Annotated in this window: 51 protein-coding genes (1 of these 51 cut by a window edge); 31 read left to right on the forward strand and 20 right to left on the reverse strand. The window is 72.7% G+C overall.

Annotated elements, in window-relative coordinates; all coding sequences use genetic code 11:
* The first annotated feature begins 48 nt into the window (after nucleotides 1–48).
* Nucleotides 49–1791, forward strand: a complete 1743-nt coding sequence (locus AB0N84_RS10390) for a glycerol-3-phosphate dehydrogenase/oxidase (protein WP_363545885.1) — start codon at nucleotides 49–51, stop codon at nucleotides 1789–1791.
* Between the two features lie 69 nt (nucleotides 1792–1860).
* Here the strand turns inward: AB0N84_RS10390 and AB0N84_RS10395 are convergent, their stop codons facing one another.
* The 3 genes from AB0N84_RS10395 to AB0N84_RS10405 all read right to left on the reverse strand — a co-directional run bounded on the left by AB0N84_RS10395 (nucleotide 1861) and on the right by AB0N84_RS10405 (nucleotide 4465).
* Nucleotides 1861–2517 carry a histidine phosphatase family protein gene (locus tag AB0N84_RS10395; RefSeq protein ID WP_182045645.1) on the reverse strand — a complete coding sequence of 219 codons (657 nt, stop codon included), beginning with the start codon at nucleotides 2515–2517 and terminating at the stop codon, nucleotides 1861–1863.
* A gap of 120 nt (nucleotides 2518–2637) precedes the next feature.
* Complete coding sequence (locus AB0N84_RS10400) at nucleotides 2638–3603, reverse strand: sugar-binding domain-containing protein (protein ID WP_363545889.1); 966 nt, start codon at nucleotides 3601–3603, stop codon at nucleotides 2638–2640.
* A 52-nt stretch (nucleotides 3604–3655) separates the two neighbouring features.
* The gene (locus AB0N84_RS10405) at nucleotides 3656–4465 is read right to left on the reverse strand and encodes a GolD/DthD family dehydrogenase (protein ID WP_363545892.1); all 810 of its coding nucleotides are present in this window, start codon (nucleotides 4463–4465) and stop codon (nucleotides 3656–3658) included.
* A 107-nt stretch (nucleotides 4466–4572) separates the two neighbouring features.
* Here AB0N84_RS10405 and AB0N84_RS10410 point away from each other — a divergent pair, with 107 nt between their 5' ends.
* The 6 genes from AB0N84_RS10410 to AB0N84_RS10435 all read left to right on the forward strand — a co-directional run bounded on the left by AB0N84_RS10410 (nucleotide 4573) and on the right by AB0N84_RS10435 (nucleotide 11208).
* Nucleotides 4573–5931, forward strand: coding sequence for an RbtT/DalT/CsbX family MFS transporter (locus AB0N84_RS10410; protein ID WP_363545895.1), 1359 nt, complete (start codon nucleotides 4573–4575; stop codon nucleotides 5929–5931).
* Nucleotides 5932–6012: 81 nt separating this feature from the next.
* Entirely contained in the window at nucleotides 6013–7755 is a 1743-nt protein-coding gene (locus tag AB0N84_RS10415; protein ID WP_363545898.1) for a dihydroxyacetone kinase family protein, read from the forward strand.
* On the forward strand, nucleotides 7752–8225 hold the full coding sequence (locus tag AB0N84_RS10420) for a ribose-5-phosphate isomerase (RefSeq protein WP_182045641.1): 474 nt from the start codon (nucleotides 7752–7754) through the stop codon (nucleotides 8223–8225). Before AB0N84_RS10415 ends, AB0N84_RS10420 begins: the two co-directional genes overlap by 4 nt.
* Nucleotides 8226–8331: 106 nt before the next feature.
* Entirely contained in the window at nucleotides 8332–9402 is a 1071-nt protein-coding gene (locus AB0N84_RS10425) for a sigma-E factor regulatory protein RseB domain-containing protein (protein ID WP_363545901.1), read from the forward strand.
* Nucleotides 9399–10379, forward strand: coding sequence for an ATP-binding cassette domain-containing protein (locus AB0N84_RS10430; RefSeq protein ID WP_363545904.1), 981 nt, complete (start codon nucleotides 9399–9401; stop codon nucleotides 10377–10379). Before AB0N84_RS10425 ends, AB0N84_RS10430 begins: the two co-directional genes overlap by 4 nt.
* Complete coding sequence (locus AB0N84_RS10435) at nucleotides 10366–11208, forward strand: ABC transporter permease (RefSeq protein ID WP_363545907.1); 843 nt, start codon at nucleotides 10366–10368, stop codon at nucleotides 11206–11208. Before AB0N84_RS10430 ends, AB0N84_RS10435 begins: the two co-directional genes overlap by 14 nt.
* 73 nt (nucleotides 11209–11281) lie before the next feature.
* Here the strand turns inward: AB0N84_RS10435 and AB0N84_RS10440 are convergent, their stop codons facing one another.
* The 3 genes from AB0N84_RS10440 to AB0N84_RS10450 form a co-directional block, all read right to left on the reverse strand.
* Nucleotides 11282–12343: an NADP-dependent oxidoreductase gene (locus tag AB0N84_RS10440; protein WP_363545910.1), complete on the reverse strand. Its 1062-nt coding sequence runs from the start codon at nucleotides 12341–12343 to the stop codon at nucleotides 11282–11284.
* Nucleotides 12344–12415: 72 nt separating this feature from the next.
* Complete coding sequence (locus tag AB0N84_RS10445; protein ID WP_182045636.1) at nucleotides 12416–13747, reverse strand: LCP family protein; 1332 nt, start codon at nucleotides 13745–13747, stop codon at nucleotides 12416–12418.
* 157 nt (nucleotides 13748–13904) lie between these two features.
* A complete protein-coding gene (locus AB0N84_RS10450) occupies nucleotides 13905–14819 on the reverse strand; it encodes a metallophosphoesterase (protein WP_363545913.1) in 915 nt (304 codons plus the stop codon).
* Between the two features lie 59 nt (nucleotides 14820–14878).
* On the opposite strand from AB0N84_RS10450, the gene AB0N84_RS10455 reads away from it, so the two are divergent.
* Nucleotides 14879–15889 carry a GntG family PLP-dependent aldolase gene (locus AB0N84_RS10455; protein ID WP_182045634.1) on the forward strand — a complete coding sequence of 337 codons (1011 nt, stop codon included), beginning with the start codon at nucleotides 14879–14881 and terminating at the stop codon, nucleotides 15887–15889.
* Nucleotides 15890–15941: 52 nt separating this feature from the next.
* On the opposite strand, the gene AB0N84_RS10460 is transcribed toward AB0N84_RS10455, so the two are convergent.
* Both AB0N84_RS10460 and AB0N84_RS10465 read right to left on the reverse strand, forming a co-directional pair.
* Nucleotides 15942–16217, reverse strand: coding sequence for a type II toxin-antitoxin system RelE/ParE family toxin (locus AB0N84_RS10460; protein WP_363545917.1), 276 nt, complete (start codon nucleotides 16215–16217; stop codon nucleotides 15942–15944).
* On the reverse strand, nucleotides 16210–16473 hold the full coding sequence (locus tag AB0N84_RS10465; protein ID WP_182045632.1) for a type II toxin-antitoxin system prevent-host-death family antitoxin: 264 nt from the start codon (nucleotides 16471–16473) through the stop codon (nucleotides 16210–16212). The genes AB0N84_RS10460 and AB0N84_RS10465 overlap by 8 nt, the downstream gene beginning before the upstream one ends.
* A gap of 221 nt (nucleotides 16474–16694) precedes the next feature.
* On the opposite strand from AB0N84_RS10465, the gene AB0N84_RS10470 reads away from it, so the two are divergent.
* The 10 genes from AB0N84_RS10470 (at nucleotide 16695) to AB0N84_RS10515 (ending at nucleotide 30962) form a co-directional block, all read left to right on the forward strand.
* Nucleotides 16695–17705, forward strand: a complete 1011-nt coding sequence (locus AB0N84_RS10470) for a LacI family DNA-binding transcriptional regulator (RefSeq protein ID WP_182045631.1) — start codon at nucleotides 16695–16697, stop codon at nucleotides 17703–17705.
* Nucleotides 17706–17806: 101 nt separating this feature from the next.
* A complete protein-coding gene (locus tag AB0N84_RS10475; protein WP_363545921.1) occupies nucleotides 17807–18901 on the forward strand; it encodes a LacI family DNA-binding transcriptional regulator in 1095 nt (364 codons plus the stop codon).
* A 257-nt stretch (nucleotides 18902–19158) separates the two neighbouring features.
* Nucleotides 19159–20478: an extracellular solute-binding protein gene (locus tag AB0N84_RS10480; RefSeq protein ID WP_363545924.1), complete on the forward strand. Its 1320-nt coding sequence runs from the start codon at nucleotides 19159–19161 to the stop codon at nucleotides 20476–20478.
* A gap of 47 nt (nucleotides 20479–20525) precedes the next feature.
* Nucleotides 20526–21413 (forward strand): sugar ABC transporter permease, encoded by an 888-nt coding sequence (locus AB0N84_RS10485; RefSeq protein WP_363546066.1) that lies wholly within the window; start codon nucleotides 20526–20528, stop codon nucleotides 21411–21413.
* A 68-nt stretch (nucleotides 21414–21481) separates the two neighbouring features.
* Entirely contained in the window at nucleotides 21482–22300 is an 819-nt protein-coding gene (locus AB0N84_RS10490) for a carbohydrate ABC transporter permease (RefSeq protein ID WP_259346053.1), read from the forward strand.
* Between the two features lie 120 nt (nucleotides 22301–22420).
* Nucleotides 22421–24691 carry a family 78 glycoside hydrolase catalytic domain gene (locus AB0N84_RS10495; RefSeq protein ID WP_363545927.1) on the forward strand — a complete coding sequence of 757 codons (2271 nt, stop codon included), beginning with the start codon at nucleotides 22421–22423 and terminating at the stop codon, nucleotides 24689–24691.
* A gap of 219 nt (nucleotides 24692–24910) precedes the next feature.
* Nucleotides 24911–26083 (forward strand): L-rhamnose isomerase, encoded by a 1173-nt coding sequence (gene rhaI / locus AB0N84_RS10500; RefSeq protein WP_289457176.1) that lies wholly within the window; start codon nucleotides 24911–24913, stop codon nucleotides 26081–26083.
* Nucleotides 26084–26087: 4 nt separating this feature from the next.
* Nucleotides 26088–28175 carry a bifunctional aldolase/short-chain dehydrogenase gene (locus AB0N84_RS10505; protein ID WP_363545930.1) on the forward strand — a complete coding sequence of 696 codons (2088 nt, stop codon included), beginning with the start codon at nucleotides 26088–26090 and terminating at the stop codon, nucleotides 28173–28175.
* A 4-nt stretch (nucleotides 28176–28179) separates the two neighbouring features.
* Entirely contained in the window at nucleotides 28180–29643 is a 1464-nt protein-coding gene (locus AB0N84_RS10510; protein WP_363545933.1) for a rhamnulokinase family protein, read from the forward strand.
* A 128-nt stretch (nucleotides 29644–29771) separates the two neighbouring features.
* Nucleotides 29772–30962, forward strand: coding sequence for an alpha-hydroxy acid oxidase (locus AB0N84_RS10515; protein WP_363546069.1), 1191 nt, complete (start codon nucleotides 29772–29774; stop codon nucleotides 30960–30962).
* Nucleotides 30963–30997: 35 nt separating this feature from the next.
* Here AB0N84_RS10515 and AB0N84_RS10520 read toward each other — a convergent pair whose 3' ends face one another.
* Nucleotides 30998–32191 carry an ROK family protein gene (locus AB0N84_RS10520; protein WP_363545936.1) on the reverse strand — a complete coding sequence of 398 codons (1194 nt, stop codon included), beginning with the start codon at nucleotides 32189–32191 and terminating at the stop codon, nucleotides 30998–31000.
* A gap of 133 nt (nucleotides 32192–32324) precedes the next feature.
* Here AB0N84_RS10520 and AB0N84_RS10525 point away from each other — a divergent pair, with 133 nt between their 5' ends.
* From AB0N84_RS10525 to AB0N84_RS10540, 4 genes are read left to right on the forward strand one after another with little or no spacing between them, the layout of a single operon-like run.
* Nucleotides 32325–33623, forward strand: a complete 1299-nt coding sequence (locus AB0N84_RS10525) for an extracellular solute-binding protein (protein ID WP_363545939.1) — start codon at nucleotides 32325–32327, stop codon at nucleotides 33621–33623.
* A gap of 10 nt (nucleotides 33624–33633) precedes the next feature.
* Nucleotides 33634–34584 (forward strand): sugar ABC transporter permease, encoded by a 951-nt coding sequence (locus AB0N84_RS10530; protein ID WP_363545942.1) that lies wholly within the window; start codon nucleotides 33634–33636, stop codon nucleotides 34582–34584.
* On the forward strand, nucleotides 34584–35501 hold the full coding sequence (locus AB0N84_RS10535) for a carbohydrate ABC transporter permease (protein WP_069713415.1): 918 nt from the start codon (nucleotides 34584–34586) through the stop codon (nucleotides 35499–35501). The genes AB0N84_RS10530 and AB0N84_RS10535 overlap by 1 nt, the downstream gene beginning before the upstream one ends.
* A gap of 41 nt (nucleotides 35502–35542) precedes the next feature.
* The gene (locus AB0N84_RS10540) at nucleotides 35543–37204 is read left to right on the forward strand and encodes a glycoside hydrolase family 13 protein (protein WP_363545946.1); all 1662 of its coding nucleotides are present in this window, start codon (nucleotides 35543–35545) and stop codon (nucleotides 37202–37204) included.
* Nucleotides 37205–37298: 94 nt separating this feature from the next.
* Here AB0N84_RS10540 and AB0N84_RS10545 read toward each other — a convergent pair whose 3' ends face one another.
* On the reverse strand, nucleotides 37299–37622 hold the full coding sequence (locus tag AB0N84_RS10545) for a transcriptional regulator (RefSeq protein ID WP_182045620.1): 324 nt from the start codon (nucleotides 37620–37622) through the stop codon (nucleotides 37299–37301).
* The gene (locus AB0N84_RS10550; protein WP_182045619.1) at nucleotides 37619–38041 is read right to left on the reverse strand and encodes a chemotaxis protein CheY; all 423 of its coding nucleotides are present in this window, start codon (nucleotides 38039–38041) and stop codon (nucleotides 37619–37621) included. The genes AB0N84_RS10545 and AB0N84_RS10550 overlap by 4 nt, the downstream gene beginning before the upstream one ends.
* Before the next feature lie 88 nt (nucleotides 38042–38129).
* Between AB0N84_RS10550 and AB0N84_RS10555 the strand changes: the two genes are divergently transcribed.
* Entirely contained in the window at nucleotides 38130–39101 is a 972-nt protein-coding gene (locus AB0N84_RS10555; RefSeq protein ID WP_289457166.1) for an ATP-binding cassette domain-containing protein, read from the forward strand.
* Nucleotides 39098–40324, forward strand: coding sequence for an ABC transporter permease (locus tag AB0N84_RS10560; protein ID WP_182045617.1), 1227 nt, complete (start codon nucleotides 39098–39100; stop codon nucleotides 40322–40324). Before AB0N84_RS10555 ends, AB0N84_RS10560 begins: the two co-directional genes overlap by 4 nt.
* Before the next feature lie 81 nt (nucleotides 40325–40405).
* On the opposite strand, the gene AB0N84_RS10565 is transcribed toward AB0N84_RS10560, so the two are convergent.
* A complete protein-coding gene (locus AB0N84_RS10565) occupies nucleotides 40406–41038 on the reverse strand; it encodes a TetR family transcriptional regulator C-terminal domain-containing protein (RefSeq protein WP_069713419.1) in 633 nt (210 codons plus the stop codon).
* A 74-nt stretch (nucleotides 41039–41112) separates the two neighbouring features.
* Nucleotides 41113–41778, reverse strand: a complete 666-nt coding sequence (gene pnuC / locus AB0N84_RS10570) for a nicotinamide riboside transporter PnuC (protein ID WP_363545953.1) — start codon at nucleotides 41776–41778, stop codon at nucleotides 41113–41115.
* Nucleotides 41779–41894: 116 nt separating this feature from the next.
* Between pnuC and AB0N84_RS10575 the strand changes: the two genes are divergently transcribed.
* Nucleotides 41895–42437: a hypothetical protein gene (locus tag AB0N84_RS10575; RefSeq protein WP_363545956.1), complete on the forward strand. Its 543-nt coding sequence runs from the start codon at nucleotides 41895–41897 to the stop codon at nucleotides 42435–42437.
* Between the two features lie 7 nt (nucleotides 42438–42444).
* Here the strand turns inward: AB0N84_RS10575 and AB0N84_RS10580 are convergent, their stop codons facing one another.
* Nucleotides 42445–43236, reverse strand: coding sequence for a TetR/AcrR family transcriptional regulator (locus AB0N84_RS10580; protein ID WP_363545959.1), 792 nt, complete (start codon nucleotides 43234–43236; stop codon nucleotides 42445–42447).
* Nucleotides 43237–43322: 86 nt separating this feature from the next.
* Here AB0N84_RS10580 and AB0N84_RS10585 point away from each other — a divergent pair, with 86 nt between their 5' ends.
* On the forward strand, nucleotides 43323–44186 hold the full coding sequence (locus tag AB0N84_RS10585) for an NAD(P)H-binding protein (RefSeq protein WP_363545962.1): 864 nt from the start codon (nucleotides 43323–43325) through the stop codon (nucleotides 44184–44186).
* Between the two features lie 9 nt (nucleotides 44187–44195).
* Here the strand turns inward: AB0N84_RS10585 and AB0N84_RS10590 are convergent, their stop codons facing one another.
* Nucleotides 44196–45080: an aminoglycoside phosphotransferase family protein gene (locus AB0N84_RS10590; RefSeq protein ID WP_363545965.1), complete on the reverse strand. Its 885-nt coding sequence runs from the start codon at nucleotides 45078–45080 to the stop codon at nucleotides 44196–44198.
* A 195-nt stretch (nucleotides 45081–45275) separates the two neighbouring features.
* Here AB0N84_RS10590 and AB0N84_RS10595 point away from each other — a divergent pair, with 195 nt between their 5' ends.
* The 3 genes from AB0N84_RS10595 (at nucleotide 45276) to AB0N84_RS10605 (ending at nucleotide 50171) form a co-directional block, all read left to right on the forward strand.
* Nucleotides 45276–47045 carry a hypothetical protein gene (locus tag AB0N84_RS10595; protein WP_289457158.1) on the forward strand — a complete coding sequence of 590 codons (1770 nt, stop codon included), beginning with the start codon at nucleotides 45276–45278 and terminating at the stop codon, nucleotides 47043–47045.
* A 154-nt stretch (nucleotides 47046–47199) separates the two neighbouring features.
* Entirely contained in the window at nucleotides 47200–48720 is a 1521-nt protein-coding gene (locus AB0N84_RS10600) for a cryptochrome/photolyase family protein (protein WP_363545968.1), read from the forward strand.
* Nucleotides 48721–48839: 119 nt separating this feature from the next.
* A complete protein-coding gene (locus tag AB0N84_RS10605) occupies nucleotides 48840–50171 on the forward strand; it encodes a GNAT family N-acetyltransferase (protein WP_363545971.1) in 1332 nt (443 codons plus the stop codon).
* A 410-nt stretch (nucleotides 50172–50581) separates the two neighbouring features.
* On the opposite strand, the gene AB0N84_RS10610 is transcribed toward AB0N84_RS10605, so the two are convergent.
* Both AB0N84_RS10610 and AB0N84_RS10615 read right to left on the reverse strand, forming a co-directional pair.
* Nucleotides 50582–52015 carry an NAD(P)/FAD-dependent oxidoreductase gene (locus AB0N84_RS10610; RefSeq protein WP_363545974.1) on the reverse strand — a complete coding sequence of 478 codons (1434 nt, stop codon included), beginning with the start codon at nucleotides 52013–52015 and terminating at the stop codon, nucleotides 50582–50584.
* The gene (locus tag AB0N84_RS10615) at nucleotides 52012–52887 is read right to left on the reverse strand and encodes a UbiA family prenyltransferase (RefSeq protein ID WP_363545977.1); all 876 of its coding nucleotides are present in this window, start codon (nucleotides 52885–52887) and stop codon (nucleotides 52012–52014) included. The genes AB0N84_RS10610 and AB0N84_RS10615 overlap by 4 nt, the downstream gene beginning before the upstream one ends.
* Before the next feature lie 83 nt (nucleotides 52888–52970).
* Between AB0N84_RS10615 and AB0N84_RS10620 the strand changes: the two genes are divergently transcribed.
* Together AB0N84_RS10620 and AB0N84_RS10625 are read left to right on the forward strand one after the other, a co-directional pair.
* The gene (locus AB0N84_RS10620; protein ID WP_363545980.1) at nucleotides 52971–54014 is read left to right on the forward strand and encodes a nucleotide disphospho-sugar-binding domain-containing protein; all 1044 of its coding nucleotides are present in this window, start codon (nucleotides 52971–52973) and stop codon (nucleotides 54012–54014) included.
* Nucleotides 54015–54047: 33 nt separating this feature from the next.
* Nucleotides 54048–54179: a hypothetical protein gene (locus tag AB0N84_RS10625; RefSeq protein ID WP_363545983.1), complete on the forward strand. Its 132-nt coding sequence runs from the start codon at nucleotides 54048–54050 to the stop codon at nucleotides 54177–54179.
* 38 nt (nucleotides 54180–54217) lie between these two features.
* Here the strand turns inward: AB0N84_RS10625 and AB0N84_RS10630 are convergent, their stop codons facing one another.
* From AB0N84_RS10630 to araA, 3 genes are all read right to left on the reverse strand, one after another.
* Complete coding sequence (locus AB0N84_RS10630; RefSeq protein WP_363545985.1) at nucleotides 54218–55171, reverse strand: hypothetical protein; 954 nt, start codon at nucleotides 55169–55171, stop codon at nucleotides 54218–54220.
* 98 nt (nucleotides 55172–55269) lie between these two features.
* Nucleotides 55270–56529 (reverse strand): FAD-binding protein, encoded by a 1260-nt coding sequence (locus AB0N84_RS10635; protein ID WP_363545988.1) that lies wholly within the window; start codon nucleotides 56527–56529, stop codon nucleotides 55270–55272.
* Nucleotides 56530–56539: 10 nt separating this feature from the next.
* On the reverse strand, nucleotides 56540–56697 hold the 3' portion of the coding sequence (gene araA / locus AB0N84_RS10640; protein ID WP_363545991.1) for an L-arabinose isomerase. The gene runs 1360 nt beyond the window's last position; the window shows 158 of its 1518 coding nt (coding positions 1361–1518); its start codon lies beyond the right edge, outside the window — the gene reads right to left on this strand; it ends in the stop codon at nucleotides 56540–56542.

Below are 56697 nucleotides of genomic sequence, written 5' to 3' on the forward strand. Positions count from 1 at the left end.
GCACGATCGAAGCCGTCCCACGGAACCGACCCAAGGAAGCGACGCACCATGTCGAAGAAGACGCAGCCCCGGAACACCGTTTCCGCGCTCACCGAGCGCCCGACCGCACAGGTCCTCGTCGTCGGTGGCGGCATCAACGGCATCGCCACCTTCCGCGACCTCGCCCTGCAGGGCGTCGACGTCGTGCTCGTCGAGCGCGGCGACTACGCCGGCGGTGCGTCCGCCGCGTCGAGCCACATGATCCACGGTGGCATCCGCTACCTCGAGAACGGCGAGTTCCGCCTGGTGCGCGAGAGCGTGCAGGAGCGCAACGGCCTCATCCGCATCGCCCCGCACTACGTCAAGCCGCTGCAGACGACGATGCCGATCTTCTCGACGTTCTCCGGCATCATGAACGCCCCCCTGCGCATGCTCACGCACAAGCAGCGCTCCACGAAGGAGCGCGGCGCGATGCTCATCAAGATCGGCATGACGATCTACGACTCCTTCTCCCGCGACGGCGGCTCGGTGCCGAAGCACGTGTTCCGCACGAAGAAGGCCGCGCTCGAGGACATGCCGGCCCTGAACAAGGACCTCAAGTACACCGGCACCTACTACGACGCGTCGGTGCACGAGCCGGAGCGCCTGGCCCTCGACGTGCTCAAGGACGGCCTGGCCGCCGCGCAGGGCACCGGCAGCGCCGCGACCGCCCGCGCCGTCAACTACGTCGAGGCAGCCGGTACCCGCGACGGCGGCGTCGTGCTGCGCGACCGCGAGACCGGCGAGGAGTTCGTCTTCTCGGCCGAGGTCGTCGTGAACGCGTCCGGGCCCTGGACCGACCTGACGAACCAGGCGTTCGGCGGCGAGACCAAGTACATGGGCGGCACGAAGGGCTCCCACATCGTCGTGCAGAACGACGAGCTGCTCGAGGCGACCAAGGGCCGCGAGCTGTTCTTCGAGAACAACGACGGGCGCATCGTCCTCATCTACCCGCTCAAGGGCCGCGTGCTCATCGGGACGACGGACATCGATGCCGACCCGTCGAAGCCCGTCACCACGACCGAGGAGGAGATCGACTACTTCTTCGGCCTGGTCAAGCACGTCTTCCCGCAGATCGAGGTCACCCGCGACCACATCGTCTACAGCTACTCGGGCATCCGGCCGCTCCCCCGTCACGAGGACACCGCACCCGGCTTCGTCTCCCGGGACTACCGGATCGTCGACACCCCGATCGCGGGCCTGCCGTCGACCACCGTGCTGTCGCTCGTCGGCGGCAAGTGGACGACGTTCCGTGCCCTCGCGGCGCACCTGTCGAGCGACGTCACGACGAAGCTCGGCGTGGCCCGGAAGGTCGAAACGACCGGCATGCCGATCGGCGGCGGCAAGGACTTCCCGACCACGGACGCCCAGCGTGCCCTGTGGATCAAGTCGCACCGCGACGGCCTCGACGAGCAGCTCGTCGACGGTCTGCTCGAGCGCTACGGCACCCGTGCCGCCGAGGTCGTGGACGTCCTGACCGACGGCCCGGTCGAGGCGCTCGAGTCGGACCCGTCGCTCACCCGCGCCGAGGTCGCCTACTTCGCCGAGCACGAGCAGGCGGTCCACCTGGTGGACGTGGTGCTGCGACGCACGAACCTCGCGTTCGTCGGTGGCGTGACGGTCGACCTGCTCGACGAGCTCGCTGACGTCATGGCCGGGTCGCTCGGCTGGACCACCGAGGAGCGCGCGGACGAGGTCCAGCGCACTCTCGACGTGCTGCGCGAGTCGCACGGTGTGGTCGTCCCGCTGCACACGGCGGCGCAGCCCGCGTAGTCCCCACGCAACCGGACGGGAGGCGCGGTGCCGGCTGGCACCGCGCCTCCCGTCCGTCACGTGGTCGGGTCAGAAGCGCTCGCCGGTCGGGTCCTGCGCCGTCCGGTCGATCAGCTCGTCGCCGCCGACCGGCTCGCCCTCCCAGTCGACCAGGCGCCAGCCGTCCTCGAAGGAGCCCTCGACCTCGACGATGCCGGTGTTCTCCAGGTGGCGCTGCGTCCCGAACTCGTCCGGGGTGTTCTGCGCGACGGCGCTCGCCCACGTCCGGATCGCGGCACCGTGGCTGAACGCCGCGGCGACGCCGACCCCGGAGGCGACGACGTGCCGCACCGCCTCGTCGTACCGGGCGAAGAACTCCTCGCCGCTCTCGGCGCCGGGCATCCGGCTGGCACGGTCGCCGGCGGACCACCCGTGCACGGTCGAGATGTACATCTGCACCGACGTCCGGTCGTGCTTGCCCTGCAGGTCGCCGGCCTCGATCTCCCGGAGCCCGGGCAGCACCTCCGGCTCGAGCCCGAGTGCGGCGGCGAGGGGTGCGGCGGTGACCTGCGTCCGGACCATCGAGGAGACGAAGAGCCGCTCGATCCCCCGGTCGGCCAGGGCTGCCGGCAGCGCGTCGGCCTGCCGCTGCCCGAGCTCGGTCAGCCCGGGGCCGGGCACCTCGGCGTCGAGGACGCCGTTCACGTTGGCGGGGGTCTGGCCGTGGCGGATGAGCAGCAGTCGCATGCGCCCACCCTACGGACGCCCGGTGACCTCGCTCCTGCGGACGGTGGTCGTGACCGGTGACGCACGGGAGGCACGGTGCGAGCCCGCACCGTGCCTCCCGTCCGCCGGTCGGGGACGCCGTCACCCCAGGGTGTCGAGCAGGGCGCGCGCGGTCGCCGCGTCGGTGACGAGCTCGTTCACCATGCCGGCGCGCACGGCACCGACGATGCTCGTCACCTTGGCCGCGCCGACCGCGACGCCCACGGCGTGCGGGACCCCGGCCAGGACCTCCCGCGAGGTCCGGACCATCCGCTCGCTGCCGGGGAACTCGACCGGCGACCCGTCGGCTGCGAAGAAGTTGAGGCACACGTCACCGGCGGCCTCGTGCAGCACGGCGTCGTCCACGGGCAGCCCGGTGGCGAACGCCTCGCGGGTGAGGACGGGGGCGCCGATGCCGAGGAACGCGCCCTTCGCGCGGCCCCACAGCCCGACGACGTGCTGGAACGCCGGGTCCTCGTCGAGGGTCGCCCGCATCGCCGCGGACGGCAGCGCCTGCGCGAACAGGAACGCCGGGATCGCCCCGGAACGCTGCGCTGCCGCCCGGGTGATCTCGTTCGTCTGGAACCAGGGCGTCGGGTCCGCCTGGCCCCCGACGGTCGGCACGAGCTGCACGCCCGTGAGCGGCGGCATGCCCGCGTGCGCGACGTCGGAGACCGTCCGGCCGGAGGACATCAGGACCGCGTCCCCGGGCACGAGCCCCATCCCCTCGACCGCGGTCGCGATCGGGCCGGCCAGGTCCGCGCCGAGGGTCGCCTGGTGGGTGACCGCCGCCAGGTGCACGGCGCGGAGTCCGAGCACGACCTGCAGGCGCTCGGCGAGGGCCACCGTCTCGTCCTGGAAGGGGTCGACGACCTCGATCCGGACGAGCCCGGCGCGCCGCGCCTCGGACACGAGTCGGCTGACGGTCGGCCGGGACACCCCGAGCCGCTCGGCGATCTCGCCCTGCGTGGCGTCCTCGAGGTAGTACATCCGCGCCGCCTGGTAGACGGTGTCGAGCGGGAAGCGGCCCCTGGCCCCCTCCGTCGCGGTCGTGCTCTCGGAGGACATGCGGCGGGACCCTTCACCTCGGTCGGACACCGCCGATCGTAGTCGGCAGGGCTCAGCGGATCGTGTACCCGCCGTCCACCCGGAGGTCGGCGCCGTTCACCATCGCGGCGGCGTCGCTCGCCAGGAACAGGACCGCCGCCGCGACCTCGGCCGGGGTCGCGAAGCGTCCGGTCGGGATCTCGTCCTGGTGCCGCACCCCGGCCTCGTTCTCCCACGCCGCGCGGCCGAGGTCGGTGAGCACGACGGTCGGCGAGACCGTGTTGACGGTCACCCCGCGGCCGCCCCACTCGAGCGCCAGCACGCGGGTGAGCCCGAGCACGCCGGCCTTCGACGCGCAGTACGCCGCGTGCCGGTCGAGCCCGACGTGGGCGGCCTGCGAGGCGATGTTCACGATCCGGCCCCGACCCGCCGCCAGCATGTGCCGACCGACGGCCTGCGCGAGCCGGAAGGTCCCGGTCAGGTTCACGTCGAGCGTCCGTGCCCAGGCGTCGGCCCCCAGGTCCTCGGCGGCGTCCAGCGCCACGATGCCGGCGCAGTTGACGAGCACGTCGACGGTGCCGGTCTCGTCGACCACCGCGGTGACCGTCCGTCCGACCGAGCCGTCGTCGGTGACGTCGCACGCGAGGCCGAGGTGTGGTGCCCCGCCCCCGGTCGGCGGGAGGTCGGCGGCCGCGGACGAGGCGGCGTCGGCGCGGACGTCGACGATCGCGACCCGGGCACCGCGTCCGGCGGCGGCCCGGGCGATCGCGTTGCCGATGCCGGACGCCCCGCCCGTCACCAGGACGGTGCGACCGGTGAGGTCGTTCGTGAGGTCGACGTCGGCGGGACCCGGACGGAGGGCTGAGGCGTGGTCTGCAGTCATGACGGGAACGGTAGCAGTACGTGAAATTGTGCATTGATGTACTCCCGTTGTACGGTCGGTCCGTCCTCGTTCCGAGGGCGTCCAGCTGACCGACGGAGGACCAGCCCGTGTCGACGACGACCCGCACCAGACCGACCACGACCACCACCGCCGGGGCGACCGCCACCGGACGCACGTCCACCGCCCGAGCGACCGAGGGCCGACTGGACCGGATGGGCATCCCCCGCCCGCTCGCCCTCGGCTTCGTCGCCGTCCTGCTCTTCATGACGGGGGTCGGGGTCGAGTCGAACTTCGTCGTGCCGCACGTGGTCGCGGTCCTCGGCAGCCCGGAGACCACCGTCGCGGCGATCGTCACCTGCTCCAGCCTCGCCGCCCTCGTCGGGTCGTACCTCTCGGGCGCCCTGTCCGACCTGGTCGGGCCGCGGCGGGTGATGGTCGTCGGCTTCGTCGCCTGGGTCGTGCCGGAGGTGCTGTTCCTCGTGGCGCTCGGCACCGGCAGCGTGCCGTTCGCCGCGGTCGCGTACACCGCCCGCGGCCTGGGCTACCCCCTGTTCGCCTTCGCGTTCCTGGTCTGGGTCGGCATCACCACGCCGCCGCAGCGGAACGGCGCGGCGGTCGGCTGGTTCTACGTCGCCTTCACCGGCGGCCTGCCGACGCTCGGCTCGCTCTTCGCGATCGGGGCGATCCCGGCGCTCGGCGGCGGCACGGTCGGCGAGACCGGGGCGATGGCGGCCTCCGTCGTCCTGGTCACCGCCGGGTTCCTCGTCGTGCTGTTCGGCGTCCGCCTGCCGAACGGCTCCGCGCGCCTCGCCCCCGCGGACGAGAGCACCTGGCGCGTGCTCACGAGCGGCATCCGACTCCTCGCGACACGACCGCGGATCCTGATGGGGTTCGCCGTCCGGCTGATCGACACCGCACCCGAGTTCGGCATGTTCGTCGTCCTGCCCGCCGTGATCGCCGACGAGCGCGGGTGGGGCCAGCAGCGGTGGCTGCTCATGACCGTCTGCGTCTACGCCACGAACATCCTCGTGAACGCGCTGTTCGGCTGGGTCGGCGACCGGATCGGCTGGCAGCGCACCGTCCGGTGGTTCGGCGTCGTCGGGTCCGCCGCGGGCCTGCTCGCCTGGTGGTACGTCCCGCAGCTCGTGCCGGCCGGGTCGGACTGGGGCTACGTGCTCTCGGTCGTGGCGGGGTGCGTCTTCGGCTGCATGCTCGCCGGCTTCGTGCCGATGGGCGCGATCATGCCGGCGCTCGCCCCCGGGCACGAGGGCGCGGCCATGGCGGTGTACACGACGGCGGCGGGCGGTGCGGCGTTCGTCGGCACCGCGGTCGTGGCGGTCGTGCTCGCCCTGGGCGGCGGTGGCGAGGCGGTGACGTGGACGTTCGTCGGCCTCTACGCCTGCGCCTTCGCGATGGTCCACTTCCTCGTCGTGCCGCAGGACGGAGGGCACCGCGCCGCCCACTGACCGCCGACTCCCGCCGCGCCACCGCGCCACCGCGCCACCGACCCCGACCACCCAGCCCCGACAACGGAGGACCCCAGCACCATGACCACCATCCACGACGCTCCCGAGGAGTTCGCCGAGGACCAGCTCGCCGGCTGGACCGCGCTGTACGCCGACCGCGTCCGACCCGTCCACGGCGGCGTCGTCGCCCTGCCCACCGCCGGCGCCGAGCCGCAGGTGGCCGTCGTCGTCGGCGGCGGGTCCGGCCACTACCCGGCCTTCTGCGGGCTCGTCGGCCCTGGCCTGGCGACCGGCGCCGTCGTCGGCAACGTCTTCACCTCGCCGTCCGCCGCACAGGTCTGGTCGGTCGCCCGGGCCGCCGACCAGGGACGAGGCGTCGTCCTGGCCTTCGGCAACTACGCCGGCGACCGGATGAACTTCGGGCTCGCGGCCGAGCGGCTCCGCGCCGAGGGCATCGACACCCGGATCGTCACCGTGACCGACGACGTCGCCTCGGCCGCGGACCCCGCCGACCGACGCGGGATCGCGGGAACCCTCGCCGTGTCCAAGGCCATGGGCGCCGCGGCCGCCGCAGGGGCACCGATCGACGAGGTCGAGCGGACCGGCCGACGCTGCAACGCCGCGACCCGCACGATCGGCGTCGCGGCCTCCGGCTGCACCCTGCCCGGCGCGGACCGGCCGCTGTTCCGTGTGCCGGACGGGCACCTCGGGCTCGGTCTCGGGATCCACGGCGAGCCGGGCATCCGCGACGTCCCGCTGCTCTCCGCGACCGCGCTCGCGGCCCTGCTCGTCGACCGGCTCCTCGACGAGCGTCCGGACGGCGCCGGCACACGCGTCGCGCCGGTGCTCAACGGCCTGGGCGACACGACACAGGAGGAGCTCTTCCTCCTGTGGGGCCGGGTGCTCCCTCTGCTCGCTGCCGCCGGCCTCGAGGTCGTCGAGCCCGAGGTCGGCAACGTCGTCACGAGCCTGGACATGGGCGGGTGCTCCCTGACCCTGCAGTGGCTCGACGACGACCTCGAGCGCCGGTGGCGGGCGGACGCCTACGCACCGGGCTACCGCAAGGTGGCGGCGCCGGTCGCCGCGCTCGTGCCGGCCACGGCGGTGGCCGAGGCCGCTGCGGAGGCGACCGTCGCGCCGGAGGCGAGCGCCGCCTCCCGGACGGCCGCCGGAGCCGCACGCGCCGCGGTCACGGCGATGGACGAGCTGCTGCGCGACGCCGAGGAGACGCTCGGTCGCATCGACGCGGTCGCCGGCGACGGCGACCACGGTCGCGGCATGGTGAAGGGGGTGGGTGCGGCCCGACGGGCGGTCGAGCAGACCGGCCGGGAGGCAGGGGTCGCCTTCGTCCTCGGCCGCGCCGGTGAGGCGTGGGCCGCCTCCGCCGGCGGCACGTCCGGGGTGCTCTGGGGTGCCGCGCTCGAGGCGTTCGGTCGGTCGCTCGGCGACGCTGCGGACCGCCTCACGGCGGCCGACGTCGTCGACGCGGCGCAGGCGTTCGCCGACGCGATCGTGCACCTCGGCGGTGCGCAGCGCGGCGACAAGACGCTGCTCGACGCGCTCCTGCCGTTCGTGGACGCGCTGCGTGCCGCCGTGGGGTCGGGCGCGCGACTGGACGAGGCGTGGCGGACGGCCGCTGCGGTCGCCGTCGAGCAGGCGGCCGCCACCGCCGGGCTCACGCCGCGTGTGGGCCGGGCACGGCCCCTCGCCGAGAAGAGCGTCGGCACCCCGGACGCGGGTGCGACGTCGATGGGGATGGTGCTCACGTGCGTCGGCGAGGTGCTCGCCGCGCGCGTGGACGACCGGGAAGGGGTGACGGCATGACGTTCCGTCTGGTGATCGGGTCGGACGACGCGGGGTTCGACCACAAGGAGGTCCTCCGACGCGACCTCGAGGCCGACGACCGCGTGGCGAGCGTGGTCGACGTGGGCGTGGACGCCGACGGGCACACGGCGTACCCGCACGTCGCCGTCGAGGCGGCGCGCATGGTGGCCGACGGCCGGGCCGACCGGGCGCTCCTGGTCTGCGGGACGGGTCTCGGCGTGGCCATCGCCGCGAACAAGGTGCCCGGCATCCGTGCGGTGACCGCGCACGACCCGTTCTCGGTCGAGCGGTCCGTGCTGTCGAACGACGCGCAGGTGCTCTGCCTCGGCCAGCGCGTGGTCGGCGTCGAGCTGGCGCGGCGACTCGTGCGCGAGTGGCTCGGGTACACGTTCGACCCCGCCTCGCCGAGCGCCGAGAAGGTCCGGGCGATCTGCGCCTACGAGGGAGGGGTGCCCGAGGAGCTGCCTTGACGGTCGATCCCCAGCCGGTCGATCCCCAGCCCGCCGATCCCCAGCCGGTTGTCGGCTGCCGGACGTACGGTTCCCTCGTCCCGAAGCTCCTCCCGGAGGGAACCCGATGAAGAAGTCAGCCTGGCTGCCCGCAGTCATCGCACCGGTCGTCGTGGCCGGTGCCGTCGCCGCGCCGGTGATCGCGAACGCCGCCGCCGACCCGATCGCGGGGAAGGACCCCAGCGCGGCAGCCGTCCTGGCGAGCGTGGCCTCGTCGCGGGACGCGCAGTACTCCGGTCAGCTGGCGCAGACGAGCGACCTCGGGCTCCCCGAACTCCCGTCGGGCAGCGGTGGTTCGTCGCTCGAGGGCGACGCCTCGGACGTGCTCGACCTGCTGACCGCGTCGCACACCGCCCGCGTCTACGTGGACGGTGTCGACCGGCAGCGGTTCCAGCTCACCCAGCAGCTGGCCGAGCAGGACGTCGTGCGGAACGGCTCCGACGTCTGGACGTGGGACTCGAAGGAGCGCAAGGCCGTGCACGTCACGCTGCCCGCGGGTTCCGACGTGCCGCAGGCCGGCACCACGACGCCCGCCGACGCAGCGGAGGGCGCGATCGCCGCGATCACGCCGAGCACCCGGGTGTCCGACCCGACGGCGGTCCGCGTCGCCGGGCACGCCGCGTGGCAGGTCACGCTGACCCCGCGGTCGTCGGACACGCTCGTCGGCACCGTCCGGCTCGCGGTCGACCAGCAGACCGGACTGCCGCTGCGCGTGACCGTGACGGCCGCAGGACAGCAGGACCCCGCGTTCCAGGTCGGCTTCACGAGCCTCGACTACGGCGCACCCGCGGCCCGGCTGTTCGACTTCACGCCGCCCTCGGGTGCCGAGGTCAGCACGCAGGACCTCTCGGAGCGGGGCGGCCACCACGGTGGCACGGGGCACGACGGCGCGACGCACCGCGGTGCCGAGCCGGCCGTCACCGGCTCCGGGTGGGACACCGTCGTCGAGTTCCCCGCGGGGACGGCAGGTCGCCCGACCGCCGACACCGACGCGACCGCGCTGCTCGACCAGCTGACGAAGTCGGTCGACGGCGGACGTGCCGTGCAGACGTCGCTGGTGTCGGTCTACCTGACCGACGACGGCCGGGTCCTGGCCGGTGCCGTCCCGGTGTCCGCCCTGGTCGCCGCCGCGAAGTGACGGCGGAGGCGGGCCAGGACCGGCACGACGACGACCCGGCGCCGCAGCCGGCGGTCCGCACCGCGTCGCTCGTCAAGGTCTTCCGGAAGCAACGCGCCGTCGACGGCATCGACCTGACGGTCCCCCGCGGTTCGGTCTTCGGGTTCCTCGGACCGAACGGCTCGGGCAAGACCACGACGATCCGGATGCTGCTCGGGCTGTCCTCTGCGACGAGCGGCACGATCGAGCTGCTCGGGCGTCCGATGCCGGCGGCCCTGCACGACGTGCTCCCCCGGGTCGGGGCGCTCGTCGAGGGACCGGCGTTCTACCCGTACCTCTCCGGTCGCGCGAACCTGCAGCGCTTCGACGCGGCCGACCCGACTTCGGACCCGCGCACGCGCCGTGACCGCGTCGCCACGGCGCTGGAGCGCGTCGGCCTCACGCACGCCGCGGACAAGAAGGCGCACGCGTACTCGCTCGGCATGAAGCAGCGCCTGGGGCTGGCGAACGCGCTGCTGGCGCCCCGCGACCTGCTCGTGCTCGACGAGCCCACGAACGGCCTCGACCCGCAGGGCACCCGCGAGGTCCGGAACCTCATCCGGTCCCTCGCCGACGACGGCACCACGGTGTTCGTCTCGAGCCACCTGCTCGCCGAGATCGAGCAGGTCTGCACCCACGCGGCGGTGATGCGCAGCGGGCGGCTCGTGGCACAGGGCTCCCTCGACGAGCTCCGCGCCACGGGCGGCCGCACCGTGACCGTCCGGACGCCGGACGTCGGCGCGGCCGGAGCCGTGCTCGCGCGGCTCGGGCTCGCGCCGCGTCGCGAGGCCGGGGTGGACACGCTCGTCGCCGACCTGCCCGCCGACGTGGAGCCCGAGGCGGTGACCGCCGCACTCGTGCGGGCCGACGTGCGCGTGCGGGGCCTGAGCGTCGGTGGCGGCACCCTCGAGGACCTGTTCGTCGCGCTCACCGGAGAGGGGTTCGATGTCGCAGCCTGACGTCGTCCGACGCCCGTCCCGCCCGTTCGCCCTGCTCGGCTCGGAACTCGCGCTGGTGTTCCGCCGGCGCCGCACCTGGGCGATGCTCGGCGCGCTGGCCCTCGTCCCGGTGCTCATCGCGATCGCGGTGCGACTGACCACCGACCGGGACTCCGGCGGGCCGGCGTTCCTCGGCGACATCACGAACAACGGCCTGTTCGTGGCGTTCACCGCGCTCACGGTGTCCATCCCGCTGTTCCTGCCGCTCGTGGTCGGGGTCGTCGCGGGTGACACGGTCGCGGGCGAGGCCTCGCACGGCACGATCCGCTACCTGCTCGTCGCACCGACCGGACGGGTGCGCTTCATCCTCGTCAAGTACGCCGGAGCGGTCGCCTTCTGCCTGGCGGCGACGCTCCTGGTCGTGCTGGTCGGCGCGGCGGTCGGGGCCGTGCTGTTCCCGATCGGACCGGTCACGCTGCTCTCGGGCACGCAGGTCGGCGGGTGGTCGTACGCCGGACGGGCCGTCCTGCTCGCCCTCTACGTGACCCTGTCGATGCTCGGGCTGGCCGCGATCGGCCTGTTCGCGTCGACGCTGACGACCGTGCCCGTCGGGGCGATGGCGGCGACGGTGGTGCTCGCCGGGGTGTCCCAGGTGCTGGACCAGCTCCCCCAGCTCGACTGGCTCCACCCGTTCCTGTTCTCGCACCTGTGGCTCGGCTTCGGCGACCTGCTCCGCGACCCGATCTCCTTCGACTCGTTCGGGTCGAACGCCGTGCTGCAGCTCGGGTACGTCGCGGTGTTCGGCGCCCTGGCGTACGGCCGGTTCGCCACGAAGGACGTCCTGAGCTGACGCGACGGGGCCGTCCCGACGACGGCCCCGGCGTCCCGTGGGACACCGGGGCCGTCCGTCGGCCGGACGCCGGTCAGGCCGACGGGCTCGCCGACCCGCCCGCCATCGTCTCGGTGTCCGACCCGCGTTGCTCGGCGTACCGGTCGCGCAGGTCGCGGGCCTTCTCCGAGCGGTACCAGTCGAGGCGCGCTCCGGTCTCGACCGTCTGCATGCCGATGACGACCTTGCCGCGGGAGCGCATCTCGGCGAGGTCCTCGTACGCGTCGACGATGTACTCGAACGGGTAGAACCCCGAGATGAGCACCTGCACGCGACGGTCCTGCACGGCCTTCGCGAGCATGGTCAGCAGGTCGCGGGCCTCCTCGTCCTCGGCGGGTGCGCGGAGGAAGCGGATCTCGACGTCGCGGCGGTCCTCCGAGGAGACGACGCGTTCCGCGGGCACCCCGAGCCGGGCCGCGAGACCGGTCTCACGGTCGCCACCGTGGTTGTCGATGAAGGCCGTGATCGGGCGACCGTCGGCGATCGAGCGGATGCGGTCCTCCTCGCCGTCGCCGTAGGCCACCGGGAGTGTGCCGATCTGCCGCAGGTAGTCGTGGTTCCGCGGGCTGCCGAGAGCGATGACGGTCGCTCCGGCGTCGTGGGCGAGCTGGCACTCGATGTGCCCGACCCCGCCCGCCGCCGCCGTGATGACCACGGTGTCCTCCGGCCCCAGGCGGAGCCCGCGGACGATCGTCGAGGCGGTGGCGCCGGCGAGGTAGAGGCCGCCGGCGACCTCCCACCCGACGTGCTCGGGCTTCTTCACGACCGCGCCGCGCGGGACGCGGATCCAGGTCGCGTGCGCACCGCCCTCGGGCGCGTGGCCCATGACCTCGTCGCCGACCTTGAGGTCGCGCACCTCCTTGCCGCGGGCACGGACGATGCCGGCGAAGTCGACGCCCTGGTGCGCCGGGAACGTCAGGTCGACGTGGTCGCGGAGCTTCCCCTCGCGGAGGAACCGCTCGACGTGGTTGAGACCGGCGGCGACGACCTCGACGACCACGTCGCCGGGGCCGGGTTCGGGACGTTCCTGCGGGACGAGGTCGACGACGTCGAACCCGCCGTACCGGTCGTACTGCACTGCACTACCGACGCGCATGGGTGGCTCCTTCCGTGGGCATGGCTCCGGTGTACTCGTGACCCCGGGGCGGTGTCCGTGAGCCAGGGGTACCTAGCGGGAGCCCTTCGAGCAGGTCTGCTCCGCCGCACTCTGCCCGGTGATCGTCGACGGCAGTGCGGTCGGCGTGCCCGGGGCGGGAGCGGACGACGCCGGGGTCGACGCCGCCGGAGTGCCGCCACCCGACGCGGTCGTGCCGTCCGCCGGAGCGCTCGACGCCGGAGCGTCCGGAGCCGGAGCAGCCGGGGCGGCGGACGAGCCCGGCGCGGCGGCGTCCGGTGCCGCGACGGCGCCGCGTCCGATCGAGCCGTCGGCGAGCTGCGTGCGCCGGTCGTCCTGCAGCGCGGTGTTGAGCAGGTGCGCGGCGTCCTGCTCGACCACCAGGCGGTTGCGGTCGTCTGGGTCGTCGGCGGTGGGGTACTGCACGAGCAGCATGTCCGAGGTGTCGGTGTCCCGCAGCGCCGCCGCGAGGGACACGAGGGTGTTCGTCCGGTTCAGCCCCTCGGAGAGCGTCATGCTCGACGTCGCCGCCGACGCGAACCGGAACAGCGTGACCGGGTTGGCGAGGGCGTCCTCGTCGGTGAGCTTGCGGAGCATCGCCGAGAGGAACACCTGCTGGTTGCTGATCCGCGCGAGGTCGCTGCCGTCGTCGACACCGTGGCGGGTGCGGAGGAACGCGAGCGCCTCGTCGCCCTGGAGCGCGACCTCACCGGCGGGCAGGTTCAGGAACGAGCCGTCCGAGATCGGCTTCGCGAGGCAGACCGTCACCCCGCCGAGCGCGTTGCTCATCGAGATCACGCCGTCGAAGGTGACGAGCCCCGCGTACGGGATCGTCAGACCGGTCAGGTTCTCCACGGTGCGGACCACGCAGGCGACGCCGCCGTTCGGCCCGCCCTGGGCGAGCGCGGTGTTGAACATCGCCTTCGGCTGCGCCGGGCTCACCGCGCCGGTGTCGGGGTCCGTGCACGACGGGATCGGCACCATCGTGTCCCGCGGGAACGACACCGCCGTCACCTGCGAGTGGTCCTCGCTGATGTGGACGAGCATCGTGACGTCGTTGCGGGCGCCCTCGGTGTCCTCCGGTTCGGCGTCCTGGCCGACACGCGTGTCCGAACCGATGAGCAGGATGTTCGCGCCGCCCTGGATCGCGTTGATGTCCTGGCGCGCCGCCCGGGCCTGGTCGCCGGGACCGAGCTCGACCGTGGCGATGTTGCCCCGGAGGTCGTTCGCGGCGATGGCCGCGACGCTGCCGACGCTGACCAGGGCGACGACCGCGGCGGTGCCGACGACGCCGAGGAGCGTCGCGACCGGTCGGCTGCGCCGCAGCTTCCCGTGGCGTACTCCGCTGCCCGTGCGACGCTGCGGTCCCCGTGCACTCGCGGCCACCGTGTCCCCCTGTCCTGGTCGCTCCGACGCTACCGGAGGGCTCCACGCGCCTCTGCCCCCAACCCGGGGCGCGGCGGCGGGAGGCGACGACCGTCGCACGGGAGGCGCGTGGCGGGGCCGCCACGCGCCTCCCGTCCGACCGGTGGTCGCCGGAGCGTCACGGCCTGCCCGCCTGCGCGGCGATGCGCGCGACCGTCTCGCGGTCCAGCACGAACGCGATCGGGTCGCTGTCCGGGCGCGGGACGCGGACCGGCGTCGACCAGACCGAGCCGTCCGTCGCGACGTCCACCACCAGCGCGCCCGCCGCCACGTGGGCGGACTCCTCGTCGTACGGCCCGACGACGTCCGTGTCGTTGGCGACGCCGGGGGCGACGAGCACGGGGACGCCGGCGAGGGACCCGACCGCGTGGTGGTGCTGGTGGCCGCCGAGCACGACCCGGACGTCGGACCCGTCGAGGAGCGCGGCGAGGTGCTCGGGGTCCTGCAGGCGGAGGGCCTCGTGCAGGAGCGTCGGGGACGGCACCGGGGGGTGGTGCAGGACGACGACCGTGCCGTGCGGCACCGGGTCCCCGGTGAGCGCTGCCTGCAGCCGTTCGGCCGCGGTCTCGCTGACCTCGCCGTACCCGGCGCCGGGAACGCTCGTGTCGACCGTGACGATGCGGAACCCCGCGACGGTCGACCAGCCCGAGACGGGGACGCTCGGCGGCAGGTACTCCATGGTGTGCGCGAGCGGACGACCGCCCTCGCCGAGGACGTGCCCGTTCGCGAACACCTGGCGGAACCCCTCGCGGAGGTCGTGGTTCCCCGGCACGACGACGAACGCGGCGCCGTGTCGCTCCGCCCAGCCGCCGACGCGTTCGCGGACCGTCCGGTACGACGCGACGCTGCCGTCCTCGGACACGTCGCCCGAGATCACGACGAGACCGACCCCCGGCACACCCTCGACGTGGGCGAGGACGGCGTCGAGCGCGGCGGTCGTGTCGACCGAGCCCTGGTGCAGGGCGCCGTCACCGGTCAGGTGCGTGTCGGACAGGTGGAGGATGCGGAGGGTTCCGGCTGCGGGCGGCTGCATGCGGCACACGGTAGCGACGCCGGTCGTCCACGGTCTGGACGGCGCGTTAGCGTTGCCTGGTGACCGACGCCCCGATCGACCTGCGCTCCGACACCGTCACCCGCCCGACCCCGGCGATGCGCCGGGCGATGGCCGAGGCCGAGGTCGGCGACGACGTCTTCGGCGAGGACCCGGAGACGAACGCCCTCGAGCGGGAGGTCGCGGACCTGCTCGGGCACGAGGCCGGGCTCTTCACCCCCACCGGCTCCATGGCGAACCAGCTCGGGCTGCGGCTGCACGTCGCCCCCGGGGAGGAACTGCTGGCCGACGTCCGCGCCCACGTGGTGCGGGCGGAGCTCGGTGCGGCCGCCGTGTTCTCCGGCATAACCACGCGGACCTGGCCGTCCGAGCGCGGACGGCTCGTCGCCGCGGCGGTGGCCGAGGTCGCGGAGCCGAACGCCGGGGCGTACAGCGTGTCGACGACGGCGATCGCGATCGAGAACACGCACAACTTCGGCGGCGGCACCGTCCAACCCCGCGACGAGGTCACGGCGGTGCAGGCCTTCGCCCGCGAGCACGGCATCGCGGTGCACCTCGACGGTGCCCGGCTCTGGAACGCACACGTCGCGTCCGGGGTCCCCCTCCGCGAGCTCGCCGACGGCTTCGACACCGTGTCCGTCTGCCTGTCGAAGGGCCTCGGCGCACCGGTCGGCTCGGTGCTCGTCGGTTCCCGCGAGCACGTCGCCGCCGCCCGGACCTGGCGGAAGCGGTACGGCGGCGGCATGCGGCAGACCGGCTTCCTCGCGGCCGCCGGCCGGTACGCGCTGCAGCACCACGTCGAGCGGCTCGCCGAGGACCACACCAACGCGCGGGTGCTCGCGGCGGCGCTCGGCGTCGACCCGGCGACGGTCGACACGAACATCGTGTTCGCGGACGTGGCCGACCCCGCGGCCTTCGTCACGGCGGCGGCGGAGCAGGGTGTCCGGGTCATGCAGCTCGGGCCGCGGAGCGTCCGGCTCGTGACGCACCTCGACGTCAGTGCCGAGGACACGGCCCGGGCCGCCGAGGTCCTGGCGGCGATCCCGCGCTGACCCCCGGCGGCCGCCGTGGACGGACGGCCCTCCGGCCTGCACGTGACGACGTCTACCGGTAGACGTCGCGACGGTGGCCGATCACCAGCACCAGGACGACCAGGCGGTCGTCGACGACCTCGTACACGATGCGGTGATCGCCGACCCGGACACGGAGCTCCCCCGGGCGTCCGACGAGCGCCGTGGCACCGGGCGGACGCGGCGTGGACCGTAGCAGCACCAACGCCGCGAGCAGACGACGCTGCACGGCGCGATCGACCTTGGCGAGCGTCTTCGCCGCGCGCTTCGTCAACTCGACCCGGTACTCCGGCGAGGGGGCATCAGTCAAGCGTGATCCCGAGCTCACGAGCGACGTCCTCGAGCGGGAGGGTCTGCGGGTCGTCCTCCAACTCGCGACGGACGGCGTCGACCGCTGCTCGGTCGATCGCGTCCTCGAGTGCCTGCAGCGCGCGGTGTGCCAGGTCCGCCTCGAGCACGACCACCTGCTCCCGACCACGGACGGTGATCGCCACCGGTTCGCGGTGCGCGTGGTCGAGCAGGTCGGACCACCGCTGACGGGCTTCGCTCGCGGGCAGGTTGTACATGTACTGATCGTACGATCGGTACGGTTCACCTACAACCACCGGCGGCCGATGCCGGATCGTGATTCTCACCGGACCACCGACGTGCTTCGCTGACCCCGTGGGACGATGGCGCGTACGGACGACCGGCTCGACGCTGGTGCTGGCCGCCGCGCTGCTGCTGTCGGCCTGCCGGTGACGATCCACTGAGCGGTCCGGCACCCACCCCGTGCCAGGATGACGACATGGCGGTGAGCGTTCGGGAGGTCGCAGCGCTCGCTGGCGTGTCCCTCGGCACGGTCTCGAACGTCCTCAACCGACCGGACAAGGTCGCGCCCGGGACGGTCGACCGGGTCCAGGCCGCGATCGCCGAGCTCGGCTTCGTGCGCAACGACTCGGCGCGGCAGCTCCGGGCGGGCCGGAGCTCCACGGTCGGTCTCATCGTGCTCGACGGCGGCAACCCGTTCTTCACCGACGTCGCCCGCGGCGCCGAGGACGCTGCGATGACCCGCGGCCTGGCCGTCCTCGTGGGGAACTCGGACGAGTCCGCCGACCGCGAGCAGACGTACGTCGACCTGTTCGAGGAACGCCGCGTCGCCGGCCTGCTCGTCTCCCCGGCGGGCGACGACCTCGCACGCCTCGAACGGCTCCGCGACCAGGGCACCGCCGTCGTGCTGGTGGACCGTCGCGCCGACGACGACCACTTCGCGTCCGTCTCCGTCGACGACGTCGCGGGCGGCCGACTCGCCGTCGAGCACCTCACCGGGATCGGACGCCGCCGGATCGCGTTCGTCGGCGGCCCCTCCGGCATCCGCCAGGTCGCCGACCGCCATGCGGGCGCCGCGGCCGCAGCAGCCGAGGCCGGCGCCACGCTCGAGGTCCTCCCGACCACGTCGCTGTCGGTCCTCGAGGGCCGCCGGATCGGCGAGGAGCTCCAGGCCCGCCCCGCCACGGAGCGCCCGGACGCCGTCTTCGCGGCGAACGACCTGCTCGCCGTCGGGCTCGAGCAGGCGTTCATCATGCGCGGTTCGGTCCGGGTGCCGGAAGAGGTCGCCATCGTCGGGTACGACGACATCGCCTTCGCCGAGGCCGCCGTCGTGCCGCTGACCTCGGTCCGCCAGCCGGCGCAGGACCTCGGCCGCCGGGCCATCGAACTGCTCGTGGCGCAGGTCGAGCAGGGGCAGGGCATCGCGCTGGAGCACGTCGAGTTCACGCCGGAGCTCGTGGTCCGGCAGTCCACCGTCCCCGAGCGCTGACCCGCCCGGTCGCGGACCCGCCCACCGACCGGCCGGGAGGCGCGGACGCGGCCCGGCACCGCGCCTCCCGTCCGGCGCGTGCGCACCCCTAGCATCGAGGCATGGTGCACATCCCCCGCCGCGACGCACCGCCCAGCGTGCACCACGTGGCCGCCCGGGCGGGTGTGTCGCTGGCGACCGTCTCGAACGTGCTGAACCACCCGGAACGCGTCGCCGATGCGACGGCGGCCCGGGTGCGCGACGCGATCGCGGCCCTCGGGTACACGCCGAACCGGAACGCCCGTGCGCTGGTCTCCGGACGGACGCGCTCCATCGGACTCGTGGTGACCTCGCTGCGGAACTCCCTGTTCACGGACATGGTCAGCGGCGCCCAGGCAGCAGCGCGCGAGCGGGGCGACACGCTGATCGTGACGAACAGCGACGACGACCTCGACGCGCAGGCCGAGCACCTGGCGTTCATGGAGAGCACGCGGGTGTCCGGGATCCTGCTCGCGTCGATGACGACCTCGCGGGCGCAGGTCGAAGCGGCGCGGCAACACGGGCTGCCGGTCGTCTACGTGAACCACGAGCCGGAGGACGTCGACGCGTGCGCGGTCGTGGTCGACAACGAGCAGGCCGGGTACGTGGCGGCGACACACCTGATCGAGGAGGGCTGTCGACGGATCGGGTTCGTGAGCGCACGACCGGACCTGCAGCCCGTTGCACGACGACGAGCGGGGCTGCTCCGGGCGGTCGCCGAGCACCCCGGCGTGACGCTCGTCGACGTCGACGCCGGGGACATCGATCCGCCGGGCGGCACGGACGCCGGTGCCCGGATCGCGGCGATGTCCCTCGAGGAGCGGCCCGACGGCGTGCTCGGGGTGACCGACCTGCTCGCGATGGCGGTCGTCACCGAGCTGCGCGGCGCGGGGATCCGCGTGCCGGAGGACATCCCGGTGACCGGGTGCGACCACAACTCGATCGCGTGGGGCGGCGCCGTGCCGCTCACGTCGGTGACGCAGCACGGCGAGGACATGGGGGCCGTCGCGGTCGAGCTGTTGCACGCGGAGCTGTCGGAACCGGCATCGTCGCACGTGCACCGGACGGTGGTGCTCGGGAGCGAGCTCGTCCCCCGGGAGAGCACGGTGGGTCGGGCGCGCGCTGTCGCGGCGGCCCGGGCGGGGCGACCGAGCGATCCGCGGCGGACCGAGGCGTAGGAGCGGACCGGCGGCATCGCCCGGCCGAGCGGGTGCGCGGCGGCCGGCGCGCGGCCGGGGGCCCGGTCCGCTGGACGGGAACCGAGTGAGCGCGCACTTCGTCACGAATCGGGATCAGCGATTGACACGCTTCAACCGCCGTGGTTCGATTCCGATTGAAACGTTCTAAGCACCAGCACCGGACCCCGCACCGTAGCGGCGGACCGGGTCCGTTCCACCCGGGGTACTCCACACCGGGCCTTACGAGGAGGTAAGGAATGTCAGCTCGTTCCCTGACCACGCGTCTGATCGCCATCGGCGGCGCGGCGGTCCTGATCGGCGGACTGACCGCGTGTTCGTCCGGCGACTCCGGCGGCAGCAGCGGCGGCAAGGTCGAGATCAGCTACCTGATCGACAACGGTCCGGCCACCGCCGCGACCGCGAAGCCGCTGATCGCCGCCTTCGAGAAGGCGAACCCGGACATCACGGTGAAGCTCGACACCCGCCCGCAGGGCACCGACGGCGACAACCTGATCAAGACGCAGCTGTCCACCGGCGAGATGGCCGACGTCTTCAACTACAACTCCGGTTCGCTCCTGCAGGCGCTCAACCCGGACAACACCCTCGTCGACCTCTCCGACCAGTCGTGGGCGAAGGACGTCGACCCGCAGTTCACGAAGGTCGTCAGCACGAGCAAGGGCATGTACGGCGCCCCGTTCGGCACGAGCTTCGGCGGCGCGATCATGTACAACAAGAAGGTCTACGAGAAGCTCGGCCTGAGCGTCCCGACGACGTGGGACGAGTTCATCGCCAACAGCGAGAAGATCAAGGACGCCGGCGACGTCGCCCCGATCATCCAGACGTACGGCGACACCTGGACGAGCCAGCTCTTCGTCCTCGCCGACTTCGCGAACATCACCGCGCAGCAGTCGGACTGGGCTTCCGAGTACACGGACCACAAGGAGTCCTACACGAAGGACCCGGCCTTCGCCGGCTTCGACCACCTCGCGGAAGTCGAGGACAAGGGCCTGCTCAACCAGGACTACGCGTCGGCCACCCAGGCGAACGGGCTGAAGATGCTCGCCGAGGGCACCGGCGCCCAGTACCCGATGCTCACGAACGCGATCTCGACGATCCAGCAGGACAACCCGAGCAACGTCGACGACATCGGGGCCTTCGCCATCCCGGCGCAGGACGCGTCCGACACACGACTCACGATCTGGGAGCCGAACGGCCTGTACGTCCCGAAGACGACGACCGGTGACAAGCTGTCCGCCGCGAAGAAGTTCATCGCGTTCGCGAACTCCTCCGAGGGCTGCGGGATCCAGAACGACACCGGGACGCCCGGCGGCCCGTACGTCATCTCGACCTGCTCCCTGCCGAGCTCCGTCCCGCCGATGATCGGTGACCTGCAGAAGTACCTCGACGAGGAGAAGGCGAGCCCGGCGCTCGAGTTCCTGTCCCCGATCAAGGGCCCGAACCTCGAGAAGATCTGCATCCAGGTCGGCTCCGGCATCTCCTCGGCCGCCGTGGGCGCGAAGCAGTACGACCAGGACGTCGTGCAGCAGGCCCAGCAGCTCGGCATCAAGGGCTGGTGAGGACGGTGACCGCGACGCTCACGACGGCGGCCGTTCCGCCGGAGACGATGCAGGCCGGCCCCGGTCCGGCGCGCAGGAAGATGCGCTCGTACTACCCGGCGTGGTTCTTCATCCCGGCGATCGCGTTGTACGTCGTGTTCTTCGCGGTCCCGACCTTCGCCGGGTTCTACTTCTCGCTCACCCGCTGGACGCTGTTCGACCAGACCTTCATCGGGTTCGACAACTTCGTCCGCTTCTTCCAGGACCCGCAGCTCGTCTCGGGGTTCGTCCACACGTTCGAGTACGGGTTCGTGACGAGCGCGGCGAAGGTGGTCCTCGGACTCGCCCTCGCCCTGCTCCTCACGAGCCCCGTGCTCGGGCGCGGCTACCTCCGAGCGGTGGTGTTCTTCCCCGTGCTGGTGTCCACCATCGGCATCGGCATCACCTTCAAGGCGCTGATGGACCCGTTCCACGGGATCATCAACGGTGTGCTCGGCTCGGTCGGCCTCCCCACACCGGGGTGGCTCACCGATCCGGCGCTCGCGCTCTGGAGCGTCGCGGCGGTGGACATCTGGAAGGGCGTCGGCATCGCCACGCTGATCTTCATCGCCGGCATCGTCGCGATCCCGCAGGAGTACTTCGAAGCGGCTCGAGTCGACGGCGCGAGCTCGTGGACCATCTTCAGGAACATCACCCTGCCGCTCTCGCGACCCGCGATGGGGACGGTCATCATCCTGTCGCTCATCGGCGGCCTGCGGTCCTTCGACCTCATCTGGGCGATGACCGGCGGCGGTCCGGGCTTCACGAGCGACGTCATCGCGAGCGTGATCTACAAGCAGTACCAGGCCGGCTTCTACGGCTTGTCCACAGCGGGCAACGTCGTGCTCTTCGTCGTCGTCACGGCGATCATGGTGCCGATCTCCTGGCTCATCAACCGCAAGGAGGCGGACCTGTGACCGCACCAGCACTCGGACGAGCCGGCCGCCCCGCGGCGGCGGTCCGACGGCCCGTCAAGCGGGAGACCGTGCAACGGTGGACCGTCGGCACGATCGCCATCGTCGTCAGCTTCGTCGTGTTCCTCGTGCCGTTCGTGTTCATCCTGCTGCAGGCGATGAAGTCACCCGCGGACGCGAACCAGCTCGGCTTCACCCTGCCGACGCAGTTCCAGCTGTGGGAGAACCTCGCGACCGTGCTGCAGACCGGCGACGGCGGGATCCTCCGGGCGTTCGTCAACAGCGCCGTGCTCACGGTCGGCAGCGTCGTCGTGATGGTCGTGTTCTCGGCCATGGTCGGCTACACGCTCCAGCGCCGTCCGAGCCGGTGGAACGGGGTCATCAACTTCTTCGTCCTGGCCGGTCTCATCGTGCCGCCCGCCATCGTCCCGACGATCTGGGTGCTGCAGGGGCTCAACCTGTTCAAGACGATGGGCGGGATGATCCTCATCGAGGCGACCTTCGGCCTGTCGTTCTGCATCCTGCTGTTCCGCGCCTTCGTCGCCACCATCCCGAAGGAGCTCGACGAGGCCGCGGTCCTCGACGGCGCTGGCCCGATCCGCCTGTTCTTCGGGGTCGTCCTGCCGCTGCTCAAGCCCGTCATCATCACGGTCGTCCTCGTGCAGTCGGTCACGGTGTTCAACGACTTCACCAACCCGCTGTACTTCCTGCCGGGCTCCGAGAACGCCACGGTGCAACAGACGCTCTACGCCTTCCAGAGCCAGTCGGTCAGCCAGCTGAACCTGCTGTTCACGGACGTGCTGCTCATCACGATCCCGCCGCTCGTCCTCTACGTCTTCTTCAACCGGCAGATCGTCGCCGGCATGACCAGCGGCGCCGTCAAGGGCTGACGCCCGACCCGGCCGGGAGGAACGGACAACCTCCCCCGAGTCGCCCCACCACCACGGGCGGCTCGGTCCACGACACCAGCACCGGTCGACGACGACCGGTCGCGTGAAAGGACCCACCACATGACCACCTGGACCGCATCGTTCCTCGCGAGCGACGACGACCTCGGGAGCGCACCGATCCTGCGCCGGGAGTTCACCCTCGACACCGGCCACGGCGACGTGACGAGCGCCACCCTCGCCCTCAGCGCCCTCGGCGTGGTCGAGGCCTGGCTCGGCGGCCGCCGGGTCTCCGACCACCTGCTCGAACCCGGGTGGACGAGCTACGAGTGGCGTGTGCGGGTCGTCTCCCACGACGTCACCGACCACCTCGTCGGCACCGAGCCGGGCGGCGATGCCGTCCTCGCGCTCGTCGTCGGGAACGGGTGGGCCGCCGGTCGCCTCGCGTGGGGAGGCGGCGGCGGGTGGTACACCGACGAGCGCGCCGGTGCCGCCGAGCTCCGGATCGGGTTCGCAGACGGCCACGAGCAGCGTGTCGCGACCGACGGGTCGTGGCGAGCGCTGCCGAGCGGCATCACCGCCGACCAGCTCTACGACGGCGAGGACGTCGACGCCCGCGTGCCCGACGACTGGCAGCGTCCGGGTGCGGTCGAGGGCGGCTCGGCGGTGCACACGGTGGACCTCGGCGAACGGGAGCTCGTCGCCGACACCGTGCCGCCGGTCCGCCCGCTCGCGGAGATCGCACCCGTCGAGGTCTGGACGAGCCCGTCGGGAGCGACCTTGGTGGACTTCGGCGTCAACCTGGTCGGCTGGGTCCGGGTCACCGCGACCGGACCGGCCGGCACGGTCCTGACGCTCCGCCACGCCGAGGTCCTCGAGCACGACGAGCTCGGCACCCGCCCGCTGCGGACCGCGGCGGCCACGGACCGGTTCACGCTGAGCGGGGGCGAGGACGTCCTCGAGCCGCGCTTCACCTTCCACGGCTTCCGGTACGCCTCCGTCGACGGCTGGCCCGGCTCGCAGGACGACCTGCGGGCGGCGCTCACCGCGGTGCAGGTCGGCAGCGACCTGCACCGGACGGGCACGTTCGCGTCGAGCCACGAGCTGCTCGACACCTTCCACGACAACGTCGTCCGCGGCATGCAGGGCAACTTCCTCAGCGTGCCGACCGACTGCCCGCAGCGCGACGAACGCCTCGGTTGGACGGGCGACATCGCCGCCTTCGCCCCCACGGCCGCCTACCTGTTCGACACGAAGGCGTTCCTCGAGGACTGGCTGCGCGACGTGTGGCTCGAGCAGCAGCACGCCGACGGGGTGATCCCGTTCGTGGTGCCGGACGTGCTGAAGTACTCCCCCGCCGAGGACTTCGGCAAGCCGGACGCCACCGCGGTCTGGTCGGACGCCGGCGTCTGGGTGCCGTGGACCCTGTACCAGGCGTACGGCGACACGACCGTGCTCGCGGAGCAGTTCGACTCGATGGTCGCCCACGTCCGGCGGGTCCGCGACCACCTGTCCCCGCAGGACGTCTGGGACACGGTGTTCCAGTTCGGCGACTGGCTCGACCCGGACGCGCCGCCGGAGGCCCCGGCCGACGCGAAGGCGGACAAGGGCGTGGTCGCCACGATCTGCGCGTTCCGGTCGGCGTCGATCGTGGCCGAGGTGGCGGAGCTGCTCGGCCGGGACGCGAGCGAGTTCCGGGAACTGGCCGCGCGCCTCCAGGCCGGGTTCCGGACCACCTACCTGCAGGAGGACGGCAGGATCACGTCGGACGCGACCACCGTGTACACGCTCGCGATCGTGTTCGGGATCCTGCCGCCGGAGCAGGAGGCCGTGGCCGGAGATCGTCTGGCGGAGCTCGCCGCCGCCGCCGGGTACCGGATCTCGACGGGCTTCGCGGGGACGCCGTTCATCACCGACGCGCTGACGCAGACCGGGCACCTCGAGGACGCCTACCGGCTCCTCCTGCAGACCGAGTGCCCGTCGTGGCTGTACCCGGTGACGATGGGCGCGACCACGGTGTGGGAGCGCTGGGACTCGATGCTGCCGGACGGGTCGATCAACCCCGGGCAGATGACGTCGTTCAACCACTACGCGCTCGGTGCCGTCGCGGACTGGATGCACCGCGTGGTCGGCGGCCTGACAGCGACCGCGCCGGGCTACGCGTCGGTGCGGATCGCACCGCAGCCGGGCGGCGGCCTGACCTGGGCGGCGACCGCGTACGAGAGCGTGCACGGGCGGATCGCGGTCCGGTGGGAGCTCGTCGACGGGGAGCTCGTCGTCGAGGCCACGGTGCCGGAGGGCGTCGACGCGGTGGTGGTGCTCCCAGGGGCCGAGGAGCGGCCGGTCGGTGCCGGCACGCACACGTTCCGGGCGCCGGCGGGCGTACCTGCGTAGCGGCGTCGCGGTGTGGCGGGGCACCGGCGGGGAGCCGGCGGGGAGCCTGGCCTGTGACGAACCACGGAAGCGACGTCGAACCAGCTCCGGTGCCTGGTTCGACGTCGGATCCCTGGTTCGGATCACCAGGTTGCTCCGCCACCAGGCCGCACCGCTTGCGCGCCGACGCTGCGAGGCGTACCGTATGAAACGATTCAATCGACCACGAGGAAGTGCACGATGACATCAACCCCGAGCTTCGCGGGGATCGCCGGACAACTGGCGGCCCAGCAGATCGAACTCCCGAGCTGGGCCTTCGGCAACTCGGGCACCCGCTTCAAGGTGTTCTCCACGCCGGGCACGCCACGCGACCCGTACGAGAAGATCGCCGACGCCGCGCAGGTGCACCGGTACACGGGCCTCGCCCCGACCGTCGCGCTGCACATCCCCTGGGACCTCGTCGACGACTTCGCAGACCTCGAGCGGCACGCCGAGGAGCACGGCGTCCGGCTCGGCACGGTCAACTCGAACACGTTCCAGGACGACGACTACAAGTTCGGTGCCCTCACCCACGTGGACGAACGGATCCGGCAGAAGGCGATCGACCACCACCTGCAGTGCATCGACGTCATGCACGCCACCGGCAGCCGCGACCTGAAGATCTGGCTCGCCGAGGGGTCGAACTACCCGGGACAGGAGGACATGCGCTCCCGCCAGGACCGCCTGCACGAGTCCCTGAGCACGATCTACGACCGGCTCGGCGACGACCAGCGCCTGGTGCTCGAGTACAAGTTCTTCGAGCCGTCGTTCTACCACACGGACGTCCCGGACTGGGGCACGAGCTACGTGCAGACCGCGGCGCTCGGGCCGAAGGCGATGGTCTGCCTCGACACCGGCCACCACGCGCCGGGCACGAACATCGAGTTCATCGTGATGCAGCTCCTGCGCCTCGGGAAGCTCGGCAGCTTCGACTTCAACTCGCGCTTCTACGCCGACGACGACCTCATCGTGGGCGCCGCCGACCCGTTCCAGTTGTTCCGGATCCTGGTCGAGGTGATCCGCGGTGGCGGCTACGACGACCCGGACGTGGCGTTCATGCTCGACCAGTGCCACAACGTCGAGGACAAGATCCCCGGCCAGATCCGCTCGGTGCTCAACGTGCAGGAGATGACCGCCCGAGCACTGCTCCTCGATCGGGTCGCGCTGACCGCCGCGCAGGAGGCACACGACGTACTCGGCGCGAACGAGCTGTTCATGGACGCCTTCCAGACCGACGTCCGGAAGGACCTCGCCGAGTGGCGGGAGTCCCGCGGACTGCCCGCGGACCCGATGCGGGCCTACCTCGACTCCGGCTACCAGCGCCGGATCGCCGAGGACCGCGTCGGCGGCGTGCAGGCCGGTTGGGGCGCGTAGGCACATGACGATCGACAGCCTGGAGGCACGGGTGGACCCCGCAACGCACGACACCACCGCGGACGACACGGTCAGGGCCCTCGTCGCCCGCTCGAACGCGCTCGGCTCGGACCCACGGATCACGAACTACGCGGGCGGCAACACGTCCGCCAAGGGCACCGACACCGACCCGGTCACCGGCGAGCCCGTCGAGCTGCTCTGGGTGAAGGGTTCCGGGGGCGACCTCGGCACCCTGACCCCGTCGGGCCTCGCCGTGCTCCGAGTGGACCGGGTACGGGCCCTGCGGCACGTCTACCCGGGCGTCGAACGCGAGGACGAGATGGTCGCCGCCTTCGACCACACCCTGTTCGGCAAGGGCGGTGCGGCGCCGTCGATCGACACCGCCATGCACGCCCTCGTCGACGCCGCACACGTCGACCACCTGCACCCGGACGCCGGCATCGCGATCGCGACCGCCGCCGACGGCCCGGAGCTCACCGAGCGGATCTTCGGCGACCGGGTCGTCTGGGTGCCGTGGCGTCGTCCGGGGTTCCAGCTCGGGCTCGACATCGCCGCGATCGAGGACCAGCACCCCGAGGCGATCGGCACGGTCCTCGGCGGTCACGGCATCACCGCGTGGGGTGCCACCAGCGCCGAGGCCGAGGCCAACTCCCGGTGGATCATCGACACCGCCGAGCGGTACATCGCGGAGCACGGGAAGGACCAGCCGTTCGGCGCGGTGCGTCCCGGCTTCGAGGCGCTGCCCGAGTCCGACCGCCGTGCCCGGGCAGCCGCACTCGCGCCGACGATCCGCGGCATCGCCGGCCACGACGCGCCCGTCGTCGGCCACTTCACCGACAGCGACGTCGTCCTGGACTTCCTGGCGTCAGCGCGCGCCGAGGAGCTCGCGGCGCTCGGCACGAGCTGCCCGGACCACTTCCTCCGCACCAAGGTGCAGCCGCTCGTCCTCGACCTCCCCGTCACGGCGAGCGTCGAGGAGCAGCGCGCACGCCTCCGCGAACTGCACGAGCAGTACCGCGTCGACTACCAGGCCTACTACGACCGCCACGCGACGGCGGACAGCCCGGCCATCCGGGGCGCCGATCCGCTCATCGTGCTCGTCCCCGGCATCGGCATGTTCTCCTACGGCAAGGACGCGCAGACCGCGCGCGTCGCCGGCGAGTTCTTCGTCAACGCGATCAACGTCATGCGCGGCGCCGAGGCACTCTCCACCTACGCCCCCATCGACGAGGCCGAGAAGTTCCGCATCGAGTACTGGACGCTGGAGGAGGCCAAGCTGCAGCGCATGCCGGCGCCGAAGCAGCTCGCGACGCGGATCGCCCTCGTGACCGGCGCCGCGAGCGGCATCGGCAAGGCGATCGCGAAGCGCCTCGCCGCCGAGGGTGCCGCCGTCGTCATCGCGGACCTCGACCTCGCCAAGGCGCAGGCGGCCGCGGCCGAGATCGGCGGCCCGGACCAGGCGATCGGCGTGGCTGCGAACGTCACGAGCGCCGTCGAGATCGAGCAGGCGATCCAGGCGACGCTGCTGCACTTCGGCGGCCTCGACCTCGTGGTGAACAACGCCGGACTCTCCCTCAGCAAGAGCCTGCTCGAGACCACCGAGCAGGACTGGGACCTGCAGCACGACGTCATGGCGAAGGGCTCGTTCCTGGTGTCGAAGGCCGCAGCGACGGCCCTCATCGAGCAGGGCCTCGGCGGCGACATCGTGTACATCTCGAGCAAGAACTCAGTGTTCGCCGGCCCGAACAACATCGCCTACTCCGCGACGAAGGCCGACCAGGCCCACCAGGTGCGACTGCTCGCGGCCGAGCTCGGCGAGCACGGCATCCGGGTCAACGGCATCAACCCTGACGGCGTCGTCCGCGGCTCCGGCATCTTCGCCTCCGGTTGGGGTGCGAACCGGGCGAAGACCTACGGCGTCGACGAGGAGGACCTCGGGAAGTTCTACGCGCAGCGCACGATCCTGAAGCGCGAGGTCGTCCCCGAGAACGTCGCGAACGCGGTGTACGCCATCTGCACGTCGGACTTCTCGCACACGACCGGCCTGCACGTCCCGGTGGACGCCGGCGTCGCCGCGGCCTTCCTGCGGTAGCGCGATGCACACCGACGGCAGCGTCGCCGCGGTCGACCTCGGTGCCACGAGCGGCCGGGTCCTCCTCGCCCACGTGGACCGGGACGGCATCCGCACCGAGCAGGTCGCCCGCTTCCCGAACGGTCCCGTGGCGCTGTACGAGGACGGCCGCGAGGCCCTGCACTGGGACGTCGTCGGCCTGCTCGGGCAGGTCGTCGCCGGGCTCCGTGACACGCTCCGACGCGCCCCCGACCTGACGAGCATCGGCGTCGACTCGTGGGCGGTCGACTACGCGCTCCTGCGGGAGGGACGCCTGCTCGGGCTGCCGTACCACTACCGCGACGCCCGGCACGAGGCGGGTGTCGCCCCCGTGCACGAGCGGATCACCGCCGCTGCGCTGTACGCCCGGAACGGCCTGCAGCACCTACCGTTCAACACCGTGTTCCAGCTCGCCGCCGACCCGGACGCACACCTGGCGGACCGAGCGCTCCTCGTGCCGGACCTGCTCGGGTACTGGCTCACCGGCGTCACGGCGACGGAACGGACCAACGCGTCGACCACCGGGCTCGTCGACGCGACCACGCGCGGTTGGGACCCGACCCTGGTGGCCGCCACGGGCCTCCAGACCGGGCTGTTCCCCGACCTGCGCGATCCGGGCGACCGACTCGGCACGCTCCTGCCGTCCCTCGGCGGCGGCGTCCCGGTGACGCTCGTCGGGTCGCACGACACGGCGTCCGCGGTGGTCGCGGTCCCCGCGACCGACGACGACGTCGCCTACGTCTCGTCCGGCACCTGGTCGCTCGTCGGGGTCGAGCTCGACGCACCCGTCCTGACGGACGCGGCGCGCGCTGCGAACTGCACGAACGAGGGCGGGGTGGACGGCCGTGTCCGCTTCCTCAAGAACGTGTCGGGGCTGTGGCTGCTCTCCGAGAGCGTCCGCACCTGGGAGCGTGGCGGCGACCGCGTCGACCTGGAGGCGCTGCTCGCCGCCGCCGCGGAGGTCACCGAGCCGGTGGCCGTCTTCGACGTCGCCGACGACGTCTTCACCGCCCCCGGCGACCTCCCTGCACGCATCGCGACCTGGTGCACCGAGCGGGGCCTGGCGGTTCCGGGCTCGCGCGCCGAGGTCGTACGGTCGATCCTGGAGTCCCTCGCCGTCGCGTACGCCGAGACCCTGCGGACCATCACCGAGGTGACCGGCAAGGACGTCCGGGTCGTGCACGTCGTCGGCGGCGGGTCCCAGAATCGGCTGCTCTGCCAGCTCACCGCCGACCGGACCGGCCTGCCCGTCCTGGCCGGTCCGGTCGAGGCGACGGCCCTCGGCAACGTGCTCGTGCAGGCCCGCGCGAACGGGCTCGCCGGACTCGGAGGAGCATCGCTGGCAGCGCTGCGCGACCTCGTCGCCCGGACCGTCGAGCCGGTCCGCTACACCCCCGCTCCGGGCTCGGACGCCCGCGGCCACCGCACCACCATCAGGAGCCACGCATGACCACCACCGACGACCAGCACCGCGTCGACCCCGCGACCGGCGCGCCCGCTGCCGCGACCGGCCCGGCCTCGAACGCCCGCGTCCGGGTGCAGCGGCAGCTGCCGAGCGTCCGCGACCTCGCCCCGCTGATGCAGTTCAGGAAGCCGTCGCTGCCGGGTCGGCGGCAGCGGCTCGAGTCCGCGTTGACGATCTGGGACCTGCGTCGGATCGCTGCGCGCCGGACCCCGAAGGCGGCGTTCGACTACACCGAGGGTGCTGCGGAGGCGGAGATCTCACTCGCACGTGCCCGGCAGGCGTTCGAGGACATCGAGTTCTCGCCGGCGATCCTGCGCGACGTGTCGCAGGTGGACACCTCGCGCGAGGTGCTCGGCGCCCCGGTGTCCCGCCCGTTCGGCATCGCCCCGACCGGCTTCACCCGGATGATGCAGACCGAGGGCGAGCGCGCCGGGGCGAGGGCCGCCGGACGGGCGGGCATCCCGTTCTCGCTGTCGACGATGGGGACCACCGCGATCGAGGACGTCCGCGACGCCAACCCGCACGGGCGCAACTGGTTCCAGCTCTACATGTGGAAGGACCGCGACAAGAGCATGGCGTTGGTCGAGCGGGCCGCTCGGGCCGGGTTCGACACGCTGCTCGTCACCGTCGACGTCCCCGTCGCCGGTGCCCGGCTCCGCGACAAGCGCAACGGGTTCTCCATCCCCCCGCAGCTCGGCGTGAAGACCGTCGTGGACGCGATCCCGCGGCCGTGGTGGTGGTTCGACTTCCTCACCACCGAGCCGCTCGCGTTCGCGTCCCTCGACCGCTGGTCCGGCACGGTCGGCGAACTGCTCGACCACATGTTCGACCCGACCGTCACGTACGAGGACCTGGAGTGGATCCGCGACCAGTGGCCGGGCAGGGTCGTGGTGAAGGGCGTGCAGTCCCTGGCGGACGCGAAGCGCCTGGCGGACCTGGGCGTGGACGGCATCACGCTGTCGAACCACGGCGGCCGGCAGCTCGACCGCGCCCCCGTGCCGTTCCACCTGCTGCCCACCGTGGTGCGGGAGGTCGGGAAGGACACCGAGGTGCACCTCGACACCGGCATCATGTCCGGCGCGGACATCGTCGCCGCGGTGGCACTCGGCGCGCGGTTCACGATGGTCGGCCGCGCCTACCTGTACGGGTTGATGGCGGGCGGCGAGGCCGGGGTCGACCGGATGATCCAGATCCTGTCCGAGCAGATCGAGCGGACCATGCGGCTGCTCGGGGTCGCCTCCCTCGACGAGCTCGAACCCGGGCACGTCACCCAGCTGCAGCGCCTCGTGCCGGTCCCCCGGTAGCCCGCGTCGCTGGTCGACGGCAGCGGGACCGACGATCAGGTCGCCAGGACGGGGGCCTCCGCGGGCAGCGGGAACGCCAGGGGGTCCGCCCGCACCACGTCGAGCGCCCGGGCGACGGCCCCGAGCGCGACGACGTCGCCGCCGAGGCGGGAGGCCACGACCTCGGGCGTCGGGTCGAGGTCCCACGCCGCCAGGTGCTCACGGGCACGATCGATCACGGGGCCGGCCGCGTCGGCGATCGCCCCGGCGACCACGACCCGGTCGATGTCGAGCAGGCTCGCGAGCAGCACGCACACCCGGGCGAGCCGGTCGCCGAGCCCGTCCACCACCTCGAGCGCGAGCGGTTCCCCGAGTGCCGCGGCGGCGAGGACCACGGCGGCGTCCGGTTCGTCGTCCCCGCCGAGCAGGGAGTCCACGGGGACCCGTCCCTCGGCGCGGGCCTGCCGCAGGAGCGTCCGCGCCGTGCGCCCGATGCCGTCCGACGACGAGACGCCGTCCACCAGGTCGAGCACGCGGAGCTCCCCCGCGCCACCACGGGCGCCACGGAGCAGCGCGCCGTCCACCACCAGACCGGCACCGAAGCGCTCGCCCGACAGCAGGGCGGCGAAGGAGGCGTCGCCGGAGGACGGGCGCTCGGCGAGGGCCGCCGCGTTCGCGTCGTTCTCCACGACGACGACGCCGTGCGGCACGACCGCCGCGAAGCCGGGGTTCATGCTGTCCCAGAACCCGCCGTCGGCGGGCGACTCCCCCGCCGCGTCCACGGGCGCCGGGATGCCGAGGACCGTCACGAGCACGCGGTCCGGAGCCACCCCGGCCGCGGCGAGCGCTGACGCCACGGTCTCCTCGACGACGCGCAGACGGACGGGCACCTCGAGTCCCGACTCGCCGAGCGACCCCTCGGCGCGGGTCAGGACGGTGCCGCGGAGATCGGCGACGAGGGCCGTCACCCGGTGCTGTCCCGCGTCGACGCCGACGACGACCCCGGCGGTCTCGTCGAGCTCGGAGCGCCGGGCGGGCCGCCCCTTGCGGTACTCGCCGGCGGCGCGGGCGTCGTCGAGGTCGCGGAGCCACCCGAGCCGCACGAGCTCGGTGCACGCGGCGAGCACGGTCGAGCGGGTGAGCCCGGTGGCGTCGATCGCCTCGGACGCGGTGAACGCCCCGGTGCCGAACGCCCAGGCCAGGACCGCTTCGGCGCTGGTCGCGCGGGTGGTCTCACGGCGCTGTGACATGCGCCGACCCTACCGCGGGACCGTTTGCTTGCGCGATTAGATTTTCTGGGTACATTTAGTCCGGCGAGCCGACACCGACGTCGGGCGCAGACCGGAACGGCAGGGCTGCCGGGTCCGGACGGACGGAGACGACGTGCAAGCACACGCCACCACCAGGGGCACGGCCGGGGTCACCCGCCGTGGCTTCCTGCTCGGTGCGGGCGGCATCGGCGCGGGCCTGGCACTCGCCGGGTGCGCCCCGCTCGGAGGATCGAGCAGCCGCCCCGAGACGATCACGTTCTACGTGTCGAAGCCCGAGGTCATCGGGTACTTCGACGACGTCATCGCGAAGTTCCACGACAGCCAGTCGAAGATCCGGGTCGTCCGCGACTCGACGTCGAACATGTCCGCGAACTTCGTGCGGAACCGGCCGCCGGACCTCGGATGCCTGAACTACAACTACGCGATGGTCTCGTTCGTCGAGCACGGCGCGCTGACCGACCTGTCGGACACGCGCGAGCGGGACACGATCAACCCGGACCTCTGGCCGCTCATGCAGCAGACCGCCGACTACCCGGGGCGCACGAGCGTCCTGCCGTACTCGGTCACCGCCGCGTCCGTGATCTACGACAAGGCGCTCTTCGCGCAGCAGGGCCTCGAGGTGCCGACGACCTGGAGCGCGTTCACGGACGTGTGCGAGCGGCTCGTGCGGGCCGGCATCACGCCGATGTACGGCACGTACAAGGACAACTGGACGATCGCGCAGGGCATGTTCGACTACTCGGTCGGCGGCATGCTCGACGTGCCGGCGACCTTCGCGGCGCTCGATCGCGAGGGCACCTCGGTCGGCAGGGGGTCGGCAGTGTCGTTCGAGCGGGACTTCGCCGCCCCGGTCGGCCGCATGGTGGACCTGCTGCAGTGGCACCAGGCGGGTGCGGCCAGCCGGGGATACGGCGACGGCAACCTGGCGTTCGCGCAGGGGAAGGCCGCGATGTACCTGCAGGGCCCGTGGGCACTCGGCGAGATCGCGAAGACGAACCCGGACATGAACCTCGGCACGTTCCCGTTCCCCGCGACCGACGACCCGGCCGACAACAAGGTGCGCGTCAACGTCGACCTCGGGCTCTGGATCCCGGAGGCATCCCGGAAGCAGGAGGCCGCCCGCGAGTTCCTGTCGTTCCTGATGAGCCCGGCGGTCAGCGACCAGTACAACGCCGACAACAACGGCTTCGGGGTCCGGAAGGACTCGCCGCCGGTGTCGAACCCCGCGCTCCGCGGCATGCAGGACTCGTACGACGACGCGCGCTTCTACCTCGGCGCCTCGCAGCTCATCCCCGCCGAGATCCCGGTGGCGAACTACCTGCAGTCCATCGCCTTCGGCGGTGCGCCCGAACCGCAACTCCGCACCCTCGACGGCGACTGGGCGCGGCTCGCGCTCCGGTCGGCCGCGTAAGGAGACGACCTTGGCCACCACGACCACCCGATCGATCACGACGGCGGACCGCCGCCGACGGGGCGGAGCCGCACCGCGCCTCCAGGCCGACAGCCGCGGACGCGGGAAGCGCGTCGACCCGCTCTTCCTCGTGTTCCTCGTCCCCACGCTCGTTCTCTTCACGCTCGCGATCACGCTCCCGGCGGTAATGGGGATCGTGCTGAGCTTCACGAACTCCGTCGGCTTCGGCGAGTTCCGGTTCACCGGGCTCACGAACTACGTCGCCGTGTTCTCCGACCCCGCGATCCTGCAGGCGTACCTGTTCACCATCGGGTTCTCGCTCGTCACCGTGCTCGTCGTGAACGCGGTCGCGTTCCTGCTGGCGATCGCGCTGACGTCGAAGATCCGCGGCAAGATCGCGCTCCGCGGGGTCTTCGTCCTGCCGATGGTGATCTCGGGCATCGTCATCGCGTACGTGTTCTCGTTCCTGTTCGCCAACTCGCTGCCGGCGTTCGCGACCGCGCTCGGCTTCGCGCCGCTCGAGCAGAGCATCCTCGCGAACCCCGACCTGGCGTGGGTCGCGATCGTCGTGGTCACGGCCTGGCAGGCGATCCCGTCGACGCTCCTCATCTACATCGCCGGGGTCCTGTCCATCCCGGGCGAGGTGTACGAGGCCTCGGCACTCGACGGCGCGAGCTCGTGGCGACAGCTCGTCTCGATCACCGCCCCGCTGACGGCGGGCTACATCCTCATCAACCTCGTCATCGGGTTCAAGAACTTCCTGAACTCGTACGACATCATCGTCGGCCTGACCGACGGCGGCCCGGGCACCTCGACCACCAGCGTGGCGATGAGCATCTTCAAGGGCTTCAGCGGCGGCGACTACGCGTACCAGATGGCGAACGCGACGATCTTCTTCCTGATCGCCGTCGTGATCGCCGTGATCCAGCTGCGGGCCACCCGCGGGAAGGCAGCGCTCTGATGTCCCTGCAAGCACCCCTCCGCCCCGGCACCACCGCGACCGGCAGCGTCCGGTCCGTCGACGCCGACCGCACCGCCGGGGGCCGCGGCGCCGGCCGACGCGACCGGGCGAACTGGCCCGTCACGATCGTCCTGGCCCTCTGCGCCCTGTCGGTCCTCGTCCCGCTCTACGTCACCGTCACGATGGCGTTCAAGACGACCGCGCAGGCCGTCGACGGCAACGCGTTCTCGCTGCCGGCGCCGTTCAGCGTCGACGGCTTCGTGCAGGCCTGGGAGCTGACGGACTTCCCCCGCGCCTTCGGGGTCTCGGTGTTCATCGCCGCGATCACCGTCGTCGGCACGATCCTGCTCGCCTCGTTCACCGCCTACGCGATCGCCCGCAACTGGGAGCGCCGGCTGTTCCGCTGGTCGTTCTTCTACCTGCTCGCGGCGATGTTCCTGCCGTTCCCCGTCCTCGCCCTGTCGCAGGTGAAGCTCACCGGACTCGCCGGGCTCGACAACCCGATCGGTGTCGCGATCCTGCACGTCATGTTCCAGCTGTCCTTCAGCGTCCTGCTCTTCACCGCGTTCCTGCGGTCGATCCCGGCCGAGCTGGAGGAGAGTGCACGCATCGACGGTGCGAGCACGGGGCAGGTGTTCTGGCGACTGGTGTTCCCGCTCCTCGCACCGATGAGCGCCACCGTCGGCATCTTCGCGTTCCTCGCCTCGTGGAACGACTTCGTGATGCCGTCGCTGATCACCTCGAACCCGGCCCTGCAGACGCTGCCGGTGCTGCAGCAGATGTTCCAGACCCAGTTCAGCAACAACTACAACGTGTCCTTCGCCTCGTACCTGATGGCGATGGCGCCGGCGATCATCGTCTACCTGGTCACCCAGCGATGGGTGATGGCCGGTGTGACCCAGGGCGCGATCAAGTGACGACCGCGAACCCGACCACCACCCACAACGAGAGGCCAGTCGTGACCGACACCGCCGTCCAGCCCGCAGCGACCACCACCGACGAGACCTGGTGGCGTCAGGCGAGCGTCTACCAGGTCTACCCGCGCTCCTTCGCGGACGCGGACGGCGACGGGATCGGCGACCTGCCCGGCGTGACCGCGCGGGTCCCCTACCTGGCGTCGCTCGGCATCGAGGCGGTCTGGCTCAGCCCCTTCTACCCGTCCGCCCTCGCCGACGGCGGCTACGACGTCGACGACTACCGCGACGTCGACCCGCGGCTCGGCACGCTCGACGACTTCGACGAGATGGTCGCCGCCCTGCACGGCGCCGGCATCCGGGTGATCGTCGACGTCGTGCCCAACCACACGAGCGACCGGCACGCGTGGTTCCGCGAGGCACTCGCGTCGCCGGCGGGCAGCCCCGCACGCGACCGGTACGTGTTCCGCGACGGCAGCGGCCCCGACGGGTCGGAGGCGCCGGCCGACTGGGTGTCGATCTTCGGCGGCCCGGCGTGGACCGCCGTCGGCGACGGCCAGTGGTACCTGCACAACTTCGCGGCGGAGCAGCCCGACCTGAACTGGGCGAACCGCGAGGTCCGCAACGACTTCCTGCACACGCTGCGGTTCTGGTCCGACCGCGGGGTCGACGGCTTCCGCATCGACGTCGCACACGGCCTGGCGAAGGACCTGCCGTCCGGGCCCCTGCCGTCGTGGGCCGAGGTCCTCGCGGCGCCGAAGGACGGTCAGCACATCCTCTGGGACCGTGACGACGTGCACGAGATCTACGCCGAGTGGCGGAAGGTCTTCGACGAGTACACGCCGGCGCGCACCGCGGTGGCCGAGGCCTGGGTCGCCGCCGACCGTCGTGCGCGGTACGCCAGCGCCGAGGGGCTCGGACAGGCGTTCAACTTCGACCTGCTCGAGGCCGACTTCGACGCGCAGCAGTTCCGCACGATCATCGAGTTCAACCTCGGGCTGGCCGAGCAGTCCGGCTCGTCGACCACCTGGGTGTTCTCGAACCACGACGTCGTCCGGCACGCCACCCGGTACGCGCTCCCCGCCCGCGACGGCTCCGAGCAGAAGCAGGGCGCCGCATGGCTGCTCGCCGGCGGGTCGCAGGCCGACCTCGACCGCGCGCTCGGGCTCCGTCGTGCGCAGGCGGCGACGCTGCTCGAGCTCGCGCTGCCCGGTTCGGCCTACCTGTACCAGGGCGAGGAGCTCGGGCTGCACGAGGTGGGCGACATCCCGGACGCCGACCGCCAGGACCCGGCGTTCTTCCGCAACCCCGGTGTCGACGTGGGCCGCGACGGATGCCGCGTGCCGATCCCGTGGACGCGACAGGGGTCGTCCTTCGGGTTCGGCGAGGGTGGCTCGCACCTGCCGCAGCCGGCGTGGTTCGCGGACGTCTCGGTCGAGGCCGAGGACGCCGACCCGGACTCGACGCTGAACCTGTACCGGAAAGCGCTGGGCCTGCGCGGCCAGCTGCAGTCCGAGGAGCACCTCGAGTGGCTCGAGACCGGTCGCGACGACGTGCTCGCCTTCCGTCGGCCGAACGGCTGGACGAGCGTCACGGTGTTCGGCGACGAGCCGTACGCGCTGCCCGCCGGCGAGCTCCTGCTCGCCTCCGCGCCGGTGGCGGACGGCGCACTGTCGGGCGTGGGGACCGCCTGGTTGCGTTCCTGACGGAACGGGTCGCGACCAGGAGACGGCCGGGAGGCGCGGTGCCAGCAGGCACCGCGCCTCCCGTCCGTCGCGGCCCCGCTCGCTCGCCGCTCGGTCAGGCCGGGTCCGCCGACGGTCCGGCGATCTCCCGCAACGCCGCCAGGTGCGCTCGCCAGGCCGTCCGCCCGGCACGCGTGAGCGTCAACGACGTGCGCGAGGTCTTCCCCACGAACCCCTTCGCGACGGCGACGTACCCCGCGGTCTCGAGGGCACTGACCTGCTTGCTCAGGGCAGAGTCGGTGACCTCGACGGCGTCGCGGACCTCGCGGAACCCGAGCGTCCCGGCGCGGTCCAGCGCCGCGACCACCGAGAACCGGACCGGGTTCTGCAGCAGGTCGTCGAGCCGGTGGCGCGGGTGCGCACCGTGGGTCGTCGTCACGCCCGGGACTCCCACGCTGCGCACGCCAGCGCGACGACCAGCACCGCGCCCGACGTGACGGCGGACCAGACCAGGGAGCCGTGCACCCACGCGACGACGGCGATCGCGGCGCAGTACGTCACGGCCCACGCCGCGACGTAGGCGGTCCACCGGCGCCCCCGGGCGAACGCCGAGCGGCCGCGGATGCTGATCGTGAACCAGAGGACGAGTGCCATCACCACGGCGATGGTCCCGACGTAGGCCGCGCCGAACGCGCGGCCCTCGCTCAGCCCCATCGCGAAGGTCCCGAGGGACGTGGTCGCCCCGAGCGCCGTGATGAACGCGACGTAGGGCCAGCGGACGGCGTCGTGCGCTCGGCGGGCGAGCCGGTCGGCGCTGGTCAGGAGTGCTCGGGCCTCGGACGGTCGGATCTCGGTCATGTGTTCCCCTCTCCGCTATCCATCTTGGCAACTACTTTCCAGTTTGGCAAGTACCGCTCGCTCGGGGTCCGTCGGTAGGGTCGGCCCCATGAGCGGTGCCAGCATCAGCGTGCGGGACTTCGTGATGCGCTTCGGCGACCGCGACGTCGTCGACGGCCTGTCCTTCGACGTCGCACCGGGCGAGACGTTCGGGCTCCTCGGCAGCAACGGGTCCGGCAAGACGACCACCATCCGGGCCCTGCTCGGCATCACGACACCGACCGCCGGCTCCCTGACGATCGACGGCGCTCCGTACCGACCGGCGACCGGCGGCATCGGGTACCTGCCCGAGGAGCGCGGGCTCTACCGCAAGGAGTCCGTCATCGACGTGATGACGTACTTCGGGATGCTCCGTGGACTCCGGCGTCCCGAGGCCGTGCGGTGGAGCACCGGGTACCTCGAGCGGATCGGGCTCGCCGACCGCGCGAAGCTCCGCGTCGACAAGCTCTCCGGCGGCCAGCAGCAGAAGGTGCAGCTCGGCATCACGATCATGGACCGGCCGCGCCTGCTCATCCTCGACGAGCCGACGAAGGGCCTCGACCCGGTGAACCGCCGGCTCCTGCTCGACCTGGTCGACGAACGGAAGGCCGACGGCGCGACGGTGATCCTCGTCACGCACCACATGGACGAGGTCGAACGGCTGTGCGACCGGATCCTCCTGCTCAAGGACGGTCGAGCGGCCGCCTACGGCACCATCCCGGACGTGCAGGACGCCTTCGGCGGTGCCGTCGCCCGGGTGCTGCTCGACGGGAGCGTGCCGCCCTCGCCCCTGTACCGGCTCGCCCGGCACGAGGGCCACGTCGCCTACCTGGTCCCCCGCGCCGCGGCGGCACCGGACGGGTCGGACATCCTCGCGTCGCTCGTGACCGCCGGCGTGCACGTCACCGGGTTCGAGATGCGACGCATCCCGCTCGACGAGATCTTCGTGCAGGTGTACGGCCACGACGCCGGTGCCGACGACGCACACCCGCCGGGCCGTGCGCCGCTCGGCACCCCGGCACGGACCGGGGCCGCCGCGTGAGCCGGCTCGGGACGGTCGTCCGCTTCGAGTTCGTCCGCGCCGTCAAGAAGCCCGCGTTCTGGATCGGCACCCTCGCCCTGCCGATCGTGGTCGTCGTCGTCTCGCTGCTCGTGGGGGTCGGCCAGGCCGCCGGCACCGACTCGGTGTCGTCGAGCAGCTCGGCGACGCGGACCCCGTTCCACTACGTCGACCACTCGGGTCTCGTGTCCGCCTCGGTCGCCGCGCAGTGGGGCGGCACACCGTCCGAGGACCCCGCCGCCGATCGGGCGGCCGTCCGCGCCGGGACGCTGGAGCTGTTCGTCGAGTACCCCGCGAAGCCTTCGACGGAGCCGATCCGGCTCGACGCGGCCGACCGCGGTCTGTTCGAGAACGGCGGGTACTCCTCGCTCGCGGAGCGGGTGCTCGAGCGCAGCGTCGCGACCTCGGTGGACGACGACGAGGCCGTCGCGCTCCTCCGCGCCCCGCCGGCCACCGAGCTCACCGCCTACGCCGACGGCCGCGTGGCACCCGGCTGGCTGTCGATCGTGCCGCCGTTCCTCTACGTGGCGGCGTTCTTCGGCATCGTCATCCTGCTCGCGACGCGGATGGTGACCGTGGTCGTCGAGGAGAAGGAGAACCGGATCTCCGAGATGATCCTGACGACCGTGACGGCGGGCGACCTCATCCGCGGCAAGGTCCTCGCGATGCTGCTCGTCGGGCTCGTGCAGGTCGGCGTCGTCCTGGTACCGGGACTCGTCGTCGCCCTGGCCGCGCTGCCGTTCGTGGCGTCGCGGCTCGGTGGTCTGAGCGTCGACCCGTGGCGGATGGTCGTGGGCGCGCTCCTGCTCGTGGGCGGCGTCCTGCTGGGGTGCGGGCTCTTCGTCGCGGTGGGTGCGGCGGTGCCGTCCATCAAGGACGCCTCGACGCTGCAGTCGGCGGCGATCTTCGCGCTGATCATCCCGCTGTACGCCGCGTTCTTCGTGATGACGACGCCGTCGTCGCCGGTGGCCGCGTTCTTCACGTACTTCCCGACGTTCACCCCGATCACCGCGATGGTGCGCAACGCCGTGGGCACCCTCAGCGTGGTGGAGTCCGTGGTGTGCATCGTCGAGGTCTTCGCCACCGCGGCGGTGCTGCTCTGGTTCGCCGAGTACCTGTTCCGGCACTCCGTCGCGCAGTACGGCTCGAAGGTCACCCTGCGGCAGATCGCCGGCTGGCGCCGCGGCCGACCCGGGACGCGCTGACCGCGGGCGGTCCGGTCCTGCGTGGTCGTGGCCGGCCCGGTCGTGGCCGACCTGGTCGTGGTCGGCCGGGTCGCGGCTCCGTCAGATGCTGGCGAGCGCGGAGTCGAGGTCCCACGCCACGGGCTCCGGCGCGCGCCACCCCTGGCGCAGCGTACGGACGGCGCGGTCGAACTCGACCAGTGCGTCGATGTACGGCCGGACGAGCATCTGCACCTGCAGCCCCTCGTGGACGGCGAGCAGCTGCGTCGCAGCCTGGTGCGTCGGGATGCCGATGTGCTCGGCACCGGATGCGACGTCCCGCTCGAGCCCCGCGGTGAGCTGCTCGACGTGCTCCTCGAACCGCTTGCGGAAGAGCTCGGCGAAGTCGCGTTCCGACGCGGCGATGGACACGACTCCGGCCAGGAGCCTCACGAGTCCCGGGTCGGCGACGTCCTCGGCGAGGGTCAGGCGGACGTGGTCGACGGTCGAGGCCGGCTCGACCGAGCGCCGGGTCCCGCGCAACTGCGTCCAGCGGTCGTAGGTCACGAGCAGCAGCGCGTCCCAGATCGGGAAGACCCGTTCGACGACCGCGGTGTCGAGCCCGGACGTCTCGGCGACGACGCTCGCGTCGACGTCGTGGTACGGGTGCAGACGGAACGCACGGATCGCGCCACGCACGATGCGTTCGGCCAGGACCGCCTCGTCGTCGTACGTCACGTCGCAGGAGTCTGCCATCTCCACAGTCCACAGGATGCGCCGTCGCGTGTCTCCACCCCGTGTGGGGGGCACGGGGACGTCCGACGGTCGGCTCAACCGACGGTGACGGGCGCCGCGGAGGGCTTCCGTCCCTGCGACATCCACACGAAGAACCCGGTCAGCGTGAAGGCACCGTAGAAGACGTACATGAGCCCGGAGGCGTAGTACCCGGCCGAGAACAACAGCGGGACACCGACCAGGTCGACGGCGACCCAGACGAGCCAGAACTCGACCCAGCCCTTCGCCATGCCGTAGGTCGCGAGCACCGACCCGACGAAGATCCAGGCGTCGCTCCACACCGGCTCGTAGGAGCCGAGCGCGCGGAACAGCGGGGTCAGCAGGGCGGTGCCGCCCACCATGACGAGGACCATCAGCCCGCGGGTCGGCCAGGAGGCCCACCTCGGCTCGACGACGGTCGTCGCCTCGTCCGCGCGGTGCGTCCACCGGTACCAGCCGTAGACGCTGACGACGATGAACATGACCTGTCGGCCGGCCTGCCCGAGCAGGTTGACCGGGTTCGGGGTGTCGAAGAGCGCGCCCATGAAGACGGTGAAGAGCAGGGCGTTGCCGAGGATGCCGACCGGCCAGGCCCACACCCGACGACGCATCCCGCCGAGCGCGCTGAGCAGTCCGAACACGTTGCCGATCACCTCACGCCAGAGCACGGTCTGGTCGCCGATGACGAGCTGCGCGTCGAACAACCACCTGACGATGCCCATCGACCCTCCTCGTTGCCGGGCCTCGCGACGGCCCGGACACTCCAACGGTAGGACCGACCTCGGCATTCCGCGGACTCCGCGACCCCGCGTGACACCGCGGTCTAGGCTCGGGGGTCGTGACGGACGAGGGCGCGGCGGACGCGGTGCGGCGCGCACGGGACCTGCTCGCCGACGCCGGCAACCGCCTGCGCGAGGCCGCCGTCCGCGACGAGGCGCTCGGCGAGTACGTCGAGCCACGTGCCGTCCTCGGCATCCGCCGCGAGCCGACGATCCGGTCGCTCGGGCGGGTGTGGCGCGTCGGCGCCCTGCTGCTCGGCTCCTCCCCCGAGACCGCGGGGCGGGTGTGGGCGACCGGACGGATCACCCGGGTCACGGACCCCGGTCGCCAGCAGTTCGTCTCGGTGTCCGCCGAGGTGCGGCGCGCGTACCGTGCGGCGGCGGCCAAGGGGCACTTCGCCGAGGGCGACACCGTCAACCACGGCGCGGTGCCGGTCCCGCTCGACGACACGCTCGTGGGTGCCGCGGGGGTCCTCGCGGTCGTCGACGACGAGCCGGTGGTCCGCTGGTCGGCGACCGCCGGTGCCGTGGTGCCACTCGCCGACTACCTGCGCGACCGCGTCGCCCTGCTGGTCGATCCGCCGCGGGGCGCGACCGACTGACGGCCGGTCAGGCGCCGCCGTCCGACGCGTCCGCTCCCCCGTCGGTCCCGTCGACCACGCGGTCGAGCCACTCCGCGAGGACGGCCCGCTCGGCCGGCGACAGCGCGTCGAGTCCGTCGACGCCGGCGCGCAGGGTGAGTGCGGCGGTGCGCAGCGCGCGGTCCGGTCCGGCCGGCACGTCGTCCTCGGCCACCAGGACCTGCGACGCGACCGCGGCCCACGCCCGGTCGGCGAGGTCGCTGCGCCGGTCGTCCTCGGCCTCCCCGGCCTCCCCGAGGATCGCGAGCACCGTCCCGGTCCCGGCCGCGTGGACGAGCCGCACGGCGTCGGCCTCGCGCACGAGCAACCGCCCGACCGCTGCGACGCGACGCAACCGTTCCTCGAGCGCCCGCAGTCCGGCGGCGACGGCGGGTGATCCCCGGCCGCGGCGCGGGTCGCTCATGATGACGAAGAGGTCGGGGTTCGCGAGGCCGAAGGCGATCGTCGCGTCCCACCCTGAGCGGAGTGCCGCGACGGGGTCGGTCCCCTCGGCAGCGCCGTCGGCGACGAGCGCGGCCTTCTCGGCGGCGAAGACCGTCATCGCGTGCTCGGCGACGGCGTCGAGCAGGCCGTCCTTGTCGCCGAACAGCCGGTAGATCGTGGGCGCCTGCACCCCGGCGCGTACGGCGACCGCACGTGTCGTGACCGCGTCGGCCCCGTCCTCGTGGAGCAGCTCGGCCGCAGCTGCGACGATCCGCTCGCGGACGTTCCGGCGCGGGTCGGCGTCGGGTGCGGGAACGGGGGCCGAGGTCGACGACATGGACCAACGCTAACAGGGTCTTGCTATCGCCGGAATCAGCGCGTACGGTCGTCGCTGTTACCACCGCTAACAGGAACGAGCATCCAATGATCACCATCACCGGAGCGACCGGCGCCCTCAACGGCGCGACCGCCGACCACCTCCTCCGTCATCTGCCGGCCTCCGACCTGACGGTCGTCACCCGCGACCCCGCGAAGGCGGCGGGGTTCGCCGACCGCGGCGTGGCGGTCCGACCGGGCGACTACGACGACCCCGCGACGCTCCGCACCGCCTTCGCGGGCGCGGACCGGCTGCTCCTCGTGTCGTCGAACGACCCGGCGGGCGACACCGTCGCGCAGCACCGCAACGCGGTCGACGCCGCGGTGGCAGCGGGCGTCCGGCACGTCTCCTACACGAGCCACCAGGGAGCGGGTGCGGACTCACCGTTCGTCCCCGCGCGGCACCACGCGGCGACCGAGGACCTGCTCGCGGCCTCCGGCCTCCGGTGGACCTCGCTCCGGAACGGCTTCTACGCGCACAGCCTGCAGTGGCTGCTCGGTCCCTGGGCCGCGACGGGGACGGTCTCCGTGCCCGCGGACGGTCCGGTCTCGTGGACCGCGCGCGAGGACGCCGCCGAGGCCGCCGCCGCGCTCCTGCTGCAGGACGCCCCCGCCGAGGGGCCCGTGACCATCACCGCGACCGGGGCGCCGACGTTCGCCGACCTCGCCCGGCGGCTGTCCGACCGCGTCGGTGACGAGGTCGGCTTCGAGCTCGTCGACCCCGAGCGGTGGGTCGAGCGCGCCGTGGCCGCCGGCCAGGACGAACGCATGGTCCGGTTCCTGCTCGGCATGTACGAGGCGGCGGGCGCGGGGTGGTTCGCCGGCACCGACCCGACCCTCCGGGCGCTCCTCGGGCGCGAACCGCGGTCCGCGGACGACGCGCTCGACGACGTGGTCGCCGCCGCCCGGTGACCCGGAGCGTCAGTCGGCGAGCCGATCCGTGACCGCCGCACGGGCCATGGCGTCCCGACCGTCGCCGAGCGCACCACGGCTGACGGACCACAGCGCCGACTCGACGGCCCGCGCCGTGCACCAGGCCGCGATCCGTCCGACGGGCTCCCCGGTCACGTCGGCGAGCAGCGCGGTGCGCGCACGCACGGTGGCGGTCGGGTCGGCGGTCCGGAACGGGTCGTCGACCTGCGCCAGGAGCGGCCCGAGGTCGTAGGCGGGGTCACCGACCATCGGCTTCGGGTCGATGACGAGCCACGGCGAGCGCCCGGCCGCGAGGACGTTCCCCGGGTTCGCGTCGCCGTGCACTATTACGGTGCGTCGTGCACCGACGGGCAGGGCGCGGAGGAGCTCGGCGCCGCGGCGGACGAGCCCGGGGTCGAACGGCGGGGCGACGGCCCGCATCCGCTCCTCGAGCAGGTCCGCCCACCCGGCGGCCGCGTCCGTCAGGCGTTCGAAGGGGTCGGTGTCCGGCACCCCGGCCGCCCACAGGCCGCCGAGCAGCTCGGCGGCGGTCCGCAGCCGTTCGGCCGCCGGCAGGTCGACGCGATCGGACAGGCGCGTCCCCGGATCGCAGCGCTCGAGCAGGAACACGAACGGGTCGTCGGGGTCCACCGCGAGGAGCCGCACCGCGCCGTCGCCGTCCCACCGGGCGAGGGCGGCCGCCTCGTGCTCGGCCTCGCGGTGCGGGAAGGAGAGCTTGAGGACCGCGTCGCGCCCGTCGGGGGTCGTGACGGGCAGCACGTGCGAGATGCTGCCGCCGCCGAAGGGTGCGCCGACCCGCAGGTCCCACCGCGCGACGGCGTCGCGGAGCAGCCGCGGGACGGACGCCCGCCAGTCCTGCTCGGTCGGCCACATGCGGTGAGCGTACCGACGACGGGCCGCGACGGGCGGGGCGGGGCAGCTCCGTGCCTCCCGGCCGTCGTGACCCCCGTTCGGGGTACGCGCTTGTCCGCCGCAGCACCGACTGCCGCGCCCCGCGGGCGGGTCTACGGTCTGTTGCGGGCGGCAACGGGGCCGCCCGACGACGAATCGAGCATCATGCAACGACGGATGAGCACGCTCCTCGCGACGATCACGGCGGTCGGCCTGGTCGGCGCCCTGACGCCGGCCCTGCAGGCACAGGCAGCGGTCCCGACCAGCGACACCCCGGACTTCGGGAGCAACGTCAAGGTCTACAGCCCGTCGACACCGACCTCGACCATCCAGGCCGACGTGGACGCGGCGTTCAACGCGCAGCTGCGGAGCACCACCGCGCAGTTCGGGTCGCAGCGGTACGCGTTCCTGTTCAAGCCGGGCAGCTACGGCCGGGTCTGGGCGAACCTGGGCTTCTACACGTCCGTGGCGGGTCTCGGCAGGAACCCCGACGACGTCACGATCAACGGGGCGGTCAACGTCGACTCCGGGTGGAACGCCGGCGACGAGAAGAACGCCACGCAGAACTTCTGGCGGTCGGTCGAGAACCTGGCGATCGTGCCCGAGGGCGGCACCGACCGGTGGGCCGTGTCGCAGGCCGCGCCGATGCGCCGCGTGCACGTGAAGGGCAACCTGACGATGGGGCCGTCCAACCAGGACGGCGGCCAGGGCTACTCGTCCGGCGGGTACATCGCCGACTCGAAGGTCGACGGCACCGTGACGAGCGGCTCGCAGCAGCAGTGGTACACCCGCAACTCCACGCTCGGGTCGTGGCAGGGCGGCAACTGGAACATGACCTTCTCGGGTGTCCAGGGTGCGCCCGCGAACGACTTCGCGAAGAGCTACACCACCCTGGCGACGACGCCGGTCACCCGCGAGAAGCCGTACCTGTACGTCGACTCGTCGAACAAGTACCACGTGTTCGTGCCGTCGCTGCGGACGAACTCCTCCGGCGTCACGTGGCCGGACACCGCCGGGACCGACATCCCGATGCGGAACTTCTACGTCGCGCACCCGGGCGACTCCGCGGCGACGATCAACAGCGCGCTCGCGCAGGGGCTGAACCTGTTCTTCACCCCCGGCACGTACCAGCTGAACGCCGCACTGAACGTCACGCGTGCCGACACCGTCGTGACGGGCATCGGCTTCCCGACGCTCGTGCCGACGGCCGGCAACGCGGTCATCACCTCGAACGACGTCTCCGGCGTCAACGTCTCGAACCTCGTCGTCGACGCGGGCACGCAGAACAGCGCGCAGCTCGTCCGCCTCGGCACCAGCGGCTCGCACGTCGACCACGCCGCCGACCCGCAGAGCATCCAGGACGTCTTCTTCCGCGTCGGCTCGAGCATCCAGGGCAAGGCCACGACGACGCTGCAGGTCAACGCCGACGACACGCTGGTCGACCACATCTGGGCCTGGCGAGCCGACCACGGCGGCGCGGCCACCGGCTGGAACGTCAACACCGGCGCGACCGGCGTCGAGGTGAACGGCGACGACGTGCTCGCCACCGGGCTGTTCGTCGAGCACTACCAGAAGTACGAGGTGCTCTGGAACGGCAACCGCGGTCGCACGATCTTCTTCCAGAACGAGATGCCCTACGACGTGCCGGACAACGCCTCGTGGCAGAGCCCCACGGGCGCCGGGTACGCGGCCTACAAGGTCGCCTCCGGGGTGACGAACCACGAGATCTGGGGCGGCGGTGTGTACTGCTTCTTCAACACGAACCCGTCGGTGCACGCGGACCGCGCGTTCGAGACCCCGACCACCTCGGGCATCCGGGCGCACGGGCTCGTGACGGTCTCGCTCGGTGACACCGGGACGATCTCGAGCGTCATCAACGGCGTCGGTGGATCGGTGCCGACGCCCGCGGGCAACACCGCGCCGAACCGCGTCGCGTCGTACAACTGAGCCGAGGCACGGGCAAGCGACCACCACGGTCGAGCGGGGTCGTCGGCGCGAGCCGGCGGCCCCGCTGCCGTGCCGGACAGCACGCACGACCGCTCGACGGACGGGGCACACGCGCCGTCAGCCGGACGTCACACGTCGCCGGTAGCGTCCGGGCATGGCACCCGAGCGCGGCAGCACCGAAGCCGGCAGCACCGACCGCAGCAGCACCGATCGCCGTCGCCTCGTCCTGCCCGGGCAGTACGGACCCCTGTTCGACGACGGCGGCCCCGCCCTGGTCGTCGAGGCCCGCGAGTTCTTCACCGCGCGCCCGGTGCACCGCGCCAAGGCACACCTCTGGCTGAGCGCCCTGCGGCACCGCGTCCGCGAGCTCGGCGACCGCGCCGAGCACGTGCAGGTCGACACCCTCCGGGAGGCGCTGGTCGGCCGCGACGACCTCGACGTGGTCGACCCGCCCTCCCGGACCCTCCGCGCCCAGGTCCGGCACTGGGGCCGCGGGACCGAGGTCCTGCCGAGCCGCGGGTTCGTCACCGACGAGGCCGAGTTCGCCGAGTGGGCGGCGCAGGGCACCGGACGGTTCCGGATGGAGACCCACTACGAGCGGGTCCGCCGGCGCGAGGGCTGGCTGATGCAGTCCGACGGGCCGATCGGCGGGAAGTTCAGCCTCGACGACCAGAACCGCGAGCCGCCGCCCCGGGGCGCGACGACGCTCGGGCTGCCGGACCCCTGGTGGCCGACCGAGGACGACATCGACGACGAGGTCCGGCACGACCTCGACCGCTGGGAGCGCGACGGGGTGGCGAGGTTCGTCGGCCGCGACGACACCCGCCGCTTCGCCGTCACCGCGGACGAGGCCCGACAGGCCCTCGACGACTTCGTGCAGGTGCGCCTCGGTGACTTCGGCCCCTTCGAGGACGCCACGCTCACGAACGACTGGACGATGGCGCACTCGCTGCTCAGCGTCCCGATGAACCTCGGGGTGCTCGACCCGTTCGAGGTCGTCGAGGCCGCACTCGTCGCGCACCGCGACCACGACGCCCCGCTCGCGAGCGTGGAGGGCTTCGTCCGCCAGGTCGCCGGCTGGCGCGACTACGTCTGGCACCTCTACTGGTGGTTCGGCGACGACTACGGCGCCGAGGAGAACGCCCTCGGCGCGCACGAGCGGCTCCCCCGCTGGTGGCAGGTGCTCGACGCGTCGGAGATCGACGCCGTCTGCCTGTCCACCGCGATGGAGGGCCTGCACGACCACGGCTGGCTCCACCACATCCAGCGGCTCATGGTGCTCGGCAACTGGGCCCTGCAGCGCGGGTACGACCCGGTGCACCTGACCGAGTGGTTCACCGACGTGTTCGTCGACGGCACCGACTGGGTGATGCCAGCGAACATCATCGGCATGTCCCAGCACGCCGACGGCGGGATGGTCGCGACGAAGCCCTACGCGTCCGGCGGGCGGTACATCGACCGGATGTCGGACCACTGCGGCGGCTGCCGGTACGACCCCACGAAGCGGCTCGGCGAGGACGCCTGCCCGTTCACCGCCGGCTACTGGGCGTTCCTGTCGCGCACGGAACCGGCGCTGCAGGACAACCCGCGGATGATGCGGCCGCTCCAGCAGATGCGGCGGCTCACGGACCTCGACGAGGTGGTGGCCCAGGAGACGCGACGCGGCACGCCCTGACCGGCCGTCCGGTCCGTCGGGACCGTGTGACGGACGGGAGGCGCGGTGCGGCGCCGCCCCACGCCTCCCGTCCGACGTCCGCTCACCGCCCGGACGGGGCACACCGGTAGGGTCGGCTCGTGGCCAGCAACGACGCATTCGACGACCGCTACGACCTGCGCGAGTTCGCGCCGACGACCGACGACCAGGGGGCGCCGACGCCGGAGACCGAGGCGTGGATGCGCGCCGTCGGGCTCGGGTTCCACGAGCCGCACCCCGACGCCGAGGGCGCTGCCCGCATGGCGTCGCACTTCCTCGAGGACCAGGAGACCTTCCTCGGCGCGTACCTGCGGGACCCCCTCCCCGGGTCCGTCGACGAGACGTGGCCGGCCGGCACGTTCACGTGGTTCCGCAAGCGGCTCAGCTGGGGCGACGGCGCATCGATCGACACGCAGGCGATCTCGGCCGTGACCGTCCGACCCACCGAGCGTCGGCGCGGGATCCTCCGCCGGATGATGACCCACGCCCTCGAGCGCGGCATCGCCGAGGGGTACGCCGTCGCCTCGCTCACCGCGTCCGAGGGCACGATCTACCGCCGGTTCGGCTTCGGCTGCGCGATCCGCGAGCGCGCCGTCCGTGTCCGGCGCGAGCGCGCGCTCCCCCTGCTCGCCCCGACGACCGGCACCGTCGCCGTCGTCACGCCGGAGTGGCTCGCGGGCGGCGTCGGCCGCGCCGTCTTCGACCGGTTCGACGCCCGCACCCCGGGGTCCATGGTGCGCAACGCCGGCACGTGGCCGATCGTGTTCGGGCTGCGTGACGGCGAGGGCAAGCCCGCGACCGACGTCCGCGCCGCGGTGCACCGTCCCGCCGGCGCGACCGCCGCCTCGGACGTCGACGGCTACGTGACGTGGCGCGTCAAGGAGGGTCGCGGCGGCACCGACACCGTGCTCGAGGTCGTCGACCTGGTGTACGCCACCGACGCCGCGTACCTGTCGCTGTGGGAGTTCCTGCTGTCGATCGACCTCAACGACGTCGTCCGGTACACCCGCTCGCGGCTCGACGACCCGGTCGTCGCGGCGCTCGGGGACAACCGCGCCTACGACGTCGAGCACGAGGAGGACCACGTCTGGCTGCGGGTGCTCGACGTGCCCGCCGTGCTGACCTCGCGTCCGTACGCGGTCGACGGGTCGATCTCGCTCGCGGTGTCCGACGCGATGGGCTTCGCCGCCGGCACCTACCGTCTCGACGTCGTCGACGGACGGGGCACCGTGACCCGGACGGCCGACGACGACGGTGGCGAGGCGGACCTGCGGCTCGACGTGGCTGACCTCGGCGCGGTGCTCATCGGGTCGGTGTCGCCGGTGACGCTCGCGGCGGCGGGGCTCGTGCACGCGGACGACCCGGCGGCACCGGCGGTGTTCCGGTCGATGCTGGTGCCGGCGCGGGTGCCGCACGGGATCACGTACTTCTAGGCGCACCGGGAGGCGCGAGGACCCCGGGGACCGGTCCTCGCGCCTCCGACGGTGTCACTCCAGCAACGACTGCACGGCGTTCCAGAGGTCGAACTGCTTGCCGCCCGTGAAGAACGCTCCGACGCGCTTGAACCGGTAGTCGGTGGCCCGGGCATGCCCGCGCCCTGCAGCCGGACGTGGCCGACCGGGCGACCGTCGTCGGCGCTCGTCACGGTCCAGTCGGACGGGGCACCGACCGGTGGGCCGTCGCAGGTCACGACGTACCGGTGCCCCGTGTCGGTCTCGACGTCGAACCGCGGTAGGTGGTCGAGGTCGGCGTCGCGGTCCTGGGGTCGACCCTGCACCGTGACCGTGCTGATGTTCGCCTGCACCACCCTGGTCTCCTCCTGATCGGTCGCCCTCGGCCGGTGTCAGGCCGGGTTCGCCTTGAGCAGCCGCTGCACGGCGATCATGGCACCGCCCACCACCGCCGGGATGCCACCGCCGGGGTGCACCGACGCGCCGACGCGCCACAGCCAGGGCTTCCACGGGTCGTTGTACGACGGGCGGTGGAAGGGTCCGCTCAGCCACGGCGGACGCGCTGCCCCGTAGAGCGCGCCGTGGGGTTCGCCCCCGCCGCCGTAGTACTGCGGGTCGAGCACGACCTGCTCGTCGAGCAGGTCCGTGAGGGGCCGGTCGAGTCCCATCGCGCTCGAGACCCGCTCGACCTCGCGTCGGACGAAGGGGTGCTCCACCGTGTACCGCCCGCCGTCCGCGGGGGCGGTGAGCAGGATGCCGAGGGTGCTGCGCGGGTTCGGGTACACCTCGCCGGCGCGGTACTGGTTGACGAACACCATGGTGTCCGCCGGCTCGTCGCCCGCCTCGAGGCTCCGGTGGAGCGCAGCGGGCTTCGTGGGCAGCACGACGCTGTGCGTCGCGAGGGCGTCCGGCAGTTCCTCCCGCAGCACGCCGTACACCGCGACGGCCGAGCAGGAGAGGGCGCGGGGGCGTCGACGGGGCAGGGTCGGGATCCGCGACGGACCCGTCAGCGTGGTCAGCCGGTCGGCGTCGAGTGCGCTGACGACCAGGTCGGCGCGGTGGTGCCCGACGTCGGTGGTGACGGATCCGCGCTCGATGCGGGTGACGGCCTCGCCGGTGCGGACCTCGACCCCGGCCGCCTCGGCCAGCCGACCCAGCGCGAGCACGATCTCGTACACCCCGCCGCGCGGCACCCAGGCCCCGGTCTCCGCCATGATCGCGGGCATGCTCGCGTAGAGGGCGGGGGTGCGCGACGGCGAGACGCCCGCGTTGAGGGTGTGGATCGCGATGATCTCGCGCAGCCCGTCCGGCAGCCACCGCAGGCTGTCGAGGTAGGCGCGCGTGGTGAGCCGTGAACCGTACACGGCCAGCAGCCTGCGGAGCGCGGGCAGCGCGGCCCGGTCGAGCGGGTCGGCGAGCAGCAGCTCGGTCACGTCGTCGGCGAGCGGCGCGTGCAGGTCGGCGAAGCGTCGCCAGGCGGGGTACCAGGGGTGGTCGGGCGCCACCGGCAGGGAGGTCTCCTCGCCGTCGTGGTAGTACCGGCCGACCTCGGGCATCCGCACCAGGTCGAGGCCGCCGACGTCACTCGTCCGGTCGGCGGGACGCCCGCCGTCGCCGAGTCGCCGCCGCAGTTCGTCCCACACCGCGGGGAAGGTCACCAGCGACGGCCCGGTGTCGATGCGGTCCGCCCCGAGCTGGATGCGGCGACTCTTGCCGCCGAGCTCGGCGGAGGCCTCGAGCAGGGTGACCCGGTGCCCCGCGTGCGCGAGTAACGCGGCGGCGGTCAGTCCGCCGATCCCGCCGCCGACCACGACGATCCGACTCATGCGCGGCCTCCCAGGACGATCGAGACCAGGAGCAGCACCCCGGCGAACGAACCCGCGATGTAGGGGAACGCGACCGACAGGCGGTAGAGGCGGTGCCCGGTCTCCGGCGTCGGGTCGCGCAGCAGGGACACCACGAGGATGCCGGCGATCAGGAGGTTGACGGCGGCCACGGGCACGCTCACCACGGCGAACAGCGCCGTGGAGACGAGCCACCACACCCCGCTCCAGACCGCGGTCCCGCGCGCGCCGAGCCGCACCGCGGTGGTGGTGATCCCCGCGTCACGGTCCTCGACGATGTCCTGGACCGCGTCGAAGGCGTGCTTCGCCACGCTCCACGCCATCAGGCCGAGGGCGGCGGGCCACACCGGCGTCACCTCGAGGGCAGCGGGCACGATGACGAGCGGCAGCGCGTAGGCCGCGTTGCTCAGCGAGTCGAGGAAGGGCCGCGCCTTGAAGCGCAGCGGCGGTGCCGAGTAGAAGACGAAGACACCCACGTAGAGCAGGATCGCGACGTTCGCGAGCGGCGGCAGCGTGAGGGCGAAGAGGACGAGGAACGGGACGTTGACGGCCGCCACGGCCCAGGCGATGAGGCGGACCTCGGACTGACGGATCCGCGCACCCTCGATGGAGCCCTTGCGCGGGTTGGCCGCGTCGGTGTCCTGGTCGTAGATGTCGTTGACGCCGTAGATGAGCAGGTTGAACGGCAGGGTCAACCACAGGATCACCGGGAGTGCCCGGAGGTCGAACAGCGAGCCGGTCAGCCAGACGGCGACGAGCCCGGACCCGATCGTGTTGATCCAGAGCACCGGTCGCGAGATGTGGACGAGGCGGCGCACGGCGAGACCGAGCCCCGACGGTGCGGTACTCGACATCGTTCCACCACCGTCTGTCACGAGGTCGAGCGTACGCGCCGCGGGTCGGCACCGCGTGACGGTGCCCGGGCCACACTGGTCGGATGCGCATGATGCTCCTCACCGCAGGCACCCGAGGCGACGTGGAGCCGTTCACTGCGCTGGCACGGCACGCCGCCGCCCGCGGTCACGAGGTCCGGCTGGCACTGCCCGACGACGCCGTCGCACCCGCGGACGTGGACGCCGTGCCCCTCGGCCTGGACGCCCGTCGGGTGCTCGCGCCAGCCGGACGCTCCCCGATCGCGATCGCACACCACGTGCGCTCCGAGGTGCGGCCCGCGATGCGGCGCATGTTCGCCGCCGCGGTGCGGGAGACCGTCGCCTTCGACCCCGACGTGGTGGTGCACCACCCGCTGATCCTCAGTGCCCCGATGGTGGCGGACACGCTCGGCGTGCCCCGCGTGCTGGCGGAGTTCGCGCCCGTGGCGACCCCGAGCGCGCGCTTCCCCGCCGCCGGCGGTCCGACGGCCACCCGTGACCTCGGCTCGGGCAACCGGACCAGCTACGCCGTGCCGCGCGCCGCCGCACGCCTGTTCGACGCCGACGTCGCGCGTGCCGCCGCCGGGTTGCCGGGAGGTCGTGGTCCCGCCCGGCGGTCGTCCTCGCGGGCGACCCTGATGGCGGTCAGCCCCGCGCTGCTGCCGCGTCCGGACGACTGGCCGGAGCGTGTCCACCAGACGGGTGCCTGGTACGAGGACGGACCGGCCGCCGACCCCGCCGTCGCCGCGTTCCTCGACGCCGGCCCGTTCGTCGTGGCGTCGCTCGGTTCGATGGCCTCGCTCGGTCCGTCGGGCGCGGGGGACGCATCTGCGCGCGGACGTGCGGTCGTCAGGGCAGCCCGGTTCCACGGTCTCCGCGTGTTGCTGGTCACCGGGTGGGGCGGCCTCGCGCTGCCGTCGGAGTGCCGCGGTCCGGACGTGCTCGCGGTGCGCTCGGCACCGTTCGACGCGGTGTTGCCGGGCGCGGCCCTCGCGGTGCACCACGGCGGGGCCGGCACCTCACACGCTGTCGCCAGGGCCGGGGTGCCAGCCGTCGTCGTGCCCGTGACCGCCGACCAGCCGTTCTGGGCCGCGCAGCTGCACCGGTAGGGGCTCGCCGCGGCGGCGGTCCCGCTGCGGCGCGTGTCGGCCTGGACGCTCGCTTCGGCGATGGGCGATGCCCTGTCCCGCCGCGAGCGGGCGGCGGAGGTGGGTCGGCTCGTGCGGCGGGAGCACGGCGTGCGGCGGGCGGTCGACGTGCTCGAGTCCCTCTGAGGCCCCGTCCCACCGTCCGTCCCCCGACAGCGGAGGGGTCAGCGGTCGAACAGGCCGCCGAGGAAGTCGTTCCCGAGGTTCGACGCCTGCTCGCCCAGGCCGGATGCCTGCTCGCCCAGGCCGGATGCCTGCTCGCCCAGGCCGGATGCCTGCTCGCCCAGGCCGCCGAGGAACTGCTCGCCCTCGGCCGCGAAGCCCTCGACCCCGCCGCCGAGATCGGCCAGGCCGAGGTCGCCGATCCCGGACGCGATGCCCTCGAAGTCGACGCCGAGGTCCGCGGCACCGGCGAGCACCGGCGCGGCGGCCGCACTGACGACGGCGCCACCGGCGACCGCCACGGCCAGGCCGCCGACCGCCATCGCACCGGCTCCGACCGCGGCGCCGCCGGCGAAGGCACCACCGCGCCCGCCCGTCGACCGGCCGGACCCGCCGAGCACGCGACGGATGAGCCCGGGGCGGGACATCTCCCCGCGGGTCATCGCGCGCGCCATGCTGCCCGACGAGTCGTCGCGCAGGTGCTCGTGCGGGGGCAGCTCGGAGTTGAGTCGGTCACGGACCTGCTGCCGCTGCGCCGGCGTGAGGCGTGCGAACGCGTCGTGGTGGACCTGCTCGAGCTGGTCGGGGTTCGAGGTGCGCAGCAGGTAGTCGTACTTCGCCAGTGCCACCTTGTCGGGGTCGGCCTGGCCGTGCTGCTGCGGTCGGCCACCGTGCTGCGGCTGCCCGTACTGCTGCTGGCTGTACTGCGGCTGCCCGTACTGCTGCTGCTGCTGGCCCTGCTGCTGCTGCTGCTGCTGCCCGTGCGGACGCTGCTGCTGCGAGCGGTCGTCGCCCGTCAGCTTGTCCGCGGCCGTGCGGACGATGTCACGCCAGTCGCTCCCGCCCGAGGACGGCTGCTGGTTGCCAGCGGCGGCGTTCCCCTGACCGCGCTGCTTCTGCATCTGCTTGTCGATGACCTTGGAGGCCATGCCGAGGATCCGGTTGAGGTTCGCCATGCACCAACCTTTGTGATCACACATGTGAGCACTCAGCGACCCACCCGTGCCCGAGCCGTCGAACTCCTGCACATCTGCTGATCCCGCCCGCTCGTGGGTCAGGACAGCACGCGCGCCAAGAACGCGTTCCGGAAGCGCCCGGCCGGGTCGAGGTCGCGCGCGAGGGCCGCGAAGTCGTCGAGCCGCGGGTACACCTCGTGCAGCCGTTCCACGCCCGCCGCCGACACCTTGCCCCAGTGCGGCCGCGGGTCGAACGGCGCGAGGACCGCCTCGATCCGCTCGACCGCCGACGCGACTGCCGCCGGGTCGCGACGGAAGGTGAAGTGCAGTCCGACCGACTGCCGGCCGGTCGAGGGCGCGAGCCACGCGGTGTCCGCCGCGATCGTCCGGACCTCCGCGGCGATGAGCAGCGGGGCGAACACCGGCTCGAGCGGACGGAGGGCGTCGAGCGCCGCGACGGCGTGCGCCGCGGGGATCAGGTACTCCGCCTGGATCTCCGCCCCGGTGGACGGCGTGAAGGTCGACCGGAAGTGCGGCAGCCGCTCGGCCCAGGGGCCGGGGACGCCGCCCTGCTCGGTGACGCTCGCGGCGTCGTTCTCACCCGGGTGCACCGGTCCGTCGGCGCGGCGGGCACCGAGGGCGACGAGGTCGACCGCGGGCCCGGGCTCGTCGACGCGGTGCTTGGTCCACACCTGCCGGGCGCCGCGGTCGTCGAACGAGGTAAACATCGACACTGAGTAGGCATCGGACATCACGTCGTCGAAGTGGGCCGACACGGCGTCCCACGGCAGGTCGAGGTGCACGGTCGTGGCGACCTGGAACGTCGGCTCGATCGCGAGCTCGACCGCGGTGACGACACCGAGCGCCCCGAGGGCCACCCGGTGCGCGTCGAGGTCGTCGTCGGGCGACGAGGCGTCGACCCGGTCGACCGCGCCGGAGGCGCGGACGACGTCGAGGCCGACCACGGCCTGCGCGAGCGAGGGGTTGCGGACGCCCGAGCCGTGCGTGCCAGTCGCGACCGCACCGGCGACCGAGATGTGCGGCAGGGAGGCGAGGTTCGCGAGGGCCCAGCCACGGGCCTCCAGTCCGGACGCCACCTGGCTGTGCGTCATCCCGGCCGCGACGCGCACGACCCGGCGCGTCTCGTCGATCTCGAGCAGCGGCGGGAGACCGGCGAGCGTGACCTGCACGGCGTCGGTGTCGGCGATCTCGTTGAACGAGTGCGTCGACCCGAGCGCCGTCAGGCGCGGCGTGGCCGCGACGAGCTGCTGGAGCTCCGCCACCGAGGTGGGGCGTTCCAGCGCGGAAGCACGGTAGGTGACGTTCCCCGCCCAGTTGGTGCGCGTCGTCGCGGCCACGGTCACGGTCCTAGAACCCGCGGTCGAGACGGTGCCACGCCTGCTGGAGGCGCAGCTCGTCGCGGAACCCGCGGGCCGTGGTGTGCTCGTCGATGACGAGGAACTCGGTGCCGACCATGGTCGCGAGGTCCTCGACGACCTGCAGGCCGACGGCCGTCGTCATCACGG

Origin of the sequence: Curtobacterium sp. NPDC089185, from assembly GCF_040685235.1 — a bacterium.
GTDB classification, from domain to species: Bacteria; Actinomycetota; Actinomycetes; order Actinomycetales; family Microbacteriaceae; genus Curtobacterium; species Curtobacterium citri.

Excerpts from the sequence above, each read along its gene's own strand:
- AB0N84_RS10485 (WP_363546066.1), top strand. The coding sequence starts at position 20,526 with ATGCAGGCCGGCCCCGGTCCGGCGCGCAGGAAGATGCGCTCGTACTAC.
- AB0N84_RS10515 (WP_363546069.1), top strand. The coding sequence starts at position 29,772 with ATGCAGTTCAGGAAGCCGTCGCTGCCGGGTCGGCGGCAGCGGCTCGAG.
- AB0N84_RS10465 (WP_182045632.1), bottom strand. The coding sequence starts at position 16,473 with ATGTACAACCTGCCCGCGAGCGAAGCCCGTCAGCGGTGGTCCGACCTG.
- AB0N84_RS10565 (WP_069713419.1), bottom strand. The coding sequence starts at position 41,038 with ATGGCAGACTCCTGCGACGTGACGTACGACGACGAGGCGGTCCTGGCC.
- AB0N84_RS10510 (WP_363545933.1), top strand. The coding sequence starts at position 28,180 with ATGCACACCGACGGCAGCGTCGCCGCGGTCGACCTCGGTGCCACGAGC.
- AB0N84_RS10450 (WP_363545913.1), bottom strand. The coding sequence starts at position 14,819 with ATGCAGCCGCCCGCAGCCGGAACCCTCCGCATCCTCCACCTGTCCGAC.
- AB0N84_RS10555 (WP_289457166.1), top strand. The coding sequence starts at position 38,130 with ATGAGCGGTGCCAGCATCAGCGTGCGGGACTTCGTGATGCGCTTCGGC.
- AB0N84_RS10400 (WP_363545889.1), bottom strand. The coding sequence starts at position 3,603 with ATGTCCTCCGAGAGCACGACCGCGACGGAGGGGGCCAGGGGCCGCTTC.
- AB0N84_RS10550 (WP_182045619.1), bottom strand. The coding sequence starts at position 38,041 with ATGACCGAGATCCGACCGTCCGAGGCCCGAGCACTCCTGACCAGCGCC.
- AB0N84_RS10590 (WP_363545965.1), bottom strand. The coding sequence starts at position 45,080 with ATGTGGCCGACCGAGCAGGACTGGCGGGCGTCCGTCCCGCGGCTGCTC.
- AB0N84_RS10435 (WP_363545907.1), top strand. The coding sequence starts at position 10,366 with ATGTCGCAGCCTGACGTCGTCCGACGCCCGTCCCGCCCGTTCGCCCTG.
- AB0N84_RS10470 (WP_182045631.1), top strand. The coding sequence starts at position 16,695 with ATGGCGGTGAGCGTTCGGGAGGTCGCAGCGCTCGCTGGCGTGTCCCTC.
- AB0N84_RS10415 (WP_363545898.1), top strand. The coding sequence starts at position 6,013 with ATGACCACCATCCACGACGCTCCCGAGGAGTTCGCCGAGGACCAGCTC.
- AB0N84_RS10615 (WP_363545977.1), bottom strand. The coding sequence starts at position 52,887 with ATGTCGAGTACCGCACCGTCGGGGCTCGGTCTCGCCGTGCGCCGCCTC.
- AB0N84_RS10600 (WP_363545968.1), top strand. The coding sequence starts at position 47,200 with ATGGCACCCGAGCGCGGCAGCACCGAAGCCGGCAGCACCGACCGCAGC.
- AB0N84_RS10620 (WP_363545980.1), top strand. The coding sequence starts at position 52,971 with ATGCGCATGATGCTCCTCACCGCAGGCACCCGAGGCGACGTGGAGCCG.
- AB0N84_RS10425 (WP_363545901.1), top strand. The coding sequence starts at position 8,332 with ATGAAGAAGTCAGCCTGGCTGCCCGCAGTCATCGCACCGGTCGTCGTG.
- AB0N84_RS10395 (WP_182045645.1), bottom strand. The coding sequence starts at position 2,517 with ATGCGACTGCTGCTCATCCGCCACGGCCAGACCCCCGCCAACGTGAAC.
- AB0N84_RS10390 (WP_363545885.1), top strand. The coding sequence starts at position 49 with ATGTCGAAGAAGACGCAGCCCCGGAACACCGTTTCCGCGCTCACCGAG.
- AB0N84_RS10495 (WP_363545927.1), top strand. The coding sequence starts at position 22,421 with ATGACCACCTGGACCGCATCGTTCCTCGCGAGCGACGACGACCTCGGG.
- AB0N84_RS10595 (WP_289457158.1), top strand. The coding sequence starts at position 45,276 with ATGAGCACGCTCCTCGCGACGATCACGGCGGTCGGCCTGGTCGGCGCC.
- AB0N84_RS10475 (WP_363545921.1), top strand. The coding sequence starts at position 17,807 with ATGGTGCACATCCCCCGCCGCGACGCACCGCCCAGCGTGCACCACGTG.
- AB0N84_RS10520 (WP_363545936.1), bottom strand. The coding sequence starts at position 32,191 with ATGTCACAGCGCCGTGAGACCACCCGCGCGACCAGCGCCGAAGCGGTC.
- pnuC (WP_363545953.1), bottom strand. The coding sequence starts at position 41,778 with ATGGGCATCGTCAGGTGGTTGTTCGACGCGCAGCTCGTCATCGGCGAC.
- AB0N84_RS10610 (WP_363545974.1), bottom strand. The coding sequence starts at position 52,015 with ATGAGTCGGATCGTCGTGGTCGGCGGCGGGATCGGCGGACTGACCGCC.
- AB0N84_RS10405 (WP_363545892.1), bottom strand. The coding sequence starts at position 4,465 with ATGACTGCAGACCACGCCTCAGCCCTCCGTCCGGGTCCCGCCGACGTC.
- AB0N84_RS10580 (WP_363545959.1), bottom strand. The coding sequence starts at position 43,236 with ATGTCGTCGACCTCGGCCCCCGTTCCCGCACCCGACGCCGACCCGCGC.
- AB0N84_RS10420 (WP_182045641.1), top strand. The coding sequence starts at position 7,752 with ATGACGTTCCGTCTGGTGATCGGGTCGGACGACGCGGGGTTCGACCAC.
- rhaI (WP_289457176.1), top strand. The coding sequence starts at position 24,911 with ATGACATCAACCCCGAGCTTCGCGGGGATCGCCGGACAACTGGCGGCC.
- AB0N84_RS10505 (WP_363545930.1), top strand. The coding sequence starts at position 26,088 with ATGACGATCGACAGCCTGGAGGCACGGGTGGACCCCGCAACGCACGAC.
- AB0N84_RS10535 (WP_069713415.1), top strand. The coding sequence starts at position 34,584 with ATGTCCCTGCAAGCACCCCTCCGCCCCGGCACCACCGCGACCGGCAGC.
- AB0N84_RS10440 (WP_363545910.1), bottom strand. The coding sequence starts at position 12,343 with ATGCGCGTCGGTAGTGCAGTGCAGTACGACCGGTACGGCGGGTTCGAC.
- AB0N84_RS10480 (WP_363545924.1), top strand. The coding sequence starts at position 19,159 with ATGTCAGCTCGTTCCCTGACCACGCGTCTGATCGCCATCGGCGGCGCG.
- AB0N84_RS10585 (WP_363545962.1), top strand. The coding sequence starts at position 43,323 with ATGATCACCATCACCGGAGCGACCGGCGCCCTCAACGGCGCGACCGCC.
- AB0N84_RS10630 (WP_363545985.1), bottom strand. The coding sequence starts at position 55,171 with ATGGCGAACCTCAACCGGATCCTCGGCATGGCCTCCAAGGTCATCGAC.